The sequence below is a fragment of the Amycolatopsis sp. TRM77291 genome, assembly GCF_054166285.1.
Genome location: NZ_JBSZHF010000001.1, coordinates 6,347,414 through 6,403,989 on the forward strand (window position 1 = coordinate 6,347,414; position 56,576 = coordinate 6,403,989).

Genomic DNA, 56,576 nt, shown 5'->3' on the forward strand with positions numbered 1-56,576 from the left:
GCCCCCCCCCCCCCCCCCGCCGGGGAAAGCGTCAGTCTCCGGAGATCAGAGGCTGTTGTACAGCTCGCGCGCCAGGACGGCGGTCTCGCTCGGGGTCTTCCCGACCTTGACGCCGGCGGCCTCGAGGGCCTCCTTCTTGGCGGCGGCCGTGCCGGAGGAACCGGAGACGATGGCGCCGGCGTGGCCCATGGTCTTGCCCTCGGGCGCGGTGAAGCCCGCGACGTAGCCGACGACCGGCTTCGTCACGTTGTCCTTGATGTAGGCCGCGGCGCGCTCTTCGGCGTCGCCGCCGATCTCGCCGATCATCACGATGACCTTGGTCTCGGGGTCGGCCTCGAACGCCTCGAGGGCGTCGATGTGCGTGGTGCCGATGACCGGGTCGCCGCCGATGCCGACACCGGTCGAGAAACCGATGTCACGCAGCTCGTACATCATCTGGTAGGTCAGCGTGCCCGACTTCGACACGAGACCGATCGGGCCGGCACCGGTGATGTCGGCCGGGATGATGCCCGCGTTCGACTTGCCGGGGCTGATCACGCCGGGGCAGTTCGGCCCGATGATGCGGGTCTTGTTGCCGGTCGCGACGGCGTGCGCCCAGAAGTAGGCGGAGTCGTGCACCGGGATGCCCTCGGTGATCACCACGGCGAGCGGGATCTCGGCGTCGATCGCCTCGATGACCGCGTCCTTGGCGAACTTCGGCGGCACGAAGATGACCGAAACGTCGGCGCCGGTCTCCTTGATGGCCTCCTCGACCGTGCCGAACACGGTGAGGTCCTTGCCCTCGATGGAGACGGTCTGGCCGGCCTTGCGGGCGTTGACGCCACCCACGATGTTCGTGCCGGACTTCAGCATCTTGGTCGCGTGCTTCATGCCCTCGGAGCCGGTGAGCCCCTGGACGATGACCTTGCTGTTCTCGTTGATGAAGATCGACATCTCACGCACCTGCCGCGGCGAGCTCGGCGGCCTTGTCGGCCGCGTTGTCCATTGTGTCCACCACGGTGACGAGCGGGTGGTTCGCGTCGGCAAGGATCTGACGTCCCTCGACGACGTTGTTGCCGTCCAGCCGCACGACGAGCGGCTTGGTGGCCTCGTCGCCCAGGATCTTCAGCGCTTCGACGATGCCGTTCGCGACCGCGTCACAAGCGGTGATGCCGCCGAAGACGTTGACGAAGACGCTCTTCACGTCGGTGTCGTTGAGGATGACGTCCAGACCGGCCGCCATGACCTCGGCCGAAGCGCCGCCGCCGATGTCGAGGAAGTTGGCGGGCTTGACGCCGCCGTGCTTCTCGCCCGCGTACGCCACGACATCCAGCGTGGACATCACGAGGCCCGCGCCGTTGCCGATGATGCCGACCTCGCCGTCGAGCTTGACGTAGTTGAGGTCCTTGGCCTTGGCCTTCGCCTCGAGCGGGTTCTCCGCGTCCTTGTCGACCAGGGCCTCGTGGCCCGGCTGACGGAACGAGGCGTTCTCGTCGAGGGTGACCTTGCCGTCGAGGGCGATGATCTTGTCCTGCGGATCACGGACCAGCGGGTTGACCTCGACCAGCGTGGCGTCCTCGGAGACGAAGGTCTCCCAGAGCTTCACGACGACGTCGGCGGCCTCGTCGACGACCTTCTCCGGGAACTTGCCCGCGGTCAGGATCTCGACGGCCTTCGCCTTGTCGACACCGGCGATCGCGTCGACCGGGATCTTCGCGAGCGCTTCGGGACGCTCGACGGCCAGCTGCTCGATCTCCACGCCGCCTTCGGCGGAAGCCATCGCGAGGAAGGTGCGGTTCGCACGGTCCAGCAGGAAGGAGAAGTAGTACTCCTCGGAAATGTCCGAGGCTTCGGCCACCAGCACGCGACGCGTGATGTGGCCCTTGATGTCCAGGCCGAGGATCGCCTCGGCCTTCTCGGCGGCCTCATCCGGCGTCTGGGCCAGCTTGACGCCGCCCGCCTTGCCGCGGCCGCCGGTCTTGACCTGGGCCTTGATGACGACCTGGTTGCCGATCTTCTCGGCGGTGGCCTTGGCTTCTTCGGGGGTGTTTGCCACGGCACCCGGCAGAACCGGTACTCCGTGGGCGGCGAAGAGATCCCTCGCCTGGTATTCGTAGAGGTCCACTACTCCAGTCTCCTGACGACACGCCACTGTGGTGGTCCGTTGCCGGACCGCGCTGTCGGACCAGTCGAGGTTAGCGACCTGCGTAGAAGCAGGGGACTCCGCACCTGGTGAAGTCGGTCACCGTACGCGGTCAGACGGTGTTTCCACGGTGTGAGACCGCACACCGGAGACCCAGTTCGCCGCGTTTTCCAGGCTTTCGAAGGCGTTCCCGAACCCGCTCGGGCCGTTACCGACCGCGAAGAGGAGGACTCCGGGGACGGCGTCGGCCAGGCCCTCGGGTTCGCTCGCGCCGCACAGGACACCGAGGATGTCCGGATCCTCCTGCTCGACCGTTCTGGCCATTTGGTCGACCGTGTCGAGACGCCCGGCGTAGACCACCTCGACGCCGTCGTCACGCAGCAGCCGCGCGAGAGCGACCGCCGCGCCTTCCTCGACGTCGAACTCGGCCAGCACGACCCGGAGAAGACGGCGCGTCATCCGGACCGCCGTGCGCCCGCGACGGCCATCCCGGCCGTGACAAGGGTGACGACGGCGCTGGCCAGCGCCAGCCAGAACCCGATCCCGGCCGACGAGCCGTCGTACTCCGAGCCGACGAGCGGGAGTTCCGCCGCGCGCAGGCCGAGCACCAGCGCGGCCCCAGCCAAGGCGGAAGCCGCCGCGGCCGGCCGGGAGCGCGGAACCAGCGCGTACAGGCCGAGGACGACCGTGAGCGCGCCGAGCAGGCCCCACGACGCCGCGCCGAAGTCCGACCACAGCCCGGGAGCGGTGTACCCGGGCGCGGTGAACACCGGCGTGCCGAACGCGGCGATCGCCAGTACCGCCGCCGCGACGAGCGGGGTGAGCACGTTCCCGCCGGCCCGCGTTCCGTCGAGGCCGGTGTCCAGTTCCGCGTTGTCGTCATCGTCGGAGACGTCACGCTCCACGACGCCGGTGATCACCGCGGCGAGCGCGGCCACGGCCGCCAGCACGAGCGCGATGAACGTCCACGTGACGCCGGGGCCCGCCGAAAAGCCGACCTTGTCCGGCAACGGCACCGGCAGGTCGACGCCGAACAGCGCCGGGTCCGCCGCTTTGTCCTCGGTCACGGACAGGGCCGCGCTCAGCACCGCCGCGCCCGCGAGGACGACACCCGCCCACGTGGCCGCGACGACTCCCCTGGCGAACGCCGAGAGCCGCGGCACGAAGACGAACAGCGCGGGCACGGCGAGCACGACCGCGGCGCCGAGCAGCAGCCAGCGCGCCGGTGTCTCGGGTACCGGCGTCGGACCATTGGCCTTCAGCACCGGGGCCAGCGCACCCACCGCCGCGGCCGCGGCGGCGAGCAGCGCCAGGCCGCCGGTGGTCAGCCGCCACCAGAACAGCCCCGGCAGCTTGGCCTCGCCCGCCATGTCCCCGGTGACGGCCTCGCCCGTATCCGCGACGTCGAACCGGGTGAAGGCCAGCCCCACCAGCGCCAGGCCCGCGACGGTCACGACCACCGAACCCGGCGCGACCGAAAGCCGGTCCACGACCAGTCCCGCGATCACGGGCGGGCCACCGACCGCGAGCGCGGCCAGCCCCGCTCCGGCGAATCCGCCCTTGCCGACCTCGGCCGAGGACGAACTCACCGCCACGAGCGCGGTCAGCGGCAGCAAGGCCGCGAGCAACAGGTATCCGGCCATCGCGACGGTCGGGCCCTCGAAGGCGTTCTTGGCCAGCAGGTACGCGTTGCCCGAACCGAACGGCGCGAGGAGCAGGCCGACCCCGCCCGCCACACCGATCACTGGCCCGAGCAGCCGCCAGCGGCGCCGTCCGTCGAGTTCGCCCGCCAGTTCCGCCTCGTCGCGGGCGGCCCCGGCGGCGAACGCGCCGGCCGCGAGCGTGAGCAGATGGCCCGCCACCAGCGACCACAGCCCCGGTCCCGCCGGAGGCAGCGCGAGCAGCCTGTCGGCGAGGAACAGTTCCGGGCGCGCGGCGAGGGAGCCGTCGGCGAGCAGCTGCAGATCCAGCAGCAGCCGTCCGGGCGCGAGCGCGGTGAGCCCGAGCACCAGGCCCGCCGTGAGCCCCGAGCGTCCGGTGACCGCCGCGTAGAGCACGGCCGCCGCGGGCGCCAAGGCCAGCACGACCAGCAGAGGAGCGGCGGTGAAACCAGGCGAACCGCCCTGGATGACGGGCAGCAGCGCGCCGGCCGCCAGCGCGACCGCACCGGCCGACACCAACCCCGCCGACAGCATGAGCGCTCGCGGGCGGGAGCCCGGTTCGCTCCGGAGAAGTTCGGCGGACGCGGTACCGGGGACGGCTTGCCCGGCGGAGTCGCCAGGGTGCCGTGAGCGCGAAGTCATCGACGGCGACGCTAGCAAGCCGGGGTCGGCGCGGCCCGGCAGCAGGGGACGCCCTGGGTCCCATCGGCGCTCGGCCGGCCCTTGAAGAAGGGTTGAGACGGCCTAGTCCGGGTAAACCTCCTTCAACACCGTCGGGCAACCGCTTATTTCCCTCGTTTGCCTCCTTTCCGGCCCTCCGGTACCCCCGAACGGCCCTCTGATCTTGTAACGCAAGTCACACGGTTGTGAGTAAACCTGCTCTAACTTTGGGTAATCCTCACTGGACAACGGCCAGATCGCCGTCGCCCGATCGGCCGAGAGCGCCGCCAGATCTTGCTGTTGGGGGTGCCGCTTCGTTACTGTCCCGGGGTCCCCATTACAGTCAGATCACGAATGAGAGCACCGAACGAACCACCCCCGAGGTTCTTCACCGGGATCCCCCGCCCGGGCTCTTGATCCGACTCCCCGAACACGGAAGGCCCCGTCTTGGCTTCACACCGCTCCCCCGGCGGCCAAGCTCCTTCCCCGGCGCTCGAGAACGCACTGGATGGTGCGGTCGTCCGCGTCCGGGGCTCGCACCGCCTGTCACCCCCGTCCTCGGCCCTTCGCGGTCGTGTCGTGGTCGCAGCCGTCGCTGCCGGCGCCTTCGCGGCCGCCGCTGCCGGGCAGACCCTGAAGTCCGTTTCGGAATCCTCCGACGCCGCCGTCACGCCGCTGGCCAGCACCCAGGACGCGAGCGCCTCGTTCGCCCTCGGTGGCGGAGCCGGTGGTGGCGCACCCGAGCTGCTGCCGACGAGCCAGTCGACGAACGCCTCCGCCGAAGCCCAGAAGCTCTCGGAGAACAACAGCATCACCCAGGCCCGGGTCAAGCGTGAGGCCGAAGCGGCCCGCAAGGCCGAAGAAGAGGCCAAGCGCCCCAAGACCTGCATGCCTGCCAAGGGCACCTTCACCTCGGGCTTCGGCGCCCGGTGGGGCACGAGCCACCTCGGCATCGACATCGCGGCCCCGATCGGCACGCCGATCGTCGCGGCCTCCGACGGCACGGTCATCGAAGCCGGCCCGGCCAGTGGTTTCGGCCTCTGGGTCAAGGTCCAGCTCGCCGACGGCACCATCCACGTCTACGGCCACATGAACTCGTTCTCCGTCCGCGAAGGCCAGAAGGTCAAGTGCGGCGAGGAGATCGCCGAGGTCGGCAACCGTGGTCAGAGCACCGGCCCGCACCTGCACTTCGAGGTCTGGCAGAACGGCACGAAGAAGATCGACCCGCGCCCGTGGCTCGCCGCCCGTGGCGTGAGCGTCGGCTGATCGAGCCTCCGCTTTCCTTACGACGCGGCACCTTTCCACCACATCGGTGACTCCGCTCGCGTAGAGGGCGCGCCGGGCGACGACGCTCTGGCGCGCCTTCAAGACCTCCGCTTCCCCTTGAGAAGACAACGGCTTCAAGGACAACGGGAAGCGTCGTAGGCGATCGGGCCCGGAGCATGCGTGGTCTTCCGGGGCCCCAGAGCCCTCACGTGACGCCGTCGGGCAGCTTCCGGACGAAGTACCCCACGGCGATCTGCCAAACCGTGCAGAGACCGGCCGGGCCAGGTTCGTCCGGCCGCCATCGGGCGAAAAGTCCCCGAGGAAGAGTTCGGCACCCGGCTGGCCGCGGCCCGAACAGCCATCGCCGCGCGTGCCCGCATACGACGCACCGTCCGGCCCCGTCCGGTTCGTGCGTCCGCAGTAACGCGCGCCAGGCCGCGACCAGCCTGAGCACTTCCGGCGGTTCCGGACCCCGATCCGTCCCCGCCCCTTCTTCAACACCCCGCAGATACTCGAGTACCCCACTCGAGAGAACCCCAAACAAGACCCCGTCCACACCGGTGCGCCCCCTCCTCCTGATCGGGGTACACCGGCTCGTCCAGCCTACCCCAGCGCATCGAACTCGTGTTCGATGGCACAGGTATACGGGAAGGGTCCGACAGTTTTCGCGAGCGGCGAAGAAACCGCAGGTCAGAGCTAGAGTTTGACCATCGGGACGCTGCCGATGAGCATCAGCCGGACCTTGCCGGCGGCGCCGAAGTCGATCGTCGCCGTGGCCCGCGGGCCCGCGCCGTCACAGGCGACGACGGTCCCGAGCCCGTACTTGTCGTGGCTGACCCTGTCGCCGACGTCCAGTTTGAGCGCGACGGTGTCCTTCCAGCCCTTGCCGAACGGGCTCGTGCTCGCCGTCCTCGACGCCGGCGAGCCACCGCCGCGGCTCCCCCAGGTCGTCGCGGCCCGCGGCGATCCACCCGACGAACCGAAACCGCCGGAGGACGAGGAAGGCGCGAGCCTGCGCCAATCGACCAGGTCGGCGGGAAGCTCGTCGAGGAAGCGCGAGGCCGGGTTCATCTGCGGCTGGCCCCAGGCGGAGCGCACCATCGAACGGGAGACGTACAGCCTCTTCCTCGCCCGCGTGATCGCGACGTAGGCGAGCCGGCGCTCTTCGGCCAGCTCGGTCGGGTCACCGAGCGCGCGCATATGCGGGAAGATCCCGTCTTCCCAACCCGTCCCGAAGACGACCGGGTATTCGAGGCCTTTCGCGGTGTGCACGGTCATCAGCGTGACCACGCCCGCGTCGTGCCCCTCGCCGTCTTCGCCGCCGTCGGGCGACGGGACCGAATCCGCGTCGGCCACCAGGGAGACCCGCTCCAGGAACGCGGGCAGCGAGCCCGGCTCCGGCACACCCGGCTCGGCCTCCGGCAGTTCGCCCTCCGGACCGGCGACCTCGGTGGTGAATTCGGTGAACTCCCGCGCGACGGTGACGAGTTCCGTCAGGTTCTCCACCCGCGACGCGTCCTGCGGGTCTTCGGATTCCTCGAGTTCCGTGCGGTAGCCCGTGCGCTCCAGCACCGCTTCGAGGATGTCGGCGACCTCCGCGCCGCTCTCGACGACCTCGCCGAGCTCGTCCATCAGCTCGACGAAACCGGTGATCGCCTTGGCGGAGCGCGGGTTCAGCAGCGGTACCTCGCCATTGACGGCACCGCGCAACGCCTGCGCGAACGAGATGCGCTCGCGCTCGGCGTACGTCGCGATGACCGCTTCGGCGCGGTCGCCGATGCCCCGTTTGGGGACGTTGAGGATACGGCGCAGGCTGACCGTGTCCTCCGGGTTCGCCAGCACCCTCAGGTACGCGAGCATGTCGCGGACCTCGCGCCGCTCGTAGAACCGCACCCCGCCGACGACCTTGTACGGCAGGCCGAGGCGAATGAAGATCTCTTCGAAGACCCGGGACTGGTTGTTGGTGCGGTAGAAGACCGCGACGTCGGAGTAGTCCGCTTCGCCCTTGTCCGCCAGCGCGTCGATCTCGCCCGCGACGAACGCCGCTTCGTCGTGCTCGTTGTCCGCGACGTAGCCGACGATCTTCTCGCCGTCACCGGAATCGGTCCACAGCCGCTTGGCGCGCCTGTTGGGGTTTCGCGCGATGACCGCGTTCGCCGCGTTCAGGATCGTCTGGGTCGAGCGGTAGTTCTGTTCCAGCAGCACGGTCCGCGCGTTCGGGAAGTCGCGCTCGAATTCCTCGATGTTGCGGATCGTCGCGCCGCGGAAGGCGTAGATCGACTGGTCCGCGTCACCCACGACGCAGAGTTCGGCGGGCTCGATCCCGGCCTCGTTCGCCTCGGTACCGACCAGTTCGCGGACCAGCGTGTACTGCGCGTGGTTCGTGTCCTGGTACTCGTCGACCAGCACGTGCCGGAACCGCCGCCGGTAGTACTCGGCGACGTCCGGGTATCGCTGCAGGAGTTCGACCGTCCGCATGATGAGGTCGTCGAAGTCGAACGCGTTGGCCTGGTTCAGCCGCCGCTGGTACTCGACGTAGACCTCGGCGACGCGGCGTTCCAGGTCGTTGCCCGCGTCGGCGACCGCCGTCTCCGGATCGATCAGCTCGTTCTTGAGGTTCGAGATGTGCACGGCCAGCGTGCGCGCCGCGTACTTCTTCGGGTCGATGTCGAGATCCCGGGCGACGAGGGTGATGAGCCGCTTCGTGTCGTCCGAGTCGTAGATGGAGAAACTCGACGACATCTCCAGCGTTTTGGCCTCACGGCGCAGGATCCGCACGCACATGGAGTGGAACGTCGACACCCACATGGCGTTCGCGCGGCGGCCGACGAGGTCGCTCACCCGCTCCCGCATCTCCGCGGCCGCCTTGTTGGTGAACGTGATCGCCATGATCTGGCCGGGGTGCACGTCCCGTTCGGCCAGCAGGTACGCGATCCGCCGGGTCAGCACCCGGGTCTTGCCGGAACCGGCGCCCGCGACGACGAGCAGCGGCGAGCCCGCATGGGTCACGGCCTCGCGCTGCGCCGGGTTCAGGTCGTCGAGCAGGTCCGAGTGCCGGGACTTGGCCGGACCGTCCGCTGGGAGATCGAAGAGGGTGTTCATCGCCGGTCCACGCTACAGCGCCGGGCGTAGGCGATGTTGCCGCCTGCCGTCCGACGCGCGAGCGGTGTTCGCGGCGGAGGATCGGTCGTCATGGACACCAACGGAATTCCCTCCCGGCTCAGGGCCGCCGACGTCGACCGCGAGCGGGTGGCCACCCGCATCCAGGCCGCCGGCGGTGAAGGCCGTCTCACTCTCGAAGAAGTGGAAGACCGGCTGAGCGCTGTGTATTCCGCCAAATACACCGACGATCTCGTCGCGCTCATGTCGGATCTGCCGAAACCCGTGCCGAAGCGGCGCCCGGTCGCCTTCGGGCATCCGGCGGTGCGGACCCATCTCGCGGTCGCCGTGGTGCTTTCGGTGCTGCTGATCGTCCGCTGGACGGCTTCGGGGGTGCCGTTCTTCTGGCCCGCGATGCCGATGTTCTGGCTGGCGATGAGTGTCCTCGTGCACGCCCGCGTCCGCGGAGCACGCCGCCGCTTCAAGCCGGAGGACGGCGTCGCTGTGGCATAATGAGCGGCATGCGGCACCACGCGACGCGATTTTTTTACGGGACCCGGACTCCGGCTCCCGTGATCGCATAGTGCCGAAATGCCATCACCCGAAGCCCCGGAGTCCACGGACCCCGGGGCTTTACGCTGTTCCGGGGGCCAGCATGGGAATCCGGACCGAAGAAAGGTCCCGATGAACACCACACAGAAGCCCGACGCCGAAGAACCCACCGCCACCGCCGAAGAGATCGGCGAGCTCCGCAAGGAGATCGACTTCCTCGACGGCGAGATCCTGCGGCTGGTCAAACGCCGCGTCGAAGTCTCCAAGACGATCGGTGCGGCCCGGATGGCCGCCGGCGGCACCAGGATCGTCTACAACCGCGAGATGGACGTGCTGGCGCGCTACCGCGAGCTCGGACCGGAGGGACGGCAGCTGGCGATGGCGCTGCTCAACCTCGGGCGGGGCAGGCTGGGGCGGTAGGTGGTAGCAAAGGTCCCTTGCTCCCTCGCGGCGCGCCGGGATCGCGTTCAGCGGGCTGAACGCGATCCGGCGACGTCACGATCCTGTGCCGTGAGGCGGAACTCAGGGTGTTCCCCGAGCCATGACGGCGCGGGACAGGGCAAACTGGACACATGATTAACCTCATCGCCGTGATCATCGCGATCGCCGGTGTCCTCGCGGCATTGGGCCATCTCGGTTATCTCGCCATGCTGAACAACGCGGCGGGTAAGCGCGCGGGCGGCACCCCCATCGCCCAGTACGTCAAAACGCGCTGGCCGATCGCAGCGGGTACCACCGCCGCCTCGCTTTTCGCCTGGCTGCTCACGAGTGGGGGAACGACGCTCGACATCATCGCCATTCTGCTTGCAGCGGGTAGCGGGATCACCGCCACGAAAGCCCTGCAATCGACCCAGCAGAAGTACCGCAGCGGCAACTGAACCGGCTTCACCAGCGCCGATAGCACTCCGTAACGTCACCGAGGCCCGTTCGGCCGCGCCCGACCGAGTGAAACATCTGCAACTTGCAGAGTGGGTGAAGACTTGCGGGTGTCGAACTTTTAGTGTGGACCTCGTGTGGACCCTTGCGTCTGGGTCGGGCGATGCCCGCATGGCGCGCGGGGGCGATGGCCCCGCGCGCCCCCAGTCGTATGCGCGTGCATTTGCTCACGAGAGTGCTTGGGAGTCTGCAAGCGAGGGATCCCGTGAACCCGCTGCTCCGTTCGGCTTAACCGGCGTCACATCGCCGTCAGGGCCGGCCTGTGAGGGGGTCGCTCGGATATGAACGGCTGGGCGGAACACCAGGGACGGGACGGCGCCACGCAAGCGGGCCGCCACCGGGCGGGCGGCGCCGAAGGCTGGACTCCGGCCGTGCCGCCGAGGCGGCAGCGACCCACCGGGCACGGCCATCACGCGCACCGTGAGTTCGCCCCGCCCTCCACCGGTTCCCTTCCCCTTCCGCCACCGCGGGACAGGAGGGCGCCGAGCCCCGGCTACGCCCCATCGAGCGGCCGTCTGCCGCTCCCCCAGCCCGCTCGCGAGGTTCCGGTGCGCGTCGAGGTCTCCTTCACCGAACCGGTCCCGCCCCCCGCCGGGGAACGGACCGCGAAGGTCGCGCAGCGCACGAAGGTGACGCTGACCGCCCCCGCTCCCCGCCGTCCCGAGCCGGTGGAGGTCGACGAAACCGACGACGTCCGCGTCTACCTCGCCCCGCCGGTCGACGGCCTGAGCACCTTCGACCTCGGTTCGGTGCCCGCGTCGGTGACCCCGCCCAAGACCTGGCGCAAGGCCGCATGGTTCGCGGCGGCGGCTTCCGCGCTCGTCGTGGTCGGACTGCTCTTCGCCGGTTCGTACCTGGTCGGTAAACCTCTCCCGGAGCAGCAGAGCCAAGGCGGCTGGCCCGGATACCGCGGCGGCAGCCCGCTGACCCAGGACGGTGTCGCCGGCCATCCGGCCACGCCGCCGCAGGGTGGCGCGGCGGGCAACCCGTCCGAATCCGAGACCGAGTCCGCCACCAAGGACGACCGCAGCTCCGCCAACTCCGGCACCACCTCGGACGGCGAAACCGCCGGGGCCGGCTCGTCGCGGCCCGATTCGAGCGGGCCGGCGACGTCGGGGCGGCCCGCGCCGTCGTCGAGCGACCGGCCGCAGAAGCCGCCGGTCGTCCCGGCCAACCGCACCACCACACCGGCCCCCTGGTACTCGGAGCAGCAGGACGCGCAGGCGATGGGCGACAACACCGAACTCTTCCTCAACTCGGTCACCACGAACCCCCACGAAGCGTCCTCGGTGACCTCCGGCGGCCTGCGCGAAGAAGGTGCGGAGGGCCTCCGTGAGCGCTACGCCGACGTCGCCTACTTCGAAGTGAAGAAGGTCAGCATCGACCAGCGCCGCGGCGTCACCGTCAACACCGTCGAGGTCACGCACAAGGACGGGACGAAGACCATGGAGCAGCGGACGTTCACCTTCGGCGACGACGCCAAGATCGTCGACGACGGCATGTAGGCGACCACGCACGTGCAAGTGTCCTGTTCCTCTGCACGTGCGGTGCGTTGAGCGGTCATCCCTGGTCCGGGTGGGTGACCTAAGCTGCCGTTCGTCGTATCGCGACGGCATTCCGGCGATGGAGTCTGGCCGTGGACCGTCCGCACAGGGTTACCTGACGACTGCAGGGTCCGCACCGTTCAGAAGACGGCCGCGCGGACCAGAGGCGTCGGCCGAACGGCCCAGCGCCTGCCCCGGACCAGAGCGAGGAATTTCGTGCTTGATCGACAGCGCATACGGCGTGAGGACGCCGTACGTGTCGAGGACGTCATCCCTGAAGAGATCCTGAACGACACCCGCGTCGACCGCGAGTACCTGGAGCAGGTCTTCCGCGAGCCGCAGAAGTTCGTTCCCGCGCGCACCCGCGAAGAGCGGCCGCCGCGGCCCGAACCCGAGGTGGACGAGCCGGAGAGCCGCGCCGTCCGGCGGGCCAAGCTGGCCGGCCTGGTCGCCGCCGGGCTCTTGGTCGCGGGCGCCGTCGTCACCGCGGGCGTGCTCGCCGGCGCGCAGCCGCAGGGCACCGTGCCGGGTGCCGCCGCACCCGAGGCCATGAGCGGAGCCGCCGCGCTCGGCGGGCTCGCCGTCCCGGACTCCACCGAGCCGCAGCGGAAGCAGGAGACCCCGGCGCCGCCGGGCACCAGCACGACGCCTCAGCCGTCTTCGGGCACCGGTTCGGGTTCGCTCCCGCCGCAGGGCTCGTCGTCCAGCAGCACCAGCTCGCAGCCCGCAGTCAAGCCCGCCGCGGTCAGCACGACCGAGGACAAGATCGACGCGGTCCGGAAGTTCTACCAGACCGTCGATGCCGATCCTTACGGCGCGATGTCGCTGATCACGCCGGTGCTGGCCGAGTCGGAGGCGGGCAAGCTGATCGAGGCGTGGAGCGCGATGGACGCCATCCAGATCCAGGACCTCCACGAACAGGCCGACGGCACCATCCTCGCCGTCGTGACCATGCGCAACCCGGACGGCGGCCTGCTGCGGGTCACGCAGGTGCTCGAATTCGCCGACGAGACCTCCGGCCTGATCACCGACGCGCGGCTGCTGTCCGCTCAGCACATGTGACGGACACCGCGTGTGCAACAGCCCTCCACCCAGGGCGATCAGAGTGTGCCGCGTGTGTGTGCGCAGAGTGAGCGCCTAGCCTTGTCACGAGTCGGTCTCGGAAAAGCCGGCACACAGACCACTACATGTGCATACGCTCCAACGCTGTGGCGTGCTGAAGGCCGCACCGCGCACGCGGACGATTCCGCGTCGTGAAGACGGAGCCCAAAGGGAGGTCGCGTGAGCGACGAGGGTCGCCTGGTCGCCGGTCGATATCGCATCGCCGGGCGGATCGGCACGGGCGCGATGGGGGCCGTGTGGCAAGCGCACGACGAGGTACTCGGCCGCACGGTGGCGATCAAGCAGTTGCTTCTGCAACCCGGGCTTGAGGCTCACGACGCCGAAGACGCCCGGCAGCGCACGATGCGCGAGGGGCGCATCGCCGCCAGGCTGCACCACCCGAACGCCATCTCGGTGTTCGACGTCGTCACCGACGACAACGGCCAGCCGTGCCTGATCATGGAGTACCTGAACTCCACCAGCCTCGCCCAGGTGCTGCAGGAGGAGCGGACGCTGCCGCCGACGGAGGTCGCGCGGATCGGCGCGCAGGTCGCGGCGGCGCTGACCGAGGCGCACGCGGTCGGCATCGTGCACCGGGACATCAAACCGGGCAACATCCTGCTGGCGCCCAACGGCACCGTGAAGATCACCGACTTCGGCATCTCGCGGGCCAAGGACGACGTCACGGTCACGAAGACCGGGATGATCGCCGGGACCCCCGCCTATCTGGCGCCCGAGGTGGCCATCGGCGGCGACCCGGGCCCGGAATCCGACGTCTTCTCGCTCGGCTCGACCCTCTACGCCGCCTGCGAAGGCCAGCCGCCGTTCGGCCTCAGCGAGAACACGCTGAGCCTGCTGCACGCGGTCGCGGCCGGGCAGATCATCCCGCCGCGCCAGTCCGGCCCGCTCGCCAGCGTGCTGGCCGTGCTGCTGCACCCGGAAGTGCGGCACCGCCCCACCGCCGAAGAGTGCGAAGAGCTCCTCGCCGCCGTCGCACGGGGTGAAACGCCGCTGGGCGGCCCCGCGGACGACACCGTGCTCGCCGCCCCGATCGCGGGCGCGCTCGCCGGCGGCGGCGTGACCCAGGCGCTCGACAGCGAAGCCGCCGGACACTCGGGCTCGCTCCTCGACGAGCAGCAGGACGCGGCCGGGTCGTATTACGACGACGAGGACGACTACCAGCAGCCGCCCGCGTCGGGCTACCCGGAAGACGACTACGACGGGTACGACAACTACGACGAGACGGCGTTGCTGGCCGAACGCGGCCACCCCGGCGGCGGCCCCGCGCCCACGCGCGCCGTCCCGATCCCCGCGGGCGACTACGACGACGATCCCTACGACGACGATTACGACAACCCGCCCCCACCGCCGCCCACCCGCGCGCAGACCAGCCCGGTGGACGAGGACGACGACGAGAAGCCGGGCGCGTGGAAGAAGCCCGCGATCATCGGTGGCGTCGTGGTCGTGGCGCTGGCCGCACTGGGGTTCTGGCTGCTGAGCCCGAACAACCCGGAGACGCCCGCGCAGGTGGGGAACTCGTCGACGAAGCCGACACCCAGCTCGTCGGCGCAGTCGTCGGCACCGGAGACGACGGACACGCCGACGGAGACCCAGTCGGCTGAGCCGCCCAAGGAAACGACCTCCTCGAAGAAGACGACGAGCAGGGCGACCCAGACGGACGAACCGGACCGGCCGACCAGCACGAAGTCGACCCCGAAGACGACTCCGACGAAGCCGCCGGTTTCGACCACACCGACATCTCCGTCGAACACGGATACACCGACATCGACCCCGGCCGGCACTTGATCCGAGGCTGCAATTGAGTTCTGAAGGTTCCATCGTCGGCGGCCGGTACCGCCTGGACCAGCCCATCGGGCGCGGCCGGGCGGGCATCGTGTGGCTGGCGTTCGACACACGCCTGCTCCGCACGGTCGCGATGAAGCGCATGTACCTGCCGGTCGGCCTGCCGCCGGACCGGGCGGAGCAGGCCAAGGCCGTCGTCATCCAAGAAGGCAAGGACGCGGCCAAGTTCGAGCACGCCACCGCCATCAAGGTGTACGACGTGCTGCCCGACGGGCCGGACGTGTGGCTGGTGATGGAGTACATCCCGTCCCGCGGGATGGCGACCTTCCTCGCCGAGCACGGCAGGCTGACCGCGGAGCAGGCCGCCGGGCTGGGCATCGTGCTCGGCCGCGCGCTGGCCGCGATGCACGAGGCCGGGGTGGTGCACCGGACCGTCGAGCCGGGCACGGTCCTGCTGGCCGACGACGGCGGCGTGAAGCTCACCGACATCGGCATCACCGGCGGCGGTCCGAGCCCCGCGTACCGGGCGCCCGAGGTGGCGCGCGGCGAACCGGCGACTTCGGCCTCCGACGTGTTCTCGCTGGGCGCGACGCTGTACACGGCCGTCGAGGGGGTACCGCCGTTCGGTGAAGACGGCGAATCCTCGGAACGGCCGCCGCAGACCGCCGGACCGCTGGCGGGCGCGCTGCGCAAGATGTTGCGGGCGGAGCCGGACGCGCGGCCGACGATGGCCGACACGGTGCGCTCGCTGAACGCGATCACGGAGGGGCGGCAGACGGCGTTCATCCCGCCGACCGCGCCCGCCATGCCGACGGTTCCGGCCTCGATGCCGATGCCCATCCAACAGGCACCGCAGCAGCCGATGCAGCAGGCACCGCAACAGTTCCCCCAGCACCAGCCGCAGCAGTATCAGCCGCCGCAGCCGCAGTACGCGCCGCCGGCGCAGCAGTACGCGCCCGCCGCGCCGGTGACCGCGAAGTCGCCCGACACCCGGAAGTGGCTGATCACGGCCGGCGCCGTGGTGGCGGCGATACTCATCGGTGTGCTGTTCGCGGAACTGTTCCTGATCTAAAGCCGCTCGAGGACCAGCGTCGCCAGTTCGACCGGACGGCTGAGGTACGGGCTGTGGCTCGCCCGCCAGGTCACCGTCGTGTCGCAGCGCGCGGCGCAGTGAGCCACGAGTTCCGGGGCGAGAGTCCGGTCTTCGGTGCAGGCGATGTACGTGCTCGGGGTGTCCTTCCACGCCGAACCCTCCGGCGACTCGTCGAAGATCGTGACGGGTTCCGGGCGCAGCAACGCCGTCGCCCGCTCGGCGACGGCGTCCGTGCAGTCGGCGTACATGGCCTCGCGGACGGTGGCCAGGTCGAGATGGGTCAGGCCCTTGTCGTCGAAGGTCAAGGGCACCTGGGCGGGTTCGCGTCCGGTTTCCTCCTTGATCCGCTCGATCCAGTACTGAGCGGTTTCCCCGGGCTCGCTGACGATGGCGGCCAGGAAGATCAGGTGTGAAATCCCCTGAAGCCCGCTGGCGGTCAGTCCGCCGAAGGAGTGCGCGAGCACCACCGGTGGTTCGGCCGCCTGGTCGACGAGTTCCTGGACGGTCCGGGTGGTTTCGGCGATCGGACGGCCGCCGAGGTCGGGGACGGTGACGTCGGCGCCTTCCCGGCGCAGGCGTCCGGCGAGGTCGTCGAAATGGGCGGGCTGGTGCCAAGAGCCGTGCAGGACGATCAGGGGACGCACAGGGGTCCTTTCTCCAGCGGGGTCCCTGCCAGGTTGTCGACCGCCGGCGCGGCTGATCAAGCTCAGCCGGTTTTCGTGCCCACTCGGCCAGTCCCGCTTACCTGTCCGGCCCCTTCGCGGATCGCGCCGAGGAACCGGCGCACCGCGGGGTGTTCCCTGGCGTGGGCGGCCACGGCGGCGTGGATGGACCGCACCGGATCCGGGCGGCGGACCTTGCGGATGGCGACGCCGGGGTGCGGGGCGCCGAGACCGAGCTCCGGGATGAGCGCGACACCGAGTCCGGCGGCCACGAACCCTTGCGCCGTCTGGTAATCCTCGGATTCGACGACGTGGTTCGGGGCGAATCCGGCCGCGCCGCAGGCGTCGAGCAGGATGTCGCGGCAGGCGCCGGGCAGGCCGTCGACGCCGACCCACGGATCCTCCGCGAGTTCGCCGAGATCGAGGACGCGTTTGCGGGCGAGCCGGTGGTTCTTCGGCAGGATCGCGCGGTACGGGTCGTCGAGGAGGTGGACGTACTCGACCCCTTTGATCCGGGGAGTGCTGCTGGGGAGCACGATCATCGCGACGTCGGCCTTGCCCGACTCGATCTCGGGCATCGAATCGTCGGGCTCGACCAGTTTCAGGTCGAGGCGGACACCGGGGAACTCCCGGCGCAGGGCGGCGACGGCCAAGGGCACCAGCGAGGCGCCCGCCGTGGCGAAGTAGCGGATCGCGAGCCTGCCCGTGCGGCCTTCCTTGAGTTCGGTGAGCGCGGCTTCGGCCTTCGCGAGCTGGGTGCTCAGCGTTTCCGCGTGTTCGGACAGCAGTGAACCGGCGGGTGTCGGCCGCACGCCGCGGCCGACGCGCTCGAGCAGTTCGACGCCCGCTTCCCTTTCCAGGGTGGACAATTGCTGGCTGATCGCGGAAGGTGTGTAGCCGAGATTCCGGGCGGCGGCGGTGATCGAACCGCTACTGATGACGGCTCGGAGGACCTGCATGCGGCGGACGTCCAGCATGCCCCGATCTTACAGTTCTTCTTAAGGCTGCCTGCAGTTATTTTCGCTTGTCCTTACGCGTCGTCGCGGCGAAGCTGGGCCGGGCACATAAGGAGGACTGGTGGGCGAGACGAAGACCCTGCTGCGGATCGGCGCGCTGGCTCTCATGTGGGGATCGAGTTTCTTCTGGATCAAACTGGGGCTCGGCGCGTTCTCGCCGGTGCAGCTGGTGCTGGCCCGGGTGGCGCTCGGCGCGGCGGTGCTGATCGGGCTCTGCTACCTCGGCCGGGACCGGTTGCCGTCGGGGCGGCCAATCTGGGGACATCTGGCCGTCGCGGCGTTCTTCCACAACGCGCTGCCGTTCCTGCTGTTCGCGTGGGGTGAGCTGACCGTCGACTCCGGGATCACCGGGGTGCTGAACTCGACGACGCCGTTGTGGGTGCTGCTGGCCGCTCCGATGATGGGTTCGCGGACGAAGATGACCGCGGTGCGGGTCACCGGGCTCGTCGTCGGGCTCGCCGGGATCCTGCTGATCTTCGCGCCGTGGGAGGCGTCCGGCCTGCTGAGCTGGGGTGCGCTGGCGTGCCTCGCGGCGGCCGCGAGCTACGGTTTCGCGTTCGTCTACGAGGGCAAGTACCTCACCGGCACCGGCGACTCGCCGATGTCGCTGGCCGGCGGCCAGATGCTGCTGGCGACCGGGTTCCTGCTGCTCGCGATGCCGATGGGCGGTTTCGAACCGGTACACCTGAGCACCGGCGCGGTCGTCGCGGTCGTGATCCTGGGGATCGGGTCGACCGGGATCGCGTTCGCGCTGAACTACCAGCTCCTCGCGAGCGAGGGCGCCGTCGCGGCGTCGATCGTCGGCTACCTGCTGCCGGTGGTTTCGGTGCTGCTGGGAGCGGTGTTCCTGGCCGAGCCGCTGAACCTGCGGGTGATCGCCGGGATGGTCGTCGTGCTGGGCGGGGTCGCGCTGACCAGGCTCCGCCCGCGGGAGCAAGGGACCTTTGCTACCACTCCGCAGGTCGAGCGCCCTTTGGCCGCCGCCGGGGACGCCGCGCCGTGACCGAGACGACGACGCTGTGGCGGCCGACCGGGTCCGTCGAGCTCGACCTCGTCCGCGAGTCGGGCTGGCGTGAGTGGCCGCCGCGGCTGCCGGAGCAGCCGATCTTCTATCCGGTGCTGAACGAGGACTACGCGATCAAGATCGCCCGCAACTGGAACGTTCGGTACGACGGCGCCGGGTTCGTGACGCGGTTCGAGGTCGAGACCGCGTTCGTCGAGCGGTACCCCGTCCAGCAAGCGGGCGGGAAGAGCATCCTCGAGCTGTGGGTCCCGGCCGAGGACCTCGCCGAGTTCAACACGCACATCGTCGGGAAGATCGAAGTCACCCACGAATTCCGCTGACCTGCGTTTAGCGGGCTAATCGCGATGCGGTGGGGCCTGGGGGCTCGCCGGATCGCGATTAGCCCGCTAAACGCAGGTCGGGCGCCAGGGTCGCGAGGACGAGCATGGCCACGAGAACGATCTCGACCCAGAAGTAGAGCCAGCTCGGATAGAACCGCTCGGGCCGCTCCGCGAACCGCGCGACCAGGCGCCCGAAGGCCATCCCGCCGAGCGCGACGGCCACCGCGATCGCGACGCCCCGCTGGATCCCGCCGACGTCGAAAGCCGCGAACCCGAGCAGCACCGCGACAGCCACACCGAAGCCGCCGTACACCGCGCGCACCTCGGTTCGCGCCGTCGCCGACTCCAGCGAAATGCCGAACGGCCTGATCAGCCGCTTCGGCGCGGCGAGCCCGAGCAACCCCATGCCCAGGAAGAACACAGCCACCAGGCCGATGAGAACAGGCGCCATCTAGACGAGACGCCGGTCGGAAGCCCAGCGCGAAAGCTCGTACCGGTTCGAAAGCTGCGTCTTCCGCAGCACGCTCGACACATGCGTCTCGACGGTCTTCACCGAGATGAACAGCTCCGACGCGATCTCCTTGTACGCGTACCCGCGCGCGAGCAGCCGCAGCACGTCGCGCTCGCGCGGGGTCAGCAGGTCGAGATCCGGGTCGCTGATCGGCGCGGAACCCGGCCGGTCGGCGAACGCGTCGAGCACGAACCCCGCCAGCCGCGGCGAGAACACCGCGTCCCCATCCGAGACCCGCACGACGGCGCGGACGAGCTCCTTCGACGAGATCGTCTTCGTGACGTACCCCCGCGCCCCCGCGCGGATCACGGCGATCACGTCTTCCGCGGCGTCGGAGACCGACAGCGCGAGGAACACGACGTCCGGCAGTTCCGGCCGGACCCGGCGCAGCACCTCGGCGCCGCCGCCGTCCGGCATGTGCACGTCGAGCAGCACGACCTGCGGTTTGGTCCGGGCGATACCCGCGACCGCTTCGGCGACCGAGCCCGCCTCGCCGACCACGCGGACGTCGTCGGTGATCGAGTCCAGTTCGGTGCGCACACCCGCGCGGAAGAGCGCGTGGTCGTCGACGAGGAAGACCTTGACCGGCTCCCGCGTCTGCTGGTTCTCCGTCACGATGCTCCCTCGCTCGCCCTGTCCCGTGAGCATAGCGACCTCACGCCGCGCCCTTCCCCGCCTTGACCGGCATCTCCAGCTGGACCTCGGTCCCTTCACCCGGTGCGGTACGAAGCTTGAGCTTCCCGCCGTGCCGCTCCATCCGCCCCCGGATGGAATCGGCGAGCCCGTGCCGATCGCTCGGCACGACGTCGGGGTCGAACCCCTTACCGCGATCGCGCACGAAGACCGTCACCGCGGTCGGCTCGACCTCGGCGTACACGCTGACCTCGTCGACACCCGCGTGCTTGGCGGCGTTGACGATCGCTTCGCGCGCCGCCTGGACCAACGCGGTCAGCGGCTCGTTCAGCGTCGCCTCCCCCACGACGACCTGCTGCACCGAGATCGCGAACGCGTCCTCGACCTCGCCGCACGCGGCAGCGAGCACTTCGGACAGCTGGCCGCTGACGGCCTCGTCCTCGGTCTTCTTGCTCTTGCCGTACCCCGACGGCCCGTACAGCCAGCCACGCAGCTCACGTTCCTGCCCGCGCGCGAGCCTCGCGACCTCGCGGGGCGAATCCGCCTGCTTCTGGATCAGCGCGAGGGTCTGGAGGACAGAGTCGTGCAGGTGCGCGGCGATCTCGGCGCGTTCGTCGGTACGGATGCGGGCCATGCGCTCGTCGGACAGGTCGCGGACCAGGCGCAGCCAGAACGGGACGGTCAGCACGGCCACCCCGAACAGCGTCGCGATCACGGCGACCAGCGCGAACTTGACCTGGTCGATGCTGCCGCTCTCCAGCACGACGACGCCGATCCCGGTCATCACCAGCGCGACGCCGGCGACCACGCGGATCGCCGCCGACCAGCCACCACCGCCGAGGAACGCCGTGGCGACACCGCCCTTGGCACCGAGGCGCCAGCGGCGGCGCTGCGACTCGTCGGCCTCACGCCAGACGACGGCCGCGCCGATCATCGCCAGTGCCAGCGGGATGGCGACCCAGCCGCTGATCAGGCCGGTCAGCGTGCCGCTGGCGACGGCGAGGCCGACCCCCAGCGCCATCAGGCCGAACGCCTGCTGCTTCTCCTTCGGCGCGGATTTCTCCGGCTCGACTTCACCGGATTGCTGCTGGACGAACACCCAGAGAAGGCCGTAGGCGAGCAGGCCGACGCCGTTCAGCGCGGCCAGCAACGCGAACGCCGTCCGGACCCAGAGCACCTTGACGCCGAGGTGATCGGCGAGACCGCCGGCGACACCCGCGATGGCGCGGCCGGAACGGCGGCGGTACATCTTGGGCGGCTCGAACGGTGCCGGGGACAGGCTGCCGGGAACGGGCACCGGAGGGCGCTCGATGATCGTCGGCTTCACCTGTTCGGCGAGGTCGTTGGGGGCGGATTCCTGCACGTTCTTTATGGTCACATGCCACGGGGTACCGATCCATCGGGGAAACCCCTGACTCTTCCCGCTGGGGGAAACCTCAGGGACGTTCCCGGATGTGGTGGGGGCCCGCCGGGGCGCATTCTTTGTGGCATGAGTGGGAGTGAGACACAGGTTCCGAAGCGCGGCCCCGCGGCCGGCTTCGAGGAGACCGTCAAGGATTTCTGGCGGAGCAGGCCGGTCCGCCCGGTGGCCGGCCGCAAGTTCGCCGGTGTCGCCGCGGGCATCGGTTACCGGTACGGCATCGACCCGACCGTGGTCCGGGTCGCGCTGGTCGCGGCGACCGTGTTCGGCGGTTTCGGCGTCTTCGTCTATCTGCTGGGCTGGCTGTTCCTGCCGCAGGAGGGCGACCCCGTTTCCGCGTTCGAGAGCCTGATCGGCCGTGGGCGCGCGTCGAGCTCGCCGGCGTTCGCGGTGATGCTGCTGCTCCTGCTGTTCCCGGGTCTCACCTGGACCTTGAGCGGCGGCTGGATGGCCGACGGCACCGGGCTGATCGGGTTCGCGCTGATGGCAGTCGCGCTGTATCTGCTGCACCGCAACCGCGGGCAGTTCAACCGGCCGGCGATGCCCGCACCGGCGTATCCGACGGCCGCGTTCTCCATGGCGTCGGCGTCGGCGGCCTCCACCTCGACGGCGACCGAGGGCGGCTGGGACCCGCTCGCGGCCGACCCGTCCGCTTGGGATCTGCCGAACGCTTCGCCGTCCGGCGGGCTGCCGCCGCAGACTCCCCCACCGACTCCCGCGCCGCCTGGGCCCCGCGGTCGTAAGTCGAAGATCGGTGCCGCGACCTTCGGGATCGCCGTGCTGGTCGCCGGGGTCGGCACAGTCCTGGGGCTGGACGGCGAGGCTTGGTTCACCCCGCAGCACGTCGTCGGGCTCACGCTGGGCGTGGTCGGCATCGGGCTGGTGGCCGGTTCGTTCGTCCGGGGCGGCCGCGGGCTGATCGGGCTGGCGGTGCCGCTGGCGATCGTCGGGATGGCGCTGACCACGGTCCCGTTCGAGAACTTCTCCGTGAAGGGTGGCGTCGGCGACCTGACGGCGACGCCCGTCCAGGCCTCCGAGGTGCTCCCGGAGTACCACCGGTCGGCGGGGAACATCGATGTCGACCTGACCAAGCTGCCCGCCGGTGCGTCGGTGAGCACGAAGGTCTCGAACGGGGCGGGCAACTCGACGGTGCTCGTGCCGGCGGGTGCCGAAGTGAAGGTCTCCTGCGAGACGGGCGCGGGCGATATCGACTGCCTAGGACAGTCGCGCTCGGGGGTCGGCGAGGAGGTCGTCGACTTCACGTCGCCGGGCACCAATGGACAGAAGATCACCGTGAAGGTCGAGAACGGTGTCGGGAACGTGGAGGTGCGCCGTGGCTGAGTACGACTACGACAACGCGCAGACCCAGTCGTCGCAGCCCGCTAAGCGAGGGGTGGACGTCTTCACCCTGATCTTCGGGATCGCGACGCTGCTGGTGTCGGGGTACGTCCTCTCGGACGGCGCCTCGTGGCTCCCGCAGTTCGACTTCCGGTGGGTCATGGCGGGTGGGGCGATCTTCGTCGGCGTCATGCTGCTCGCCGCTTCGCTGCGCAAGAGCCGCCGCTAGCGGCGCCGCTCACGCTCCACCCCCACTCCGAAGGCCCCGGCCCCTCGCCGGGGCCTTCGCCTTGCTCCCACCTGCGCCCGGACCTGCGTTTAGCGGGCTAATCGCGATCCGGGCTGCGTCAGGTGCCCCCGGGCGCCGACCTGCGTTTAGCGGGCTAATCGCGATCCGGGGCGCGGCAGGTGCCCAAGACCCCAGAGCGCGTTTAGCGGGCTAAACGCGATCCGGTCGCCTGGGCACCCACAGGCGGCAGATCGCGATTAGCGGGCTAAACGCAGGTCCGGGCCGGAGCCGGTCACTCCCACTCGATGGTGCCCGGCGGCTTGGACGTGACGTCCAGGACCACTCGGTTCACCTCGGCGACCTCGTTGGTGATGCGGGTCGAGATCCGCTCCAGCACCTCGTAGGGCAGCCGCGTCCAGTCCGCGGTCATCGCGTCCTCGGACGACACCGGCCGCAGCACGATCGGGTGCCCGTAGGTCCGCCCGTCGCCCTGAACGCCGACACTGCGGACGTCGGCCAGCAGCACCACCGGGCACTGCCAGATCTCGCCGTCGAGCCCGGCCGCGGTGAGTTCCTCGCGCGCGATGGCGTCGGCCGCGCGCAGCGTCTCGAGCCGCTCGGCGTCGACCGCGCCGATGATCCGGATGCCGAGCCCCGGGCCGGGGAACGGCTGCCGCTGCACGATCGTCTCCGGCAGCCCGAGCTCCAGCCCGACACGCCGCACCTCGTCCTTGAACAGCAGGCGCAGCGGCTCGACGAGCTCGAACTGCAGGTCGTCGGGCAGCCCGCCGACGTTGTGGTGGCTCTTGATGTTCGCCGCGCCCTCGCCGCCGCCGGACTCGACGACGTCCGGGTAAAGCGTGCCCTGTACCAGGAACTTGTAGTCGCCCTCGGCCTTGAGGTCACGCTCGGCCTGCTCGAACACGCGGATGAACTCGCGGCCGATGATCTTCCGCTTCTCCTCCGGGTCGGTGACCCCGGCCAGCGCGTGGAGGAACCGGTCCCGCGCGTCGACGGTCACCAGGTTCACCCCGGTGGCGGCGACGAAATCGCGCTCGACCTGGGTGCGCTCGCCGGAGCGGAGCAGACCGTGGTCGACGAACACGCAGGTCAGCCGGTCACCGATGGCCCGCTGGACCAGCGCGGCGGCCACGGCGGAGTCGACGCCGCCGGAGAGCCCGCAGATCGCCCGGCCGTCGCCGACCTGCTCGGCGATGCGCTTGACCTGGTCGTCGACGATGGACGACGTCGTCCACTGCGGTTTGATGCCCGCGATGTCGTGCAGGAAGCGGCGGAGCACCTCCTGGCCGTGCGGCGAGTGGTGCACCTCCGGGTGGTACTGGACGCCGGCGAAGCGGCGCTCGACGTCTTCGAACCCGGCGACAGCGGCGCCGTCACTCGAAGCGGTCACGGTGGCGCCCTCGGGAGCCTTGGTGACGCTGTCGTTGTGGCTCATCCACGCGGGCTGGTTGCTCGGGAGGCCGGCGTGCAGCACGCCGCCTTCACCGGCGACGCGGACCTCGGTGCGGCCGAACTCGCGGATCCCGGTCGGCTCGACCGTCCCGCCGAGGGCCTGCGCGAGCACCTGGTGGCCGTAGCAGATACCGAGGATCGGCACGCCCGCGTCGACCAGCCCGGGGGCGAGAGCGGGAGCGTTCTCGGCATACACGCTGGAAGGTCCACCGGAAAGAATGATCGCGGCGGGGTCCTTGGCGAGGATGTCCTCGGCGGTGGCGGTGTGCGGGACGACCTCGGAGTAGACCTGCGCCTCACGCACGCGCCGCGCGATCAGTTGCGCGTACTGCGCCCCGAAGTCCACGACGAGTACCGGACCGGTGGGACTTGGCACCTGAAACCTCCAGATCAGAGCAGTACGCTTCCCCACCATCGTCCCAGGTGGGCCGGGTCACCTCGCCGCCAACCCCCTCACGATTCAGGACAGCGGATGACCGCGAGGGGTCCTAGCGTCCGGGACATGGACATCGACTGGAGCAAGGAACTCTCCGAACAGCTCGACTGGCACTGGGCACGGCACCTCCGGCCCCGGCTGGACACTCTCGGCGACGGCGAATACCTCTGGGAACCCGTCGAAGACTGCTGGACGATCCGGCCGGGTGAGAACGGCAAGCCGACGATCGACTGGGCGTATCCGGAGCCATCGCCGCCGCCCGTGACGACGATCGCCTGGCGCCTCGCCCACATCATCGTCGGCGTCTTCGCGATGCGGAACGCGTCGCACTTCGGCGGCCCGCCCGCCGACTACCAGACCTTCCCCTACGCGGCCTCCGCCGAAGAAGCACTGAAGCAACTCGACGACGCCTACGCGCGCTGGCGTGACGGCGTCCGCGGCCTCACCGCAGAAGACCTCCAGCGCCCCTGCGGCGACGCCGAAGGCCCGTACGCGGAGTACCCGCTCGCGACCCTCGTCCTCCACATCAACCGGGAGGCCATCCACCACGGCGCCGAAATCCTCTTGCTGCGTGACCTCTACGCGCGTCGCGTTTAGCCCGCTAAACGCGATTGCCGCGAGAAAGCGCCCCTTGCTCTCTTCGGATGAAGCTCGCCGGAGGGATCCCGCGAAGCGACCGAAATAGCTAGCCTGGCTGCTCTAGGGGAGGTCTTTCACGCGGCATTTCACTGGGGTGAAACGGTGCCGCGTCGGTGAACAATGGCGTCCCCTTTCATATTTCTCGAAAAAGGGGGCAGGGAAATCGTGAGAAACCGTACACGTTTCTTCGTCGGTGCCGCGGCCGCGCTCTTGCTGACGGCGATACCGGTGTCGGAGGTGGCGGCGGCACCGGCCGTGTCCTACGCGGAGGCGGTCCCAGGGCTCGCGCCATCCGGTGCGACCGGCGGCGTCTACACCGACGAGAACGGCAGTGCGCTGATCGGCTGCACGCCCGAAACCGGGGTCGACAACCCTCACCGTTCCGGCACCGGTTTCGCGGTATCGGGTCACGGCTGGTGGAACAAAGGGAATTGCACCGGGGAAACCGCGACGGTGCAGACCTGCCTGTACGAGTACTACACGGACAACACCTGGCGCCGAAAGGCGTGTGGTGAGAACAGCGATCTCAAACCGGGTGGCGGCAGTGCCCGGCGAGTGCCCGCGCGACGGGATTGCGACACCGCGGACATGACGTCGTGGCGCAATCACGTGGACGTCGACGTAAACTGGGAAGTCGACAGCGGCGAGGTGCGCAATCGTCAGGCGGACGTGGCGTGCCGGGTCACCGGACCCGATCAGTGAGCTGACGCGATCGCGATCAGGCAGGGGAGAAGTGACGAACAACGGCGACGAAGCCCTCCCTGGCCTGGCACCGGGTGCCCGCGGGTTCGCGGGCACCCTGTTCGCGGCTCTCCACGGCGAGTTCACGCCACACCCGTGGCGCGCGCCGGGCACGGATCGAGACGCGTACCTGATCTTCTACGAGCGTTCGGTCGCGATGGGCTGGCTTCGCGAAGACGGCCCGGCGGGTTTGTGGGGGATGAACGACGCGGGTCGGGAACACCCGTCGGCCGACACTTCGCTCGCCGCGTGGTTCCAGGTGGAGGCCGAGCCGGTTCCGAGTGATCGGCCGCTGCCGGTTCAGCCGTTCCTGGGGTGCGCGGGTGACGCGGTCGCGCGCATGGGAGACCTGAGGTTGGACGCGGTTCAGGTTCTGCTGCCCGTCCAATGCCTCGACACGGCGCAGCGCCCGGAGCTCGCCCGGTCGCCCTCGCTGCTCACCAAAGCATGGTTCGACGACAGCGCACCAACGTCGAGGACACCTGTCCGGGTGACGCTGGACGGCGGGCGGTCCCCGGCCGTCCTGGCGGTCGCGGACCGGCTGGCCACGATCGATCAGGATGTGTTCGTGTGCGAGTCGTACGCGGACGGCCAGGCCGGCCTCAGGCCTCCGTTCGACGATGGCTTCTGGAACGGCCCGCCCCAGCACGCGATCACCTTCCACGGGACGCTCGCCGAGTGGACGCCGGACGCGGTCGGCTGGCTCGCCGGCCTCCTCGCCGACCTGAGCGCCCGGCACGACGTCGCCAGCCCGCTACTGTTCACCGCGAGCCGGGCGTAGCGCTCAAGGTGCTCGTCAAACCCTGACTGGAATACCTTGTCCCCATGGACATGATCACGCCGGAGCCGCGCCCCGCCTGGATCGCCGGACGCCCCGAGCAGGGCGCTTCGACGATCACCGTGCACCACCCTTATGACGGCAGCGAAGTCGCCACCGTCGCGGTGCCCGGCCCGGAGCAGGTCGAACGAGCCGTGAGCGCGGCGGCGAGCGTCGCGAAGGAGTTCCGGCGATCCTCGGCGCACAGCCGCGCCGCGGCGCTCGACCACGTTTCGCGGGTCATCGCCGGCCGGGCCGAGGAGATCGCCGAGGTCATCACCGCCGAGAACGGCAAGCCGCTCAAGTGGGCCGAGGCGGAGGTCCGGCGAGCGGTGTCGGTGTTCCGGATCGCGGCCGAAGAGGCCCGCCGGTTCAGTGGCGACCTGCAGCGCCTGGACACCGATCCGGCGGGCGAGGGCAGGCTGGCCCTCACCCGCCGGATCCCGCGCGGCCCGGTGCTCGGCATCGCGCCGTTCAACTTCCCGCTGAACCTGGTGGCGCACAAGGTCGCGCCGTCGCTCGCGGTCGGCGCCCCGATCATCGTCAAACCCGCGCCGCGCACGCCGCTGGCCGCGCTGATCCTCGGCGAGATCCTGGCCGAGACGGACCTGCCCGAGGGCGCGTTCTCGGTGCTGCCGCTCGGCAACGAGGAGACGTCGGCCCTGGTCGCCGATCCCCGGCTGCCGGTCGTCTCGTTCACCGGTTCGGGTCCGGTCGGTTGGTCGATCGCGGATGCCGCTCCGCGCAAGCACGTCGTACTCGAACTCGGCGGCAACGCGGCCGCCGTCGTGCTCCGCGACTGGCCGGATCCGGAAGGCACCGCGGAACGCATCGCGACCTTCGGCAACTACCAGGCCGGGCAGTCCTGCATCGCCGTGCAGCGGGTCATCGTCGAACGTGAGGTCGCCGAGGAATTCGTGCCCGCGCTGGTGGAAGCCGTGCGGGCACAGCGAACCGGCGACCCGTACGACAAGAACACCGACGTGGGACCGGTCGTCGACGAGGCCGCGGCAGAACGGATCGTCGCGTGGGTCGACGAGGCCGTCGCCGCGGGCGCGAAGATCCTCACCGGCGGCAAACGGGACGGCGCGACGGTGGAGCCGACCGTCCTCACCGACGTTCCACCGTCCACAAAGGCCTGGGCCGAGGAGATCTTCGGACCGGTGCTCGCGGTGTCCATTGTGGATGGAGTGGACGAGGCTTTCGCTTCGGTCAACGAATCCGCGTACGGTTTGCAGGCCGGGGTGTTCACCCGCGACGTGCATCTCGCCTTCTACGCGTCGACAGAACTCGAAGTCGGCGGCGTGATCATCGGCGACGTCCCGAGCTACCGCGCGGATCAGATGCCGTACGGCGGCGTCAAGGGATCGGGCGTCGGCAGGGAAGGCGTCCTCGCCGCGATGCAGGACCTCACCGAGGAACGGGTCACCGTCTTCACCGGCATCGACCTCTAGTCCGGGGTGACGGCCTGCGCGAACCCGAACACCTTGTCCGGGTCGTAGGTCTTCGCCACCTGCTTGAGGCGGGTGACGTTGCCGCCGTAGTAGGCCGTCATCCAGTCGGGCAGGGCGGGGTCGATGTAGTTGACGTAACCCCCGCCCAGCCCGAGACCCGACACCACCTCCGCGACGGAATCCGTTGCCGCGGAACGGTTGTTCACGTCCGCCTGGCTGTAGATCTGCACACTCCCGATCGCCTTCCGGTGCCAGAACGCGGTGGCGTCCGGCGCGATGTCGGCGACGGCACCGCCGAGGCCGTCGACCAGCAGGTCCATTCCTTGCCTGCCCTTGAGGATGGACGTCAGCTTCGCGGGCTCCACCGGTTCTTCGAGAATCCGCGATGAGGCCACAAAGGACTGACGACTCTCGCTGCCGGAGAAATACTTCATGGCACCGAGATAGTCGAGCTGCTTCACCGTCCGCGTCCCACCGACCTGGTTGAGCAACCGGGTAAGTGCAGCGGAATCGCCGACGTAGCAACCGGAAATCCGCACACCGACCGTCGATCCACCGGACAGCACGACATTCGCCCACAGCTCAGGCGGAGCTTCGGGAAGCCATCGCTGCCATTCGGCGACGACGTCGTTCGCACTGCCCGCCGGGAAACGCAGGGAGAACACCGAAACGGCCGACGGCGCTGGATCCGTGCGGAAGGTGAACGAGGTGACGACACCGAAGTTGCCGCCTCCCCCGCCGCGCAACGCCCAGAACAGCTCCGGCTCGGAATCCGCCGACACGGTCCGGAGTTCCCCGTCCGCCGTGACCACTCGCGCGGACACCAGATGGTCGCAGGTGAGACCGTATTTCCGCGCGAGCACACCGATTCCGCCGCCGAGCGTCAGCCCGGCGATCCCGACGCTGGGGCAGGAACCCGCGGGCAGGCAACGGCCCGCACGGCCGAGTGTCGCGTAGACGTCCTTCAGTTTCGCGCCGGCGCCGATCACGACCTGTTCACCTTGGACGTCCACTGAGGACATTCCACCGAGGTCGATCATCAAGCCACCGTCGGGAACCGAGTATCCGGCGTAGCTGTGGCCTCCGCTGCGCGGGGCGATGGGAACTCGTCTCGCGGCAGCGGAAACGGCAGCCTGCACGTCCTCGGGCTTGGCGCATTTCGCGATCGCGGCGGGCTTGAGCCCGTCGAAGGCCGGGTTGAACACGCGTTTGGCGCTGTCGTAGCCGGAATCCCCCGGCAAGAGCAGGGAAACCTTGTTCCGCAACGCCGCCCAGTCCGGCGGACCGGACGGCGGCGTGACGCCGGTGCTCGGCGGCAACGACGTTCCCGGCGCGGAGCTGGGCGCCTGGGCCGGCGGCGCGGCGGAACACGCCGTCGCGGCCACCCCGGCCGCTGTCGCACCGGCGAGTTTGAGGAAGTTCCTTCGCCCCAGCTTCATGTCCGTTAGACGCCCGTGGGGCGGGCAGGTTGCGGCCTTACCCCCGAAGGTGTGCGCTCACCGGCACGACCAAAGGGGTACCGGACACCGGATCCGCCATGACCTTCGCCGTCAGGCCGAAGATCTCTTCGAGAAGCGGCTCGGTGAGCACCTCGGCGGGCGGTCCCTGCGCGACGATCCGGCCGCCGCGCATCGCGACCAGCTTGTCGGCGTACCGGGCGGCGAGATTCAGATCGTGCAGCACCATCACCACGGTGGTGCCGCGTTCTTCGTGCAGCCGGTACACCAGGTCCAGCACGTCGATCTGGTGCGCCAGGTCGAGATACGTGATCGGCTCGTCCAGCAGGAGCAGGCCGGTCTCCTGCGCCAGCGTCATCGAGATCCACGCCCGCTGCCGCTGCCCGCCGGAGAGCTGGTCGACGACCCGGCCGGCGTGCTCCTCCATCCCGGTCAGCCGCAGCGCCCGCTCGATCGCCTCGTCGTCGGAGGAGGACCACTGCCGGTACCAGCTTTGATGCGGATGCCGCCCCCGCCGGACCAGGTCGGAGACGGTCAGCCCCTCGGGCGCGGACGGGGTCTGCGGCAGCAGGCCGATGATCTTGGCGACCTCGCGGGTCGGCAGCTTGTCGATCCGCTCGCCGTCGAGCAGCACCGCGCCCTGCCGTGGCTTGAGCAACCGCGCCAGCGCGCGCAGCAGGGTCGACTTGCCGCAGCCGTTGGGGCCGATGATCGCGGTGACGGTCCCGTCGAGGACGTCGAGGTCCAGCCCGGTCACGACCGGCGTTTCGCCGTAGCCGAGTTCCAATTCCCGGGCACGCAGTCTGGCGTTCACGCGCGCTCCTCCTTACGGCTGCGGATGAACAGGAAGATCAGATACGGCGCGCCGAGGATCGCCGTCAGCACGCCGACCGGGAGCCCGGACAGTCCGGGCGTCACGCGCACCACGAAATCCGCGCCGACGGTCAGCAGCGCGCCGAGGACCATCGAGCCGAACAGCGGCGGCTGCGCGGAACGGACCAGCCTCAAGGCGATCTGCGGGGTGGCCAGCGCGACGAAGGTGATCGGGCCCGCGGCCGCGGTGGCGACGGCGGCCAGGGCCGCGCCGAGCAGCAGCAGGGTCGCGCGGGCGCCGTCGACCCGGATACCGAGACCGCGCGCGGTGTCGTCGCCGAACTGCAGTCCGCCGATGGTGTGCCCGGCGACCAGCGTGATCGGCGCGAGCACGGCCAGCGCCAGCAGCACCGGGGCGACCGATTCCCAGCCGACGTCGGCGAGGCTGCCCACGATCCACGTCGTCGCCCGCGCGGCGTTGTCGACGTCTCCGATGGTCAGCATCCAGTACACGAGGTTGTAGCCGACGGCCGAAAGCGCGATGCCGATCAGCACGAGCCGGTAGCCGTCGATCCCGCGCCGCCACGAAAGCGCGTACAGCAGGATTCCCGCGATCACGCCGCCCGCCAGCCCGGCGAGCGGGACGCCCAGCGTGCTCGCCAGGCCGCTGACCTGGCCGCCGGTGCCGCCCGCGACGATCACGCCGACCGCGCCGACGCCCGCGCCCCAGGTGATGCCGAGGATGTCCGGGCTGGCCAGCGGGTTCCTGGCGATGGTCTGGAACAGCGCGCCGGACAGGCCGAGTGCCGCGCCGACGCCGATCGCGGTCAGGGTGCGCGGCATCCGCAGGTCGAAGATGATGCCGCGCTCCCGCGCGGTGCCGCCGCCGAACAGCGTCTTCAGGACGTCGCCGAGGCCGATGTGGGAGGTGCCGATACCGATGTTCAGCGCCGCGACCAGCACCAGCGCGACCGCCGCGAAGAGCACGACGGCGAGCGTCCTCGGCCGGACGGTCCAGGCCGCCGGGCCGAGCGAGATCACCTTGGGAGCCGTCATATCCGTGCCAGGCCCTTCTTGCGGACGAGGTGGACGAACACCGGCACGCCGAGCACCGCCAGCATGATGCCGACCTCCAGGTTGTCCGAGGCGACGACGCGGCCGAGCAGGTCCGCCGCCAGCAGCAGGATCGCGCCGAGCACGGCGGAGAACGGCACCAGCCACCGGTAGTCGGGCCCGCTGATCGCCCGCGCGAAATGCGGGACCAGCAGGCCGAGGAACGCGATCGGGCCGCAGGCGGCGACGGCCGCGCCGGTCAGCAGCGTGATCGCCGCGACCCCGAGCAGCCGCGTCCGGCCGACCCGCCGTCCGAGCGCGACGGCGACGTCGTCACCGAGCGCGAGCGTGTTCACGCCCGGGGTGTTGATCACCGCCAGGAGCAGGCCCGCCGCCACGAACGGGGCGATCTGGCCGATCATCGCGGGATCCCGGCCGGCGATCGAGCCGACGTGCCAGAACCGGTAGGTCTCCATCCCGCGGTCGTCGCCGAGCACGATCGCGGAGATGACGCCGTTGAGCAGGGCGCTCACCGCGGCCCCGGCCAGTGCGAGCGTCACAGGTGTGGCGCCGCGGCCACCGACCGCGCCGAGCAGGAAGACGACGGCGCTCGCGATCAGCGCGCCCGCGAAGCCGAACCAGATGAACGCGTACAGGTCGTCGATGCCCAGCACGACGACGGCGAGCACCACCGCGAACGCCGCGCCTTGGGTGACGCCGAGCAGGCCGGGATCCGCGAGCGGGTTACGGGTGTGTCCCTGCATGAGCGCCCCGGCCGCGCCGAGCGCGAGCCCCGCGAGGACACCGAGCACCGTGCGCGGCACCCGCAACGAACGGACGATCAGGTGATCCGGCACACCCGTGGGATGGAAGATCGCGTCCCACACGACACCCAAAGGGATCGAACGCGCACCGAGGGCGATGCTCGCGACGCAGATCACAGCCAGAAGGGTGACGAGCAGGGCGCCCGCTGTCGCCTTTCCAACACGAACTTCCACTGTGGACATCCGCCATCCTATGCTCCGGTTAGGAAAGCCTAACCGCACAGAAAGAGTGACCCATGACCCCACCCCGGCGCGCAGTCCTCACCCTCGCCGTGACCGCCTGCCTGGCACTCTCCGCATGCGGTGGCGCAGAACAGGAATCCGCTTCCACCGGCACCGGCCAAAGTGGATTCCCGCGGACCGTCGAACACGTGATGGGGTCGACCACGATCGACAAGCAGCCCACCACCGTCGCGGCGCTCGACTCCAGCTACGTCGACGCGGCACTGGCTCTCGAGACGAAGGTCGTGGCGTACACGAAGTACCGCAACTACGACAAGCTGCCGGACTACCTGGGCGATGACCGCAAGTTCGCCGAGGGCGCCAAGGAGATCGGCGCGCTCGAGAGCCCGGACATCGAGAAGCTGTACGACATCAAGCCGGAACTGATCGTGTCCGCGAAGGTGCGGCACGAAAAGTTCTACGCGGAGTTCAGCAAGGTCGCACCCACGGTGTTCAGCCAGACAACCGGGGCCACCTGGAAGGACAACATTCGGATGCTCGGCAAGGCGGTGGGCAAGGAAGCCTTGGCGGAGCAGAAGATCAAGGCCTACGAGGAGCGCGCCCGCAAGGTCGGCGACGCGGTCAAGGCGAAGCTCGGCAAACCGGTGACCGCCTCCGTGGTCCGCTTCATCGAAGGGGAGCCGACGGTGCGGCTCTACAGCACCGCGTCGTTCCCCGGGAGCGTGATGGCCGACGCCGGGATCCAGCGCCCCGCGGGCCAGCCGGACAACAAGGCGAAGATCTCCAACGACCTGAGCCAGGAAGAGATCGGGAAGCTCGACGCCGAGGCGATCTTCATCGCCAGCTACACCGATGAGACCAAGCAGGCCGAAAACCCGATGACGAAGTTCCAGTCGAACCCGCTTTGGGGAACCCTCAAGGGAAAGAAGATCGACGTCAACGACACCACCTGGTTCACCTCGGTGAGCCTGCAGGGCGCGCACGCCATGCTCGACGACATCGCCAAGCAGTTCGGCGTGGACGCGTTCCGCGCTTAGTCCTTTGTGGACCGCGCCGTCACAGCCAATGCGGCAGCGGCGGCGCGGTACCGTCCAAAGTGGATCCATCGCTACGGCCGGTGATCCACGCCAGGACGTCGCCCGGGGAGCCGGTCAGCTTGACCGGCTCTCCGGTGCCCATCCGCCACTCGTGCCGGGTCCCGTCTTCGCCGACGGCGACCAGCAGGACCGCGGGCAATTCGCCGCCGTACATGCCGATGGCGTTGCCGACAACGATCTCGAACTCGGCGCCGAGCAGCTCGGCGACGCGGGCGAAGTCGTAGCCGAGATCGAGGTCGGCCAGGTGGATCGCGGTCTCCGAGAGCCGGAGCCAGAGCACGAACTCGGCCGGGATCTCGCGTCCCTGCCGGGCGCGCACGCGGACCTGCCACGCGTCGTCCGGCAGGGTCGACGCGACGTCGACGAACCTCGCCGCGGACGCGACGACGTCTTCGGCGATCTCCCCGGCGGACCGGTACGCACCCTTCTCGATGTCGTCGTCCCTGGCCGCCTCACCGGCGTACATCGGGGTCTCGACCCCGGACTTCGCCCAGGTGAGGAGGTTGACCAGGCCATCGGCGTTGCGCGCGAGGTGGGACAACAGATGCGCTCGCGTCCAGCCGGGCAACCCGCTCGGGGCGTGCACGGCCTCCTCGTCGAGCCCGCGCGCCAGCCGCGCCCATTCCTCGTGCAGGGCGCGGACGCGGTTCAGCAGGACGTGTGCGCGTTCGGAGGCTGTCACCTCCTCAAGTTACCGCCGAAGTGCCGCCGGCGCGTCCGCCGGAACGGACGGGTTCTTCGGGGCGATCGGCTCGAGGCGCGCGTACGGCGAGTCCTGCGGCGGCCTGCTGTCCTGTTCGCCCTTGTTGGGCCAGAACGAGAAGGCCCGCTCGGCCTGCGCGGTGATGGTCAGCGAGGGGTTCACGCCCAGGTTGGCCGTGATCGCCGAGCCATCCACAATGGACAGACCAGGGTAGTTGAAGACGCGGTGGTACGGGTCGATCACGCCGTTGTCGGGCGCCGTGCCGATCGGGGCGCCACCGATGAAATGCGCCGTGAGCGGGATGTCGAAGATCTCGCCCCAGGTGCCGCCCGCCATGCCGCCGATACGCTCGGCGGTGCGGAGGTTGGCTTCGTGCCCGGCGGGGATGAAGCTCGGGTTCGGCTCGCCGTGGCCCTGCTTGGACGTGTACTTGCGGCGGCCGAAGAGCCCGCGTTTGGTGTACGTGGTGATGGAGTTGTCGAGGCTCTGCATCACCAGCAGGATCACGGTGCGCTCGCTCCAGCGGTAGCCGTTGAGCAGCTTCACGGTCTGGACGGGGTGCTTGAACATGAAGTTCACGGCCTGACGCCAGCGCGGGACCGCCGAATCGCCTTCGGTGGCGATGGTCTGGAGCAGGCTCATCGCGTTGCTGCCCTTGCCGTAGCGGACGGGCTCGATATGCGTGTTCTCGTCGGGATGGATCGACGACGTGATCGCGACGCCTCGGCTGAAGTTCCGCTCCTCGTCGACCGAGGTCCGGGCGGCGCCGATGATGGCCTCGGAGTTCGTGCGGGTCAACTCGCCGAGGCGCGGCGAGAGCTTCGGCAGCTTGGCGGTGTCGCGCATGCTGTGAAGCAGGTTCTGCGTGCCCCAAGTACCCGCTGCGAGCACCACCTGCGCGGCGGTGAGCTTGTGCCGGAACCTGCGCGAGGTGGTCCCGGTCTTCTTGATGCTCACCTCGTACCCACCTGCGTTTAGCGGGCTAATCGCGCTCACGGTGGTGAGCGGGATGACCTTCGCGCCGTCCTTCTCCGCGAGGTAGAGGTAGTTCTTGACCAGCGTGTTCTTGGCACCGACGCGGCAGCCGGTCATGCAGGCGCCGCATTCGGTGCAGCCGGTGCGCGCCGGGCCCGCGCCGCCGAAGTACGGGTCCTCCGCGCGCTCCCCCGGCTTGCCGAAGTACACGCCGACGGGCGTCGGATGGTACGACTCCGGCACGCCCATGTCCTCGGCGACGCCCTTCATGACCACGTCCGACGGCGTGACGCTCGGGTTGGTGACCACGCCCAGCATGCGGCTGGCCTGGTCATAGTGCGGGCCGAGCTCGGACTCCCAGTCGGTGATGTGGGACCACTGCGGGTCGACGTAGAACGGCTTCAGCGGGCGGTACAGCGTGTTCGCGTAGACCAGCGAGCCGCCACCGACGCCCGCGCCGGCGAGCACCATGACGTCCTTGAGCATGTGGATGCGCTGGATGCCGAAGCAGCCGACCTGCGGCGCCCAGACGTAGCGGCGAAGGTCCCAGGACGTCTTCGCGAACTCGTCGTCGGCGAAGCGGCGGCCCGCCTCGATGACGGCGACGCGGTAGCCCTTCTCGGTCAGGCGGAGGGCGGCGACACTGCCGCCGAACCCGGAGCCGACGACGATCACGTCGTAGTCGAAGTCGTCTTCAGTGGTGGTGTTACTCGCAGTCACACCCTCGACTGTAACCCCGGCCACCCCTTCTGACCAGAGGTAAGTTACTGGCCGGTTACCTTCCAGCCGGATGTACGAACGCGGCTGGGGCATCATCGACCGGTGGATATGGATGCCCTGGTGGCGATCGACCTGACGCGTGACGAGCGCACGGTACTGCGCTGTGGCCTGGCGGAATGGGGTGGACCGGCCGCGTGCACCGACGACCTCGCCGTCGCGATGGGCTTCAAGGACGTGCCCGATCTCTTCGAACAGGCGCGAAGGTTGCGCGCGGCGCTGGCCGACGAAGAACCGCTACGCGCCTCGGAATGGCGCAAGACCCTCGTCGCCACCGAAATCGTGTTCGCCAGCGACGTCTTCGGCTCCGGGATGGACTGGTCGACCACCACAGGCTTCGCGGACGACGAAACCCTCCCGATCCTGCGGGACCTCCAGCGGAAGATCGCCCGCGCCCTCGGCTCGGCCCACTACCGCCCGCGGCCACCGGAGCGCCTTTAGCGGGCTAAACGCGACACAGGAGGGACGCATGGGGCGGATGGGACTCCTGAGACGCCAAACGGCCCGGATCGCGTTTAGCGGGCTAAACGCGATCCGGGCCGGGAGCGAGCGTCAGCGGCGGACGGTCAGGCCCACCCGCTGGAACTCCTTCAGGTCCGAGTAGCCCGTCTTCGCCATCGCGCGGCGAAGCGCACCGAAGAGGTTCACGACGCCCTCGGCGTCCGAGGACGGCCCGAACAGCAGGGTCTTCAGGTCGACGGCGTAGTCCGGCCCCAGCGCCACGCGCGAACGCGGCAGCGACGGGTGCGCGGCCGCCGACGTCCAGTAGAGCCCCTGCCCCGGCGCATCGGACGACGCGGCCAGCGGCGCGCCCAGCATGACCGCGTCGGCACCGCAGGCGATGGCCTTGGCGATGTCGCCGGACGTGCTCATCCCGCCGTCGGCGAGCACGTGGACGTACCGGCCACCGGTCTCGTCGAGGTAGTCACGCCGCGCGGCCGCGGCGTCGACGATCGCGGTCGCCATGGGCGTCCCGATCCCCAGCACGCTGTCGGTGCTCGTCACACCGCGGCTGGCCCCGTGCCCGACGATGACGCCGGCCGCGCCGGTGCGCATCAGGTGCATCGCGGTGCGGTAGTCGCTGACGCCGCCCGCGATCACCGGGACGTCGAGCCGTCCGATGAAGTCCTTCAGGTCCAGCGGCTCGGCGTCACGCTGGACGTGCTCGGCCGAGATGATCGTGCCCTGCACGACGAGGATCTCGACGCCGGCCGCGAGCAGGTCCGGCGTCAGCTCCGCGGCGTGCTGCGGGCTGACCCGCGCGGCCACGGTCACCCCGGACTCGCGGACGGTCTTGATCGCCTCGGTCAGCAGGTCCAGCCGGATCGGGGCGGAGTGCAGTTCCTGCAGCTCACGCACGATCGCGGTCGGGTCTTCGGTGTCCTCGGCCGCCCGGACGAGGCGGAAGATCGCGTCCTCGACGTTCGGGTGCCGCGCCCACAGCCCTTCGGCGTTGAGGACGCCCAGCCCGCCGAGTTCGCCGACGGCCACCGCGGTTCCCGGCGACACGATCGCGTCGGTGGGGTGCGTGACCAGCGGCAGTTCGAACCGGTACGCGTCGATCTGCCAGGCGGTGGACACGACCGAAGACGACCGGGTGCGCCGCGACGGCACGATCTCCACGTCATCGAGGTCATACGCCCGCCGCGCGGTGCGGCCCATGCCGATCTCGACCAGATCCCGCACGTCAAGTCCCTTCTCACCGACGACCGTTACACCCCATTGTCGCTAGGCCGCGTGGGTGACCTGCGCACGGGGCACCCGAACCGGGCCGGAAGTCACACCAGCCCCGTTCGCCCCACCCGTTTCACGTTTAGCCCGCTAAAGGCGCTCGGGTCAGAAAGAGACCTTCTCCACGGAGTCGGTCCGGAGGACGGATTCCTGCGCGAAGGCCTTCTTGTAGTCGGTCCGGATCTCTTCGATCTCGCGGTTCGCGTCGCGGTCGCTGAACGGGTACACGACGACGATCACCTTCGATTTCTCCCGCGAGATCACGCCATCCGAACCGCGCCACTGGCCGCGTCCGGTCAACTCGGTGAACCCGTCCGGAAACCTCGGCGTGACGACCTTGTCGGTGAACGCGGCGAACTCGGCGTCGGTCAGCTCCCCACCGCCCGGCTTCGTGGTCCCGAAGTACAGCTCGGTGCGCTTCCACAGCTCACCCGGCGAGGCCTGAAGACCCGTGGCCTCGGGTGCGGAAGGCGCGGCGGAAGCGGTGGGGACGGCGGAAGCCGCCACCCCGCCGCCGAGCCCGAGGGCGGCGGCGGCGAAGACGGCGAGCGCGGTCCGGCGCGAGGTGAAAGACATCGGGTTCCTCCCAGGAGACTTGATCAGCGGGCCAAGTCTCCCGGGAACGGAACCGGATGGGTAAGTGTCCTAAGGGGCGGACTAACGGGTGGTGTAGTTCGGCGCCTCGACGGTCATCGTGATGTCGTGCGGGTGGCTCTCCTTGAGCCCGGCCGCGGTGATCCGCACCAGCTGCGCCTCCTGCAGCTCGGGGATCGTCGACGCGCCCGCGTAGCCCATACCCGACCGCAGCCCGCCCACCAGCTGATGGACGACGTTCGCCAACGGCCCGCGGAACGGGATCCGCCCCTCGATGCCCTCGGGGACCAGCTTGTCCTCGCTCAGCACGTCGTCCTGGGCGTAACGGTCCTTCGAGTAGGACTTCGCCTGCCCGCGCGACTGCATGGCGCCCAGCGAGCCCATACCGCGGTAGGTCTTGAACTGCTTGCCGTTGACCAGGATCAGGTCGCCGGGCGATTCGGCGGTTCCCGCGAGCAGGCTGCCGAGCATCACCGTGGACGCGCCGGACGCGATCGCCTTCGCGATGTCGCCCGAGTACTGGATGCCGCCGTCGCCGATCACCGGGATCCCGGCCGGACGCGCGGCCTGGTCGGCCTCGTAGATCGCGGAGATCTGCGGCACGCCGACGCCGGCGACGATGCGGGTGGTGCAGATCGAGCCGGGGCCGACACCGACCTTGATCCCGTCCGCGCCCGCGTCCACCAGCGCCTGCGCGCCGGCCCGGGTCGCGACGTTGCCGCCGACGATGTCGACGGTGTCGCCCAGTTCCTTCTTCAGCAGCGCGACGGTCTCGACGACGGCGCGGGAGTGCCCGTGCGCGGTGTCGACCATCAGGACGTCGACCCCGGCGTCGGCCAGCGCCATCGCCCGCTTGTGCCCGTCCGGGCCTACGCCGACGGCGGCACCGACGATCAGGCGGCCGTTGGTGTCCTTGGAGGCGTTGGGGTACTGCTCGGTCTTGACGAAGTCCTTGACCGTGATCAGCCCGCGCAGCTTGCCCGCACCGTCGACGATCGGCAGCTTCTCGATCTTGTGGCGGCGCAGCAGCCCGAGCGCGGCCTCCGCGGTGACGCCGACCTGCGCGGTGACCAGCGGCGGCTTCGTCATCACCTCGTGCACCGCGCGGGTGTGGTCGACCTCGAACCGCATGTCGCGGTTGGTGATGATGCCCACCAGCGTCCCGGCGGCGTCCGTGACCGGCACACCGGAGATCCGGAACCGCGCGCACAGGGCGTCGACCTCGGCGAGGGTGTCCTCGGGCGAGCACGTGACCGGGTCGGTCACCATGCCCGCTTCCGAGCGCTTCACGACCTCGACGGCGGCGGCCTGGTCGTCGATCGGCAGGTTGCGCTGCAGCACGCCCATTCCGCCCTGGCGCGCCATCGCGATCGCCATCCGGCCTTCGGTGACCGTGTCCATGGCGGCGGAGACCAGCGGGATGTTCAGGGTGACGTTGCGGGTGAGCCGGGTGCGGGTGCTGACCGCACTGGGCACCACATCGGACTCGGCCGGCAGCAGCAGCACGTCGTCGAAGGTCAGCCCGAGCATGGCGAACTTGCTCGGGACGGGGGCGGTGACGCTGTCGCTGGTCATAGCAGGCGAAGGGCCTTCCTAGCGGTGATGTACGTGTCGCTGTAGCGACGCGAGGGCCTGCCCCTCATGATATCCGGGCCGGGCGGCCGCCCGGCCCGGGTGGGCGCCCGGTAGCGTGCAGGCGTGCCGCAAGATGCGTTGCCCCCAGACCCGTTCGCGGATGACCCGGACGACCCGGCCCGCGCGTTCATCGACGACGCCGACCGGCTCGACGAGCCGATCAGCGACGAAGAACGCACCGAGTTGCTGGCCGATCTCTCCGATCTCGCCGTCTACCAGGCGCTCCTCGAACCGCGCGGGGTGCGCGGGATCGTGGTCGACTGCGGTGAATGCGACGAACCCCACTACCACGACTGGCATCTGCTGCGCGCCAGTCTCGAGCAGTTGCTCGCCGACGGCCGCATGCGGCCGCACGAGCCCGCGTTCGACCCGAACCCCGGGGACTACGTGAGCTGGGACTACTGCCGCGGCTTCGCGGACGGTGTCACAGCCAACGAAAGCGCCTACTGATCGCGTTTAGCCCGCTAAAGGCGATCGCCTTTAGCGGGCTAAACGCGATTTGAGACAACGAAGGGCCTGGTGAAGACAACGAAGGGCCTGGTGAGAGGGATCTCACCAGGCCCTTCGGCGTTCGAGGGGTGTTACTGCGTCGTCTCGACCGCGCCGGGAGCCTGCGCTCCGGCGCCCGGCGACGGCTCGTTACGCGAACCACCGGGGTCGTTGCCCGAGGCCGGCGGCGTCGTGGACGTCGTGGGCGGTGGCGGCTCACTGGTCGTGGTCGGCGGAGTCGGCGAGGGAGTCGTCGTGCCCGGCAGACTCGTGCCGGGGTTACCGCCTCCGGGCAGCGACGTCGGCGGAGCGGTCGGCTGCGGAGTGGGCTGCGGTGTGGTCGCGACCGGGGTCTGCGTCGGCTGCTGCTGATCCGGCGGCAAGGGCTGCACGGGGTTCTGCAGCTGAGCACTCAACTGGCGGTGCTGCTCGAGCAGTTGATCGCGGTTCTCTTCGTCGGTCACCTGGCTCAGCGCGGCCTGGGCCTCGTCGAGCGCCTTGCGGGCGTCGTCGAGGCGCCCGCCGGCGAGCGCGAGGTTGGCCTTCTCGAGATCGAGTTTGGCCGCCGCGGCGGCCTCGACCGACCGGGCATGGTCGGCGTAAAGCACCTTGGTCAGGCCCCAGAGCGTGTCACCAGGCTGCGCGTCCTTCGCGGCGAGACCGGTACCGGCGAAGGCGATGGCCAGGACGGCCGCGGCGGCGGCCACCGGGACCAGCAGCCGGCGTCTTCCCCCGTGTTTGCGGGCGAGCGCGGCGGTCTTCACGGTGACGACGGCGGTGTCGACGTCGACGAGTTCCGCGAGCGGCTCGCTGTCGATGTCACGCCGCCAGGCCAGCAGCAGCGCGTTGAGCTCTTGATCGCCGAGGTCGTCGGCCATCTTCGGATCCGAGCCACCGAGAGCGTCGAGCAGCGCGTCGTCGGCCTGGACGGCCGACAGATCAGCTGCGAACTCGGCTTCCGAGGGCGTCAGCCCTCTTTCGAAGGCCGTCAGTTCACGATCGGTCCCAGGGGAGAACCGATGGTCGCGATCGGTCACTCAGATCACCTCCTCAGCGGCCAGAACCTTACGTAGGCGCGCGAGGGCGCGATGCTGGGCCACCCGGACGGCGCCGGGGGTGGACCCCACGGCCTCTGCCGTCTCCTCGGCGGACAATCCCACGACAACCCGCAGGACCACGATCTCACGCTGTTTGTCGGGAAGGACGCGCAGCAGCTGCGACATGCGCTCGTTCAGCTCGCCTTGAAGGGCACGCTGTTCGGGACCGACGCCACCCTCGACCTCGTCGGGGACTTCGGCGACCGGTTCGGCGCGGTTACGGGCCGCGGCGCGATGCGCGTCGGCCACCTTGTGCTGGGCGATCCCGTAGACGAAGGCCAGGAACGGGCGGCCCTGATCACGGTACGAAGGCAATGCCGTGAGCACCGCGAGACACACCTCCTGAGCAACGTCGTCTGCGGAAGCGAACGAACGCTCCTGCCTGCCAACCCGAGCGCGGCAGTACCGCACTACCAAAGGACGGATGGCCGCCAGCAACCGCTCGACCGCTTGAGGATCACCCTCAACAGCAGCGGCGACCGGCTCATCCAGTCCGTCCCCCACATTGGCCATCGCAGACAACAGTCCCAGTGTTACGTATAGGCGTGCAAAGAGTCCGGCGTGTGATTTCGGAATCCACTACCCGGTGACAGCTACCGTACCGCTCGGGCTCGCCGCCTTCGTTGACGGCCGTCATCGGCGCGCCGACTGCCGGCGAGCGCGCTGAACCCGGATCTTCCTGGTCCCTTTCGCTCGTGGCCGAAATCCGACGAGCCGGAACACAGTGGGGTACGACGGTCCGCCCGGAGGCGGACTCGCTCGGGCCAGGGTGCCCGAGCGGTGAACACAAAAGCGCGAAGCGTGACAGGGAACACAGGTACGGGCCAGGGGTACACCCCCGGCCCGTTCGTCACCCGTTGTGCGATCTCGCCGTTGAAATCAAGAAAGCGTTGTCAGGAAACAAGCCCACGGCGGAATCCGTGGGCGACCGCCTGAGCGCGGTCTCGCACGCCGAGCTTGCGGAACAAGCGGCGCGCGTGGGTCTTCACGGTGTCTTCGGACAGATACAGCTCGCGGCCGATCTGCCCGTTGCTCTTGCCCTGGCTCATCCCGCGAAGCACCTGAAGCTCTCGCTCGGTGAGCTGGACGCCGGGGTCGGACGGCTGACGCGGCGCCGGCACCGAGGTGCTGGCGAGCGTGTGCGCCAGTGCGGCGACCAGCTCGGGACGCGAGGCGTCCCAGCGCAGGTAGCCGCGGGCTCCGCCGGCGATGGCGGCGGCGATGCTGCCCGCGTCGTCCGGGGCGCCGAACACGATCACGTTCGCTTGGGGGTTCGCCGAGACGAGCCGCCGGGTGGCTTCGACGCCGGTCGGGACGGCGCGCTGGGTACCGACCAGCACGACGTCGACCGGCTGACGGGAGTACCGGGCCAGCAGCTCGTCACCGTGCGCTACGCAGTCGATGCGACTGACCCCTGGGACCGCGGACATCACTCGAGTGAGCCCTTCGCGGACACTGCGTCGGTCGTCGCAGATCAAGACCGTCGTCACGGGGTTTCCTTCCTGCAGCCGGGTGACATTCCACTTCCCCTATCGGACGCTTTAGCCCGAACCTTGACACGATCCGGTGGCTTTTTTTGAAAGTTCTTAGCCCGGTTGCCGGAATGGGCCCTCCAACAGGCTAGACGCCATCAGAGCGGTACCCACGGAGATTCCCGGGCGAGCCACCTCCCGCAAGGATCCGCATGCCGTAACACTGCGTGCAACACTTCCGCCCCTCTGAATCGATACTCATCGGCGTGTCCTGCCCCGAAGTCCGCCTCGACCAGGCACGCCACCCACAGAAGTGAATTGAATTCGTATTTTTCGGCGGTTTCGCGCGCGCTCTCGACCAGCGCTTTCGCGCGCTCCCGCTCAGCGGAACCGGCATTCGCGATCGTCACGGCGAGTACAAGCTGTGATTTGACGACGTGCCGGCAGGCACCCCTGGCGCGCGCGGTTTCCCACGCCATTTCCGCAGGTGCGATCGCCGCGGCGGAAATGTTACTGGCCAGTTCGATTTCCGCGCCGACCCAGCCCGCCCTCGTCCGGGTCCGCCAGTCGCCGGTGTGCGCGCCCGCACGGGCGAGCAATCTCCGGGCGGCGGGGAGCCTGCCGCGCCCCAGATTGTCCGCCGCGAGGCCGAGGAGGGCGTCCGCCCGCGCCCCCTCGGCGTCCAGACCGTCGGGGTCGGGTTCGCTTCGCGGCTCCGTGATCACCCGCGCGAGCGCCTCGCCGTCGAGGACGAGGGCCGCCGCGTGCCCGCCCAGCTGCCGCCGATGCGAGGCCAGCGTGCTCGCGGCCAGCGACGCGACCACCGGATCCCTGCCCGTGCGCAGATCGTTCAGCAGCGTGGCCGCCGCCGCGTACCGGCCGCGGGCGCCGAGCCCGATCGCGGCGAGCAACCGTCCGCGAGGCGACGCGGGCACCGCGAAGGAGCTCGGCGGCGGCAGGCCGTCACCGAACGCGGCGGACCGCAAGGACGATTCCATGCGTCCTTTCTATCGCCTCGCACCGACAAGAACGTGCTCTATCCGGTCTGCGGCGGTCGTGAGTTCGCCGAGCAGTTCGATCTTGTCCGGGAGGGTGGCGGGATCCCAGCCGGGGCCGCACGCGAAGAGCCTGCTGCGCTGACGGCCGCGGGACACCCTGGCGAACAGGCGGGGGTCCGCCGTCGCGCGCCGTCCCGACCACAGCACGACCGCCGCCGGGACGCTGCGGCGTACGGTCACGGCGAGCACTTCGGCCGGCAGGGACGCTCCGAACAGCTGGGCGCCGATCCGGCGTCCCGCCAGCGCCGCGGCGAGCGCGTACATAGGCAGATTGTCGCGCTCGTCCGGGACGCAGGTCAGCAGGACCGGGCGCTGGTTACGCGGTTCGCGCAGCACCGGCGTCGCGCGGACGAGGGCGGCGTACACGCATTCGGCGAGCAGATACTCGACCTCCGCGCCGGCGCTGACACCGCGCCAGCGCGCGCCGAGCGCTGTCAGGACCGGCGAGACGACTCCGGTCCAGGCGGGCAGGACGCCGAGTTCGCGGATCGTGTCGGCGAGCATGCGCTGGACCGCGCCGAAGTCCATCGCGAGCGCGGCCGTGCTCAAGCGCCTGGCGAGACGGGACGGGACGTCGTGATCGTCGGCGGGCGGCGCCGCGGCCTGCTCCTCCACCTGGACCACGACGGCTTCCGGCGACTCCGTCGCCGTCCGGGGCATTTGCTCCAGCGCGTACTTGGCCGCTTCAGCCGTCGAAGCGCCGCGAAGCAGCGCGCGCTGCATCAGTTCGAGGCGGCCGATGTCGGAGCTGCCGTAGCGACGGTGACGGCCGTTGGTGTGGCGGCTCGGTCCTACGCCGTATCTGCGGTCCCAGGTGCGCAGGGTGGACGGCGCGACCCCGAGCCGACGAGCGACCGAGGCCACCGGCAGGGTGGGTTCTTCACTGCTGATCCGAGATCCCACTCGACCCAATATCCAGGCAGCCCGGGACGGCGGCAACCGGAACGGAAAGTACCGCTCACACATCCGGGGGATGCCTAACGGCTGAATCGTCTTGAATCTCTTGAACAAGTATTGGCGCGCTTCTAACGTTACCGCCGTTGCACCGAATGGAGTATCCGCAGCGCAGCAGAGCAGGTAAACGCTTCGACCGGATGACGGAGGCGGTCAGGATGGCGGACACACGCAGGCTCCCGGGGCCCAACGCGGATGTATGGGACTGGCAGCTCGAAGGGTCGTGCCGAGGCATGGACAGCGCGTCCTTCTTTCACCCTGACGGCGAGCGCGGGCCGGCCAGAGCCCGCCGCGAGGCGAGGGCCAAAGCCGTGTGCCTGGCCTGCCCGGTACTGGCCATGTGCCGGAACCACGCGCTCGCCGTGCACGAGCCGTACGGGATCTGGGGCGGGCTGTCGGAATCGGAACGCGAGCACATCATCAAGGCGGACAAGCGCCAATTGAGCATGTCGAACGGCTGATCCGGCCGAGTCGGCGACGCGGAAGGGCGGCATCCGGGTGGGGTGCCGCCCTTCCGCGTCTCCGGCGCCGGATCGCGATTAGGGGGCTAAACGCAGGTCGGCGGACGTGGGCACCCGCGCCACCCGGATCGCGATTAGCCCGCGAAACGCAGGTCCNGGGGGGCGGGGGGGGGGGGGCCCCCCCCCCCCGCGTCTCCGGCGCCGGATCGCGATTAGGGGGCTAAACGCAGGTCGGCGGACGTGGGCACCCGCGCCACCCGGATCGCGATTAGCCCGCGAAACGCAGGTCCGCCCGGCCGCCGCTCCCCGATCACCGGATCGCGATTAGCCCGCGAAACGCAGGTCCGCGGCAGATCGCGATTAGGGGGCTAAACGCAGGTCGGCGAGCGGTCGGGCGCAGCAAAACGGGGCGGCACTCCGGATGGAGTACCGCCCCGCTTCAGGGGTGGAACTAGTGCGCGTGGCCGTGACCGGCCGCGGCGGGCTCCTCCTCGACCGGCTTCTCGACGATGGAGCTCTCCGTCGTGAGCACGAGCCGGGCGATGGAAGCGGCGTTCGCCACCGCGGACCGGGTCACCTTGACCGGGTCGACGATGCCGGCGGCCAGCAGGTCGGTGAGCTCACCGGTGGCGGCGTTGAAGCCGTGCCCCCAGCTCTGCTCCTGGACCTTGTTCACGATGACCGCGCCCTCGTGGCCAGCGTTGGTCGCGATCCAGAACAGCGGGGCGGACAGCGCGTCGCGGACGATGCGGACACCGGTCGCTTCGTCGCCCTCGAGGCCGAGGCCGCCGTCGAGCTCCTTGACCGCGTGCACCAGCGCCGAACCACCGCCGGGCAGGATCCCCTCTTCGACGGCCGCCTTGGTCGAAGCCACGGCGTCCTCGATGCGGTGCTTGCGCTCGTTCAGCTCGGTCTCGGTGGCCGCGCCGACCTTGATCACCGCGACACCGCCGCCGAGCTTCGCCAGCCGCTCCTGCAGCTTCTCGCGGTCCCAGTCGGAGTCGGTGTTCTCGATCTCCTTGCGGATCTGCGCGACGCGCGCGGCGATGTCGTCCTTGGTGCCGGCACCGTCGACGAGCGTGGTGTCGTCCTTGGTGACGACGATCCGGCGCGCGTTGCCCAGCTGGGCCAGCGTGGTCTCGGACAGCTTGTGCCCGATCTCGGCCGAGATGACCTCGCCGCCGGTGACGACCGCGAGGTCGTCCAGGAACGCCTTGCGGCGGTCACCGAAGAACGGCGCCTTGACCGCGACGGCGGTGATCGTCTTACGCAGCGAGTTCACGACGAGGGTCGACAGCGCTTCGCCGTCGACGTCCTCGGCGATGATCAGCAGCGGCTTCTTGGCCTCGACGACCTTCTCCAGCACCGGGAGCAGGTCGGCCAGGGCCGAGATCTTCTCGCGGACGAGCAGGATGTAGGCGTCCTCGAGGATCGCCTTCTGCTCCTCCGGGTTGGTCGCGAAGTGCGCCGACAGGAAACCCTTGTCGAACTGCACACCCTCGGTGATCACGAGCTCGGTCGCCAGCGTGGACGACTCCTCGATCGTGATGACACCGTCTTCGCCGACCCGCTCGACGGCCTCGCCGAGCAGGGCGCCGATGGCCGCGTCACGCGAGGTGACGGTGCCGACCTGGGCGATGTTGTCGCGACCCTTGACCGGGGTCGCCTTCTCCTTGAGGACCGCGATGACCTTCTCCGCGGCGGCCTCGATACCGCGGCCGACGGCGGTCGGGTTGGCGCCGGCGGCGACGTTGCGCAGGCCGACCTTCACCAGCGACTGCGCGAGCACGGTCGCGGTCGTGGTGCCGTCACCGGCGACGTCGTTGGTCTTGGTGGCGACGCTCTTGGCGAGCTGGGCGCCGAGGTTCTCGAACGCGTCGTCGAGCTCGATCTCACGAGCGACGGTGACGCCGTCGAGGGTGATGGTCGGGCCACCGAACTTCTTGTCGAGCACGACGTGGCGACCGCGCGGGCCGAGGGTGACCTTGACCGCGTCGGCGAGCTTGTTCACCCCGCGCTCGAGCGCGCGACGAGCGTCCTCGTCGAAACTGATCTGCTTGGGCATGGCCTGTTCCGCTTACCTTCCAGTTCTAAAGCACGGAAAACACGAACGCCCCGTCCCCCGGCAATGCGGGGCCCGGGGCGTCATGCGCTGAGAGCGGACGTCAGTTGATGACGGCCAGCACGTCGCGAGCGGAAAGGATCAAGTAGTCCTCACCGTTGTACTTCACTTCGGTGCCGCCGTACTTGGAGTAGATGACGACGTCGCCGACAGCCACGTCCAGCGGAACGCGGTTGCCCTTGTCGTCGATGCGGCCCGGGCCCACGGCCAGAACCTTGCCCTCCTGGGGCTTCTCCTTGGCGGTGTCGGGGATGACGAGGCCGGAAGCGGTCGTCTCCTCGGCCTCACTCGTCTGGACAACGATCTTGTCCTCGAGCGGCTTGATGTTCACGCTCACCGGGTTGACCTCCACGGTCGTCGAAAGCGTTGGCAGGATTAGTTACGGCTCCTACCACCCCCGCCGTCGCGGGTGCCGGGGCGTGTTCGGGCCGTGCAATTAGCACTCTAGCCATGTGAGTGCCAGCTTCGCAAGGAGGGTCCGCTCACCCCGGCAAATCTCCCCTGCCGAGCCTCTGACCGGCGGTTTTGCTCCGCCCGGCACCACCGGATCGCGATTAGCCCGCTAAACGCAAGTCCGCGAGGTCGGTCACCAGGGCATCGGGGTCCAGGGCCGCGAGGGCTCGGCGCTGGGCGGGTGTCTTCGCCAGGGCGATCGAAGCGACACCGGCGGCGCGGGCGGCCAGGATGTCCGCGGCCGAGTCGCCGACCATGACGCACTGGGCCGGCGAGGTGCCGAGAGCCTTGACCGCGGCGTCGAGGAGCGCCGGCTGTGGCTTCAGCCTCTCGGGGTCGCTCGTCGTCCGCGCGCTGATCCCGCGAACGAGCTCGGCGAGGTCGTGCAGTCCCAGGAAGGCCCGGATCGCGTCGACGGAGTTGTTGCTGACGATCGTCACCGTGAATCCCTGCGCACGCCAATCGCGGAGCACGTCCGCGACACCGGGCGACGGCGAGATCTGCGCGACGGCCTCGCCTTCGAAGCGGCTGAGCTGCCGCTCGACGACATGTGCGGTGTTCGGACCGCACGACGCCGCGAATCGGAGCACGTCGAACGGATCGGACGAGTCGATCACCTCGGGCTCGATGAGGCGTTTGAGCCGGTCCGCGACCTCGCTCGCCGGAAGCCTCGCGAACACGTCGCACACCGGCCCGTCGAAGTCGAGGAAGACGTGGTCCTTCTCCTGCAGGAGCTCCATCCCTCCACCTTGCCACCGACCTGCGTTTAGCCCCCTAATCGCGATCTGGAGGGACCTTACGGACGAAGCCGGTTTCTGGTTAGGTTCCGACCATTGGGGTCGGTCCTGTTCAGCAGACCTAGTCACTGGGGGTATACGCCCATGCCGCGTCCCTTCCGTCCCGTAACCCTCGAGCCGCTCCGGCGCCGGTCCAAACGGACCGCCGGGCTCGCGGTCCTCGCCCTCGCCGCCGGTCTCCTCGCCGCGGTCCCCGCCGAAGCCGCCCCCGCGGACCAGCAGCGTCAGCGGGACTTCGCGGCCGCCGCGCGGGAATTCGGCGTCCCGGAGAACGTCCTGCTCGGCGTCTCGTTCCTGGAGTCGCGCTGGGATTTCAACGCCGGCACCCCGAGCACGTCCGCTGGGTACGGCCCGATGCACCTGACCGACCTGCGCGAAGCGGGCACGGGCACGCATCACGACGAAGGCGAGGAGGACCCGCGCGGCGACGACGCCCGCCCGGCGAAACTCCCGGCGACCCCGGCGCCGAAGCCTTCCCCACCCGGCCTCCAGACGATCGACGAAGCGGCCACGCTGATCAGCCAGGACGTCGCGACGCTGCGCACGAACACCACCCAGAACATCCGCGGTGGCGCCGCCCTCCTGGCGAAGTACCAGCGCGAGACCGGCGACTGGCGGGCCGCCGTCGCGCGCTACAGCGGCGCGAAGGACGCGGAGGGAGCGCAGTCCTTCGCCGACGAAGTCTTCGACACCATCTCCAAGGGCGTCAGCCGCAGGACCGACGACGGCCAGAACGTCACCCTCGCCGCGTCACCGGTGAGCCCGGCGCGCGCACAGGCCGAAGACCCGAAGATCGAGTGCCCGAAGAAGCTCTCGTGCCTTTCGGTGCCGGCGCCGTACCAGGAGCTGCCGGACAACGACTACGGCAACCACGACAAGGCGGACCGGCCGAAGAGCCAGAAGGTCGAATACATCATCATCCACGACACCGAGGGCTACTGGGACACGGCGATGGACCTTGTCACCGACCCGACGTACGTGAGCTGGCACTACACGATCCGCTCGTCCGACGGCCAGATCGCGCAGCACGTGCCGACCAAGGACGTCGCCTGGCACGCGGGCAACTGGTACGTCAACGCGAAGTCCGTCGGCATCGAGCACGAGGGCTTCGCCGCGAAGGGCACTTGGTACACGGAGGCGATGTACCGCACCTCCGCGAAGCTCGTCGGCTACCTCGCGCGGAAGTACGACATCCCGCTCGACCGCGCGCACATCCTCGGCCACGACAACGTTCCCGGCACGCTCCCCTCGACGATCCGGGGCATGCACTGGGATCCGGGCCCGTACTGGGACTGGGCGCACTATTTCGAGCTGATGGGCGCGCCGCTCTCCGGTTTCGGCCGTCCCGGCTCACCGCTGGTGACCATCACTCCGGACTTCGCCACGAACCAGCCCGCCTTCACTGGCTGCGAGTCCGCCGGAAAGCCTTGCCCGGCAAGGGGTTCCGGTTCGGTCGTGCTGCGCAGCGAGCCGAGCGACTCGGCGCCACTGCTCAAGGACATCGGCCTGCGCCCGGACGGTTCGGCGAGCACGATGGCCGTTTCCGACATCGGCAGCCGGGCGGAGACCGGCCAGCGTTACGTGGTCGCCGAGCGGCGTGACGGCTGGACGGCGATCTGGTACCTCGGCCAGAAGGGCTGGTTCCGCGACCAGCGCACGACGAGCCCGGCGTTCGGCCTGGTCGTCACGCCGAAGCCGGGACTGGCGACCGTGCCGGTGTTCGGGCGCGCATATCCCGAAGCCGAGGCCTACCCGGCGAACGTGCCGGTGCAGCAGGTCGTCCCGCTGCCGTACACGTTCTCGGCCGGGCAGCGGTACTCCGCCGGCAACGTGCTCGGCTCCGAGTACTACTCGGCCACGACGTTCGACCCGGCGAACCACGTGGTCGTCAAGGGCAAGACGAAGTACGTGCAGATCCAGTTCGGACACCGCATCGCCTTCGTGAAGGCGGACGACGTCCGGATCCTGCCCGCGCTCTGAGACCGTCCCCGGGGTCAGGAGTCCAGCGCGACCTTGACCCCGGGGGCGTGCTCGGTGTTCCGCCGCGTCTTCGACCAGCCGTTGCGGCCGCGCACCAGCCGGAACAGCGCCCGCCACGACGTGATGTAGAACGTGTAGATGTACAGCGCGTAGGCGAAGCCCATCCCGAGTCCACGTAGGACATTGCGGCTCTTCAGGCATTTGAACTGGTAGATCGGGCCCCAGACGATGAACGGCAGCAACCCGAACGAGCCGTAGATGGCGAACAGGATCCACGCGCCGTCGTCGGCGAACCAGGTCCACACCTGCGCTGGATCGCCGGCGGTGCTGAAGAGCAGCAGGATGAACGGGATCGGGTACAGCAGCGAACCGAGCAGCTGCATCCACGGCTGCGCGAGGTAGTACATCATCTCCGCCGCGCCCAGCGTGCTCACATGCGGCGAATCCCAGATCCGCCGGAGATACCGCGAACACTGCATCGTGCCCTGGCCCCAGCGCGTGCGCTGCACCAGGAACCGCCGCAGGCTGTACAGACCTTCCTGTTTCACATGGGAATCCGGGGTGTAGCCGGTCCGCCAGCCCGCGGTCAGCAGGTGCACGCCGAGTTCGAAATCCTCCAGCAGCGAACCGCGCCACGGCTGCTCGTCCGGCCCGGCGATCGAGTCCAATGCGGACAGCCGGGTGAACTGACCGTTGCCGCCCATGGAGATCGTGCCTGTGAAGCCGCGCGAGGTCTGGATGGCCGCGATGGCCGTGCGGAACTCCAGATCCTGCATCTGGGCCAGCTTCAGCCCGAAAGCACGCGAAAACCAGTTCTTCCCCGGCGGGCGGGTGCCGGCGTTGCCCATCCAGACGTCGAGCTGGACGGCGCCGATCGTCTCGTCGCCGAAGAGATGGTCCGCGGCGCACACCTCCAGGCAGTTCGCCGCCGGCCGCCCGTCCGCGTCGACGACCACGACGACCACGTCTTCGCGGCTCGCGTCCGGGCCCATCCAGTCGTTGAGCGCCTGGTACGCCGCGTTGAGCGCGTCGCCCTTGCCCGTCCTCGCCTCCGGACGGCGCCGGGGAACGAGGTGCAGGTACGGGTCGTAACCGCCGTTGCGGCGCCAGATCGACCTCACCACCCGCGCCGTGCGGTCCTCGGAGTCGTCGTCGACGACCCAGACGTGCGCGTGCCGGAACGTCGACCGCAGGTACCGCACGGTTTCCCGGATGACGGTCTGTTCGTCCCGGCACGGGACGAAGAAGTGCCAGGTGAAGTCGGCGGCGTCACCGACGGGCGCGGGTTTGCGCCGCAGGTACGGCACGACGATCACGACCACGTACACGATGAACGCCACGCTCATCGTGAGCGCGAACGCCTGCGTGATCGCCAGAAGGATCTTGATCGAGCCGCCGCCCATCAGGCGGCCACGCGTTCGGCACGGGGCTTGCGGGTGCTCAGCCAGACGAACAGCACGAGGGCGATCGCGCCGCCGAGGACGCTGACCATCGAACCGAGCAGGGTGTGTCCCCAGTAATAACCTTCGTCGATACCCATCACGTTCACGAGGCCGACGATGGCCAAAACCCTCATCTGATTGACAAGAATGACGACGATCGCGGAAATGAGCAACGAAGTGAAGAGTCGCTTCGCATTTTTCGGCCGGAAATACAACATGACGGCGGTCACCAGCAGCAGTGGCAGCAACATGAATGCCGACGAGCATTCCGGAGTCATTCTTAACCCGAGTGGAGTATCGCCGGACAACCCAAAGTAGACAGTCTCGCGTTCACCGGCGACGAAGACACCCGATGTGGTGATAACCCTCAGTATCAGGCCGGAGAGCTGGACTTCGAAGACCCGGTACAGGCGTTCGGCCAGCACCAGGCCGACCGCGACGGCGAGCACCGCCAGTACCGCCATACGCAGCGGAAACCGGCTGGAACTCGGCAAGGGAGCGCTCGCAACGGCCACGGTGACCCTCTCAGGAAAGACGCAGCAGACGACGGGGATCCGGCGCAGCGGACAGGAACTCGCCGACGAGAGTAAGTCAGCGGGAACCGGCCCTTTCGACCGGGGTTCGCATTTCCAACGTGATCATGGGCCCTTTCGGCACGATCGTGGAGAAACTGACTAGGCCGAAAGAGTGACATCATCGGCGACCTGCGGGAAATGTCCGCAAAGACCACCCGATCCGGTGATCCTCGCAATTTTCTGTGCAATTTAAGAAACACTCGGCGATAGACGATCCGCGAGCCGAGTCAGGCCAGCTGAGGATTCGTCCGCGACGGTTGTGCCCTCGTGCCGACCGCAGATCCAGAGAAACTCCCCACGAATCAATTCGGAGGACCAGTTGAAGAACACGCACCTCTTGCGACGAGGTGGACTGCTCGCCGCTGTGGTGGCGAGCGTGGCCATCGCCGGCGCGGCGCCCGCCTCGGCGGCCCCCGGCGACGGCTCCGCGTACGGCGTCAAGGTCGATGTGAAGCTCCTCGGCCTCGACGCGGTGAAAGCCGGGCCGCTCGCCGAGGCGAAGACCTCCGGGCCGACCGCCAACAGCCTCGCGAAGGTCGACCTCACCGGCGTGCTCACCGCGGGCGCGATCAACACCGAAGCCAAGCGCGACGACAACTCCGGTGCCGTGACCGCCAAGGCCAGCACCGCCGATGTCGGCTTGCCGCTGCTGAAGAGCGCACTCGGCACGGTCGGCGTCAAGGTCGTCGAAGCCACCTGCACCGCGACCCAGAAGGGTGTGCAGGGTGCGACGAACCTGGTCGGCGCGAACCTCGGCAGCGCGGGGACGGTCGACTCGACGCCCGCCCCGAACACGCAGATCAAGGTCGGCCTCGGCACCGTCAACGTCGCGACGATCATCCTGAACGAGCAGATCAAGAACAGCGACGGCAGCCTCACGGTCAACGCCATCCACGTGAAGCTGCTCGGCGAAGCGCTCACCCCGCTCGGTTCCGGCGACGTGATCGTCTCGTCGGCCACCTGCGGTCCGGCCGGCCTGCCCGTGCCGCTCGCTTCGGGCGCGGGGCTGTGGATCGGTCTCGGCCTCCTCGGTGCCGTCGCCATCCCGGTCGGTATCCGCGTCGTCCGCAACCGGCGTCCGGCGACCACCGCCTGACCTGGGTGAAGTGAGGTCGAAATGTACAAGTTGCCTGGCGCCGGAGTCGGCGTCGCCGGTGGCGGGGTGGGTGCCCTCGCCGCCACCGGGGCCGATGTCGGCTGGTGGCTGGCCGTCGGGGTGATCCTGCTGGTTCTCGGAACCATCGCGGTCATCGCGGGCTATCGCCGCACGAAACGGCTCGGCGAGATGGGGAGCTGACGCTTCCCCGGACGGAACGGCCGCCGGCGTGGGCCCCTCGCGCGCCGGCGGCCATCACCCGCGTTTTGCGGGACACTCGAAACGTGGATGAGGAGCGCGAACGCGTGGATGTGATGTTGCTGGCCGGAACGCGGCCGGAGGCGGTCAAGCTCGCGCCGCTGGCGTTGGCGCTGGCGGAGCACCCGCACCTACGGCCCTTCGTCGTCCACAGCGGACAGCATCAGGGCATGGTCGAACAGGCGTTGATCCCGTTCGGACTGCCGGTCGACGCCTGGCTGGACACCCCGCCCAGGGCCACCGGCACCCAGGCGGAACTCGTTTCCGGGCTGCTGCCCGCGCTCGACGACGTGCTGCGCCGTGTCTCCCCGGCCGCGGTCGTCGTACAGGGCGACACGACGACGGGACTGGCCGGCGCGCTCGCCGCGTTCTGGCAGGGAATCCCGGTCGTGCATCTGGAGGCGGGCCTGCGCACGCACGACCTGGCCGCACCGTTCCCCGAAGAGGGGACGCGGCAGATGATCTCGCGCATCGCCGCCCTGCATCTCGCGCCGACACCGGCCGCCGCGGCCGCGCTGCGCACGGAAGGTGTTCCACGCCAGCGGATCGCGGTCACCGGCAACACCGTCGTCGACGCCGTGATCGCGATCGCCGAGCGGGATCTCCCGGCGCGCGACACCGCGCTCGCCTTACTGGAGATGGAAATCGCCGAGGCCGGCGAACGCCTCGTCCTCGTCACCTCGCATCGGCGTGAGTCCTGGGGCGAGCCGCTGAGCCGCACGCTCGCCGCCATCGAACTGATCGTCGCGGAGCACAGCGACGTCCAAGTGCTGTTCCCGGTGCATCCCAATCCGGCCGTGCGAGACCAGGTGACGACCGCGCTCGGCGGAACCCCGCGGGTGACGATCACCGAGCCGCTCGAGTATCCCGACCTCGTGCGCGCGCTGCGGCTCGCCGAGCTCGTCCTGACCGATTCCGGTGGTATCCAAGAGGAAGCGCCGACGTTCGGCACGCCCGTCCTCGTGCTCCGCGACGTCACCGAACGGCGAGAAGCCATCGAGGCGGGCTGCGCCTGGCTGGTCGGGACGGACACCGGCCTCATCGCGGACACCGCGGCGAAGGTCCTGCGTGGCGACCTCCATCCGACGCACGCCGGAAACCCTTACGGTGACGGCAATGCCGCCGCGTTGTCGGTGGCCGCGCTGGAGGAACTGCTCAATCTCGCCCCAGCGGCGCGCACCGCCGCGGAATCGCGCTAGATCGAGACGATCTGCACCGGCAATGCCGGATTCGCGGAGAAATCGAGCGATGCCCGCGGCCGCCCGGCGGCGACCACGTGCGCGCCGAGCGCGGCGATCATCGCGCCGTTGTCCGTGCACAGCCGCGGCCGCGGGACCCGCAGGGTGATCCCGGCTTCGGCGCAGCGTTCGGCGGCGAGTTCGGACAGCCGCGAATTCGCCGCCACGCCACCGGAGATCACCAGCGTGTCCACGCCGTGTTCCTTGGCGGCGCGGATCGCCTTCATGGTGAGCACGTCGGCGACGGCCTCCTGGAACGACGCGGCGACGTCGTCGACGGGAATGTCCTCGCCACGTCGTTCGGCGCCTTCGACCCAGCGCGCGACGGCGGTTTTCAGGCCGGAGAAGGAGAAATCGAATTCGGCGTCACGCGGGCCGGTCATCCCGCGGGGGAACGCGATCGCCGCGCCGTCACCGTTCTTGGCGGCCTTGTCGATGGGCGGGCCGCCGGGGTACGGCAGGCCGAGCACGCGGGCGACCTTGTCGTAAGCCTCGCCCGCCGCGTCGTCCACAGTGGACCCGAGTTCGGTGATCTCGGACGCGATGTCGTCCACCAGCAGCAATTGCGTGTGCCCACCCGAAACGAGCAGTGCGAGACAGCGGTCGGGCAGCGGGCCGTGCTGGAGCGTGTCGACGGCGATGTGCCCGGCCAGGTGGTTCACGCCGTAGAGCGGGAGGTCGAGCGCGGCGGC

At 69.5% G+C, this 56,576-nt stretch carries 55 protein-coding genes (1 of these 55 cut by a window edge); 24 read left to right on the forward strand and 31 right to left on the reverse strand.

The genetic code is table 11. From position 1 onward, the window contains the following. Nucleotides 1-45 precede the first annotated feature (45 nt). The 4 genes from sucD to ACXIZN_RS29295 all read right to left on the reverse strand — a co-directional run bounded on the left by sucD (nt 46) and on the right by ACXIZN_RS29295 (nt 4,425). Nucleotides 46-933, reverse strand: coding sequence for a succinate--CoA ligase subunit alpha (gene sucD, locus ACXIZN_RS29280; RefSeq protein WP_005165134.1), 888 nt, complete (start codon nt 931-933; stop codon nt 46-48). A 1-nt stretch (nt 934) separates the two neighbouring features. Then, on the reverse strand, nt 935-2,104 hold the full coding sequence (sucC, locus tag ACXIZN_RS29285; RefSeq protein ID WP_126736646.1) for an ADP-forming succinate--CoA ligase subunit beta: 1,170 nt from the start codon (nt 2,102-2,104) through the stop codon (nt 935-937). A 117-nt stretch (nt 2,105-2,221) separates the two neighbouring features. Next, a complete protein-coding gene (locus tag ACXIZN_RS29290; protein WP_457958244.1) occupies nt 2,222-2,581 on the reverse strand; it encodes a hypothetical protein in 360 nt (119 codons plus the stop codon). Continuing rightward, on the reverse strand, nt 2,578-4,425 hold the full coding sequence (locus tag ACXIZN_RS29295; protein ID WP_457958245.1) for a hypothetical protein: 1,848 nt from the start codon (nt 4,423-4,425) through the stop codon (nt 2,578-2,580). The genes ACXIZN_RS29290 and ACXIZN_RS29295 overlap by 4 nt, the downstream gene beginning before the upstream one ends. A 597-nt stretch (nt 4,426-5,022) precedes the next feature. On the opposite strand from ACXIZN_RS29295, the gene ACXIZN_RS29300 reads away from it, so the two are divergent. Beyond that, a complete protein-coding gene (locus ACXIZN_RS29300; protein ID WP_126736643.1) occupies nt 5,023-5,709 on the forward strand; it encodes a M23 family metallopeptidase in 687 nt (228 codons plus the stop codon). 696 nt (nt 5,710-6,405) lie between these two features. Here ACXIZN_RS29300 and pcrA read toward each other — a convergent pair. Beyond that, nucleotides 6,406-8,811 (reverse strand): DNA helicase PcrA, encoded by a 2,406-nt coding sequence (gene pcrA / locus ACXIZN_RS29305; protein WP_457958247.1) that lies wholly within the window; start codon nt 8,809-8,811, stop codon nt 6,406-6,408. A 90-nt stretch (nt 8,812-8,901) separates the two neighbouring features. Between pcrA and ACXIZN_RS29310 the strand changes: the two genes are divergently transcribed. From ACXIZN_RS29310 to ACXIZN_RS29340, 7 genes are all read left to right on the forward strand, one after another. After that, on the forward strand, nt 8,902-9,321 hold the full coding sequence (locus ACXIZN_RS29310; RefSeq protein WP_457958249.1) for a DUF1707 SHOCT-like domain-containing protein: 420 nt from the start codon (nt 8,902-8,904) through the stop codon (nt 9,319-9,321). A 171-nt stretch (nt 9,322-9,492) separates the two neighbouring features. Then, the gene (locus ACXIZN_RS29315; RefSeq protein WP_016331191.1) at nt 9,493-9,780 is read left to right on the forward strand and encodes a chorismate mutase; all 288 of its coding nucleotides are present in this window, start codon (nt 9,493-9,495) and stop codon (nt 9,778-9,780) included. Between the two features lie 152 nt (nt 9,781-9,932). Beyond that, nucleotides 9,933-10,238, forward strand: coding sequence for a hypothetical protein (locus ACXIZN_RS29320; RefSeq protein ID WP_126736640.1), 306 nt, complete (start codon nt 9,933-9,935; stop codon nt 10,236-10,238). A gap of 339 nt (nt 10,239-10,577) precedes the next feature. Further along, on the forward strand, nt 10,578-11,801 hold the full coding sequence (locus ACXIZN_RS29325) for a hypothetical protein (RefSeq protein ID WP_457958251.1): 1,224 nt from the start codon (nt 10,578-10,580) through the stop codon (nt 11,799-11,801). 255 nt (nt 11,802-12,056) lie between these two features. Next, nucleotides 12,057-12,902, forward strand: coding sequence for a hypothetical protein (locus tag ACXIZN_RS29330; RefSeq protein WP_457958252.1), 846 nt, complete (start codon nt 12,057-12,059; stop codon nt 12,900-12,902). Between the two features lie 219 nt (nt 12,903-13,121). Continuing rightward, the gene (locus tag ACXIZN_RS29335) at nt 13,122-14,747 is read left to right on the forward strand and encodes a serine/threonine-protein kinase (RefSeq protein ID WP_457958254.1); all 1,626 of its coding nucleotides are present in this window, start codon (nt 13,122-13,124) and stop codon (nt 14,745-14,747) included. Between the two features lie 13 nt (nt 14,748-14,760). Next, nucleotides 14,761-15,816, forward strand: a complete 1,056-nt coding sequence (locus ACXIZN_RS29340; protein ID WP_457958255.1) for a serine/threonine-protein kinase — start codon at nt 14,761-14,763, stop codon at nt 15,814-15,816. Here ACXIZN_RS29340 and ACXIZN_RS29345 read toward each other — a convergent pair. Both ACXIZN_RS29345 and ACXIZN_RS29350 read right to left on the reverse strand, forming a co-directional pair. Beyond that, nucleotides 15,813-16,481 carry a lipase family alpha/beta hydrolase gene (locus ACXIZN_RS29345; protein ID WP_457958257.1) on the reverse strand — a complete coding sequence of 223 codons (669 nt, stop codon included), beginning with the start codon at nt 16,479-16,481 and terminating at the stop codon, nt 15,813-15,815. The two genes, ACXIZN_RS29340 and ACXIZN_RS29345, sit on opposite strands and share 4 nt — an antisense overlap. Nucleotides 16,482-16,543: 62 nt before the next feature. Next, entirely contained in the window at nt 16,544-17,476 is a 933-nt protein-coding gene (locus ACXIZN_RS29350) for a LysR family transcriptional regulator (RefSeq protein WP_126736635.1), read from the reverse strand. A gap of 100 nt (nt 17,477-17,576) precedes the next feature. On the opposite strand from ACXIZN_RS29350, the gene ACXIZN_RS29355 reads away from it, so the two are divergent. After that, complete coding sequence (locus tag ACXIZN_RS29355) at nt 17,577-18,518, forward strand: DMT family transporter (protein ID WP_457958259.1); 942 nt, start codon at nt 17,577-17,579, stop codon at nt 18,516-18,518. Then, complete coding sequence (locus ACXIZN_RS29360; RefSeq protein WP_457958261.1) at nt 18,515-18,859, forward strand: hypothetical protein; 345 nt, start codon at nt 18,515-18,517, stop codon at nt 18,857-18,859. The genes ACXIZN_RS29355 and ACXIZN_RS29360 overlap by 4 nt, the downstream gene beginning before the upstream one ends. A gap of 58 nt (nt 18,860-18,917) precedes the next feature. Here the strand turns inward: ACXIZN_RS29360 and ACXIZN_RS29365 are convergent, their stop codons facing one another. Genes ACXIZN_RS29365 through ACXIZN_RS29375 form a run of 3 tightly spaced genes read right to left on the reverse strand, consistent with a single transcriptional unit; the run spans nt 18,918 to nt 21,381 of the window. Beyond that, nucleotides 18,918-19,310, reverse strand: a complete 393-nt coding sequence (locus tag ACXIZN_RS29365; RefSeq protein WP_457958263.1) for a DUF4345 domain-containing protein — start codon at nt 19,308-19,310, stop codon at nt 18,918-18,920. Then, the gene (locus tag ACXIZN_RS29370; protein ID WP_085939730.1) at nt 19,311-20,018 is read right to left on the reverse strand and encodes a response regulator; all 708 of its coding nucleotides are present in this window, start codon (nt 20,016-20,018) and stop codon (nt 19,311-19,313) included. It abuts the gene before it with no gap. A gap of 7 nt (nt 20,019-20,025) precedes the next feature. Next, nucleotides 20,026-21,381 carry a PspC domain-containing protein gene (locus tag ACXIZN_RS29375; protein ID WP_457958264.1) on the reverse strand — a complete coding sequence of 452 codons (1,356 nt, stop codon included), beginning with the start codon at nt 21,379-21,381 and terminating at the stop codon, nt 20,026-20,028. A gap of 111 nt (nt 21,382-21,492) precedes the next feature. Here ACXIZN_RS29375 and ACXIZN_RS29380 point away from each other — a divergent pair, with 111 nt between their 5' ends. Next, nucleotides 21,493-22,764 carry a PspC domain-containing protein gene (locus ACXIZN_RS29380; RefSeq protein WP_457958266.1) on the forward strand — a complete coding sequence of 424 codons (1,272 nt, stop codon included), beginning with the start codon at nt 21,493-21,495 and terminating at the stop codon, nt 22,762-22,764. Further along, a complete protein-coding gene (locus tag ACXIZN_RS29385; protein WP_457958268.1) occupies nt 22,757-22,990 on the forward strand; it encodes a hypothetical protein in 234 nt (77 codons plus the stop codon). Before ACXIZN_RS29380 ends, ACXIZN_RS29385 begins: the two co-directional genes overlap by 8 nt. A gap of 292 nt (nt 22,991-23,282) precedes the next feature. Here ACXIZN_RS29385 and guaA read toward each other — a convergent pair whose 3' ends face one another. Beyond that, the gene (gene guaA, locus ACXIZN_RS29390) at nt 23,283-24,839 is read right to left on the reverse strand and encodes a glutamine-hydrolyzing GMP synthase (protein WP_457958270.1); all 1,557 of its coding nucleotides are present in this window, start codon (nt 24,837-24,839) and stop codon (nt 23,283-23,285) included. A 126-nt stretch (nt 24,840-24,965) separates the two neighbouring features. Between guaA and ACXIZN_RS29395 the strand changes: the two genes are divergently transcribed. The 4 genes from ACXIZN_RS29395 to ACXIZN_RS29410 all read left to right on the forward strand — a co-directional run bounded on the left by ACXIZN_RS29395 (nt 24,966) and on the right by ACXIZN_RS29410 (nt 28,550). Continuing rightward, entirely contained in the window at nt 24,966-25,496 is a 531-nt protein-coding gene (locus ACXIZN_RS29395) for a DinB family protein (protein ID WP_457958272.1), read from the forward strand. 207 nt (nt 25,497-25,703) lie between these two features. Continuing rightward, a complete protein-coding gene (locus tag ACXIZN_RS29400; protein WP_457958274.1) occupies nt 25,704-26,240 on the forward strand; it encodes a hypothetical protein in 537 nt (178 codons plus the stop codon). A 31-nt stretch (nt 26,241-26,271) separates the two neighbouring features. Then, entirely contained in the window at nt 26,272-27,060 is a 789-nt protein-coding gene (locus tag ACXIZN_RS29405) for a hypothetical protein (RefSeq protein ID WP_457958275.1), read from the forward strand. Nucleotides 27,061-27,104: 44 nt separating this feature from the next. Then, nucleotides 27,105-28,550: an aldehyde dehydrogenase family protein gene (locus ACXIZN_RS29410; RefSeq protein ID WP_457958276.1), complete on the forward strand. Its 1,446-nt coding sequence runs from the start codon at nt 27,105-27,107 to the stop codon at nt 28,548-28,550. Here the strand turns inward: ACXIZN_RS29410 and ACXIZN_RS29415 are convergent. The 4 genes from ACXIZN_RS29415 to ACXIZN_RS29430 are packed head-to-tail and all read right to left on the reverse strand — an operon-like array spanning nt 28,547 to nt 32,880. After that, nucleotides 28,547-29,989 (reverse strand): FAD-binding oxidoreductase, encoded by a 1,443-nt coding sequence (locus tag ACXIZN_RS29415; RefSeq protein WP_457958277.1) that lies wholly within the window; start codon nt 29,987-29,989, stop codon nt 28,547-28,549. The genes ACXIZN_RS29410 and ACXIZN_RS29415 overlap by 4 nt on opposite strands. A gap of 37 nt (nt 29,990-30,026) precedes the next feature. Next, nucleotides 30,027-30,821, reverse strand: a complete 795-nt coding sequence (locus ACXIZN_RS29420; protein WP_126736626.1) for an ABC transporter ATP-binding protein — start codon at nt 30,819-30,821, stop codon at nt 30,027-30,029. Further along, nucleotides 30,818-31,876, reverse strand: coding sequence for a FecCD family ABC transporter permease (locus tag ACXIZN_RS29425; RefSeq protein ID WP_457958278.1), 1,059 nt, complete (start codon nt 31,874-31,876; stop codon nt 30,818-30,820). The genes ACXIZN_RS29420 and ACXIZN_RS29425 overlap by 4 nt, the downstream gene beginning before the upstream one ends. Beyond that, the gene (locus ACXIZN_RS29430; protein WP_457958279.1) at nt 31,873-32,880 is read right to left on the reverse strand and encodes a FecCD family ABC transporter permease; all 1,008 of its coding nucleotides are present in this window, start codon (nt 32,878-32,880) and stop codon (nt 31,873-31,875) included. Before ACXIZN_RS29430 ends, ACXIZN_RS29425 begins: the two co-directional genes overlap by 4 nt. Before the next feature lie 53 nt (nt 32,881-32,933). Here ACXIZN_RS29430 and ACXIZN_RS29435 point away from each other — a divergent pair, with 53 nt between their 5' ends. Next, nucleotides 32,934-33,917: an ABC transporter substrate-binding protein gene (locus ACXIZN_RS29435; protein ID WP_457958280.1), complete on the forward strand. Its 984-nt coding sequence runs from the start codon at nt 32,934-32,936 to the stop codon at nt 33,915-33,917. A 19-nt stretch (nt 33,918-33,936) separates the two neighbouring features. Here ACXIZN_RS29435 and ACXIZN_RS29440 read toward each other — a convergent pair whose 3' ends face one another. Both ACXIZN_RS29440 and ACXIZN_RS29445 read right to left on the reverse strand, forming a co-directional pair. Further along, complete coding sequence (locus ACXIZN_RS29440; protein ID WP_457958281.1) at nt 33,937-34,659, reverse strand: maleylpyruvate isomerase N-terminal domain-containing protein; 723 nt, start codon at nt 34,657-34,659, stop codon at nt 33,937-33,939. 9 nt (nt 34,660-34,668) lie between these two features. Next, nucleotides 34,669-36,375 carry a GMC oxidoreductase gene (locus ACXIZN_RS29445; RefSeq protein ID WP_457958282.1) on the reverse strand — a complete coding sequence of 569 codons (1,707 nt, stop codon included), beginning with the start codon at nt 36,373-36,375 and terminating at the stop codon, nt 34,669-34,671. 108 nt (nt 36,376-36,483) lie between these two features. Here ACXIZN_RS29445 and ACXIZN_RS29450 point away from each other — a divergent pair, with 108 nt between their 5' ends. After that, nucleotides 36,484-36,873, forward strand: a complete 390-nt coding sequence (locus ACXIZN_RS29450; RefSeq protein ID WP_457960629.1) for a hypothetical protein — start codon at nt 36,484-36,486, stop codon at nt 36,871-36,873. Nucleotides 36,874-36,984: 111 nt separating this feature from the next. Here ACXIZN_RS29450 and ACXIZN_RS29455 read toward each other — a convergent pair whose 3' ends face one another. The 3 genes from ACXIZN_RS29455 to guaB form a co-directional block, all read right to left on the reverse strand. After that, nucleotides 36,985-38,118, reverse strand: a complete 1,134-nt coding sequence (locus tag ACXIZN_RS29455) for a GuaB3 family IMP dehydrogenase-related protein (protein ID WP_457958283.1) — start codon at nt 38,116-38,118, stop codon at nt 36,985-36,987. 150 nt (nt 38,119-38,268) lie between these two features. Continuing rightward, a complete protein-coding gene (locus tag ACXIZN_RS29460; RefSeq protein WP_457958284.1) occupies nt 38,269-38,739 on the reverse strand; it encodes a DUF3574 domain-containing protein in 471 nt (156 codons plus the stop codon). An 81-nt stretch (nt 38,740-38,820) separates the two neighbouring features. Beyond that, nucleotides 38,821-40,332: an IMP dehydrogenase gene (gene guaB, locus ACXIZN_RS29465; RefSeq protein ID WP_457958285.1), complete on the reverse strand. Its 1,512-nt coding sequence runs from the start codon at nt 40,330-40,332 to the stop codon at nt 38,821-38,823. A 123-nt stretch (nt 40,333-40,455) separates the two neighbouring features. On the opposite strand from guaB, the gene ACXIZN_RS29470 reads away from it, so the two are divergent. Next, nucleotides 40,456-40,842: a DUF5319 domain-containing protein gene (locus ACXIZN_RS29470; RefSeq protein WP_005166667.1), complete on the forward strand. Its 387-nt coding sequence runs from the start codon at nt 40,456-40,458 to the stop codon at nt 40,840-40,842. A 131-nt stretch (nt 40,843-40,973) separates the two neighbouring features. Here the strand turns inward: ACXIZN_RS29470 and ACXIZN_RS29475 are convergent, their stop codons facing one another. The 5 genes from ACXIZN_RS29475 to ACXIZN_RS29495 form a co-directional block, all read right to left on the reverse strand. Next, complete coding sequence (locus tag ACXIZN_RS29475; RefSeq protein ID WP_185927339.1) at nt 40,974-41,918, reverse strand: anti-sigma-D factor RsdA; 945 nt, start codon at nt 41,916-41,918, stop codon at nt 40,974-40,976. Then, nucleotides 41,919-42,491 (reverse strand): sigma-70 family RNA polymerase sigma factor, encoded by a 573-nt coding sequence (locus ACXIZN_RS29480; protein ID WP_026467317.1) that lies wholly within the window; start codon nt 42,489-42,491, stop codon nt 41,919-41,921. A 380-nt stretch (nt 42,492-42,871) separates the two neighbouring features. Then, nucleotides 42,872-43,468: a response regulator transcription factor gene (locus ACXIZN_RS29485; RefSeq protein ID WP_003073605.1), complete on the reverse strand. Its 597-nt coding sequence runs from the start codon at nt 43,466-43,468 to the stop codon at nt 42,872-42,874. Between the two features lie 140 nt (nt 43,469-43,608). Continuing rightward, a complete protein-coding gene (locus ACXIZN_RS29490) occupies nt 43,609-44,448 on the reverse strand; it encodes a hypothetical protein (RefSeq protein ID WP_457958288.1) in 840 nt (279 codons plus the stop codon). A 9-nt stretch (nt 44,449-44,457) separates the two neighbouring features. Further along, entirely contained in the window at nt 44,458-45,372 is a 915-nt protein-coding gene (locus ACXIZN_RS29495; protein WP_457960630.1) for a MerR family transcriptional regulator, read from the reverse strand. A gap of 230 nt (nt 45,373-45,602) precedes the next feature. Here ACXIZN_RS29495 and ACXIZN_RS29500 point away from each other — a divergent pair, with 230 nt between their 5' ends. Further along, a complete protein-coding gene (locus ACXIZN_RS29500; protein ID WP_073847344.1) occupies nt 45,603-45,923 on the forward strand; it encodes a WhiB family transcriptional regulator in 321 nt (106 codons plus the stop codon). Nucleotides 45,924-46,374: 451 nt separating this feature from the next. Here the strand turns inward: ACXIZN_RS29500 and groL are convergent, their stop codons facing one another. The 3 genes from groL to ACXIZN_RS29515 form a co-directional block, all read right to left on the reverse strand. Beyond that, nucleotides 46,375-47,988 (reverse strand): chaperonin GroEL, encoded by a 1,614-nt coding sequence (gene groL / locus ACXIZN_RS29505; RefSeq protein WP_340684716.1) that lies wholly within the window; start codon nt 47,986-47,988, stop codon nt 46,375-46,377. Nucleotides 47,989-48,088: 100 nt separating this feature from the next. Beyond that, entirely contained in the window at nt 48,089-48,382 is a 294-nt protein-coding gene (gene groES / locus ACXIZN_RS29510; RefSeq protein ID WP_009072407.1) for a co-chaperone GroES, read from the reverse strand. Nucleotides 48,383-48,599: 217 nt separating this feature from the next. Continuing rightward, on the reverse strand, nt 48,600-49,238 hold the full coding sequence (locus ACXIZN_RS29515) for an HAD family hydrolase (RefSeq protein WP_457958291.1): 639 nt from the start codon (nt 49,236-49,238) through the stop codon (nt 48,600-48,602). 141 nt (nt 49,239-49,379) lie between these two features. On the opposite strand from ACXIZN_RS29515, the gene ACXIZN_RS29520 reads away from it, so the two are divergent. Beyond that, a complete protein-coding gene (locus ACXIZN_RS29520) occupies nt 49,380-51,275 on the forward strand; it encodes an N-acetylmuramoyl-L-alanine amidase (protein WP_457958293.1) in 1,896 nt (631 codons plus the stop codon). A gap of 14 nt (nt 51,276-51,289) precedes the next feature. Here the strand turns inward: ACXIZN_RS29520 and ACXIZN_RS29525 are convergent, their stop codons facing one another. Further along, nucleotides 51,290-52,678 (reverse strand): glycosyltransferase, encoded by a 1,389-nt coding sequence (locus ACXIZN_RS29525; RefSeq protein WP_457958294.1) that lies wholly within the window; start codon nt 52,676-52,678, stop codon nt 51,290-51,292. Next, a complete protein-coding gene (gene xrtP / locus ACXIZN_RS29530; RefSeq protein ID WP_034304374.1) occupies nt 52,678-53,181 on the reverse strand; it encodes an exosortase P in 504 nt (167 codons plus the stop codon). Before xrtP ends, ACXIZN_RS29525 begins: the two co-directional genes overlap by 1 nt. Nucleotides 53,182-53,611: 430 nt before the next feature. Here xrtP and ACXIZN_RS29535 point away from each other — a divergent pair, with 430 nt between their 5' ends. The 3 genes from ACXIZN_RS29535 to wecB all read left to right on the forward strand — a co-directional run bounded on the left by ACXIZN_RS29535 (nt 53,612) and on the right by wecB (nt 55,845). Further along, nucleotides 53,612-54,388: a choice-of-anchor P family protein gene (locus ACXIZN_RS29535; RefSeq protein ID WP_457958295.1), complete on the forward strand. Its 777-nt coding sequence runs from the start codon at nt 53,612-53,614 to the stop codon at nt 54,386-54,388. A gap of 21 nt (nt 54,389-54,409) precedes the next feature. Next, nucleotides 54,410-54,589: an LPXTG cell wall anchor domain-containing protein gene (locus ACXIZN_RS29540; RefSeq protein ID WP_007031099.1), complete on the forward strand. Its 180-nt coding sequence runs from the start codon at nt 54,410-54,412 to the stop codon at nt 54,587-54,589. Nucleotides 54,590-54,693: 104 nt separating this feature from the next. Next, the gene (gene wecB, locus ACXIZN_RS29545; RefSeq protein ID WP_457960631.1) at nt 54,694-55,845 is read left to right on the forward strand and encodes a non-hydrolyzing UDP-N-acetylglucosamine 2-epimerase; all 1,152 of its coding nucleotides are present in this window, start codon (nt 54,694-54,696) and stop codon (nt 55,843-55,845) included. On the opposite strand, the gene tsaD is transcribed toward wecB, so the two are convergent. Beyond that, on the reverse strand, nt 55,842-56,576 hold the 3' portion of the coding sequence (gene tsaD, locus ACXIZN_RS29550; RefSeq protein ID WP_457958296.1) for a tRNA (adenosine(37)-N6)-threonylcarbamoyltransferase complex transferase subunit TsaD. 312 nt of this gene lie beyond the right edge of the window; the window shows 735 of its 1,047 coding nt (coding positions 313-1,047); its start codon lies beyond the right edge, outside the window; it ends in the stop codon at nt 55,842-55,844. The two genes, wecB and tsaD, sit on opposite strands and share 4 nt — an antisense overlap.

Excerpts from the sequence above, each read along its gene's own strand:
- sucD (WP_005165134.1), bottom strand. The coding sequence starts at position 933 with ATGTCGATCTTCATCAACGAGAACAGCAAGGTCATCGTCCAGGGGCTC.
- ACXIZN_RS29290 (WP_457958244.1), bottom strand. The coding sequence starts at position 2,581 with ATGACGCGCCGTCTTCTCCGGGTCGTGCTGGCCGAGTTCGACGTCGAG.
- ACXIZN_RS29295 (WP_457958245.1), bottom strand. The coding sequence starts at position 4,425 with ATGACTTCGCGCTCACGGCACCCTGGCGACTCCGCCGGGCAAGCCGTC.
- pcrA (WP_457958247.1), bottom strand. The coding sequence starts at position 8,811 with ATGAACACCCTCTTCGATCTCCCAGCGGACGGTCCGGCCAAGTCCCGG.
- ACXIZN_RS29310 (WP_457958249.1), top strand. The coding sequence starts at position 8,902 with ATGGACACCAACGGAATTCCCTCCCGGCTCAGGGCCGCCGACGTCGAC.
- ACXIZN_RS29315 (WP_016331191.1), top strand. The coding sequence starts at position 9,493 with ATGAACACCACACAGAAGCCCGACGCCGAAGAACCCACCGCCACCGCC.
- ACXIZN_RS29320 (WP_126736640.1), top strand. The coding sequence starts at position 9,933 with ATGATTAACCTCATCGCCGTGATCATCGCGATCGCCGGTGTCCTCGCG.
- ACXIZN_RS29325 (WP_457958251.1), top strand. The coding sequence starts at position 10,578 with ATGAACGGCTGGGCGGAACACCAGGGACGGGACGGCGCCACGCAAGCG.
- ACXIZN_RS29350 (WP_126736635.1), bottom strand. The coding sequence starts at position 17,476 with ATGCTGGACGTCCGCCGCATGCAGGTCCTCCGAGCCGTCATCAGTAGC.
- ACXIZN_RS29365 (WP_457958263.1), bottom strand. The coding sequence starts at position 19,310 with ATGGCGCCTGTTCTCATCGGCCTGGTGGCTGTGTTCTTCCTGGGCATG.
- ACXIZN_RS29370 (WP_085939730.1), bottom strand. The coding sequence starts at position 20,018 with ATGCTCACGGGACAGGGCGAGCGAGGGAGCATCGTGACGGAGAACCAG.
- ACXIZN_RS29380 (WP_457958266.1), top strand. The coding sequence starts at position 21,493 with ATGAGTGGGAGTGAGACACAGGTTCCGAAGCGCGGCCCCGCGGCCGGC.
- ACXIZN_RS29395 (WP_457958272.1), top strand. The coding sequence starts at position 24,966 with ATGGACATCGACTGGAGCAAGGAACTCTCCGAACAGCTCGACTGGCAC.
- ACXIZN_RS29410 (WP_457958276.1), top strand. The coding sequence starts at position 27,105 with ATGGACATGATCACGCCGGAGCCGCGCCCCGCCTGGATCGCCGGACGC.
- ACXIZN_RS29415 (WP_457958277.1), bottom strand. The coding sequence starts at position 29,989 with ATGAAGCTGGGGCGAAGGAACTTCCTCAAACTCGCCGGTGCGACAGCG.
- ACXIZN_RS29425 (WP_457958278.1), bottom strand. The coding sequence starts at position 31,876 with ATGACGGCTCCCAAGGTGATCTCGCTCGGCCCGGCGGCCTGGACCGTC.
- ACXIZN_RS29430 (WP_457958279.1), bottom strand. The coding sequence starts at position 32,880 with ATGTCCACAGTGGAAGTTCGTGTTGGAAAGGCGACAGCGGGCGCCCTG.
- ACXIZN_RS29435 (WP_457958280.1), top strand. The coding sequence starts at position 32,934 with ATGACCCCACCCCGGCGCGCAGTCCTCACCCTCGCCGTGACCGCCTGC.
- ACXIZN_RS29450 (WP_457960629.1), top strand. The coding sequence starts at position 36,484 with ATGGATGCCCTGGTGGCGATCGACCTGACGCGTGACGAGCGCACGGTA.
- ACXIZN_RS29460 (WP_457958284.1), bottom strand. The coding sequence starts at position 38,739 with ATGTCTTTCACCTCGCGCCGGACCGCGCTCGCCGTCTTCGCCGCCGCC.
- guaB (WP_457958285.1), bottom strand. The coding sequence starts at position 40,332 with ATGACCAGCGACAGCGTCACCGCCCCCGTCCCGAGCAAGTTCGCCATG.
- ACXIZN_RS29480 (WP_026467317.1), bottom strand. The coding sequence starts at position 42,491 with ATGGCCAATGTGGGGGACGGACTGGATGAGCCGGTCGCCGCTGCTGTT.
- ACXIZN_RS29490 (WP_457958288.1), bottom strand. The coding sequence starts at position 44,448 with ATGGAATCGTCCTTGCGGTCCGCCGCGTTCGGTGACGGCCTGCCGCCG.
- ACXIZN_RS29500 (WP_073847344.1), top strand. The coding sequence starts at position 45,603 with ATGACGGAGGCGGTCAGGATGGCGGACACACGCAGGCTCCCGGGGCCC.
- groL (WP_340684716.1), bottom strand. The coding sequence starts at position 47,988 with ATGCCCAAGCAGATCAGTTTCGACGAGGACGCTCGTCGCGCGCTCGAG.
- ACXIZN_RS29515 (WP_457958291.1), bottom strand. The coding sequence starts at position 49,238 with ATGGAGCTCCTGCAGGAGAAGGACCACGTCTTCCTCGACTTCGACGGG.
- ACXIZN_RS29520 (WP_457958293.1), top strand. The coding sequence starts at position 49,380 with ATGCCGCGTCCCTTCCGTCCCGTAACCCTCGAGCCGCTCCGGCGCCGG.
- ACXIZN_RS29525 (WP_457958294.1), bottom strand. The coding sequence starts at position 52,678 with ATGGGCGGCGGCTCGATCAAGATCCTTCTGGCGATCACGCAGGCGTTC.
- xrtP (WP_034304374.1), bottom strand. The coding sequence starts at position 53,181 with ATGGCGGTACTGGCGGTGCTCGCCGTCGCGGTCGGCCTGGTGCTGGCC.
- ACXIZN_RS29540 (WP_007031099.1), top strand. The coding sequence starts at position 54,410 with ATGTACAAGTTGCCTGGCGCCGGAGTCGGCGTCGCCGGTGGCGGGGTG.